Raw genomic sequence first — 57,671 nt, forward strand, 5'->3', positions numbered from 1 at the left:
GAAAAGGATAAAAAGCATTGTAATATCAATACTAAATTATAAAATAACTTTACTATGATACGAGAGATATTGTATAATAAATATATTGGGAAAGTCTGAACGATACAAACGAAAGGAGGTTATTATATTGAGCTTATCAAAAAATTATGTTGAGCTGTATAACAATTATATAAACGAGATTGATGAAATAAAGAAGAGCCTAAAAATTTTCAAAACAAAGAAAAAAAATGCTCTGAAAAAGGGTATTTTTGCACCTGATGAGGAAGTGAAGATATTGGAAAAACAGATGATGGGTATCAAGACAGACGGAATAAAAAAGGAAGCTAACAAAAAAGCTGATGAAGAATATATAGAATTAAAAAAAGAGGAAATTATAAAAAATGAAAATCTGGCTGATGTCTTGAGCATTTTGGAAGAAACAGAGGAAGAAAAGAAAAAAGATGCCATAGATAACGATATGGTTCAAGTATATAAATTTTCAAACGGAGATATGTATATTGGAAGATTACTTGATGGAAAAATGACAGGCATCGGTTCATATATTTTTGCTCCAGGTGAGGATGATGAGGATGCTAAAATAAACACTGAATATATCGGTCAATTTTCAAATGGTGTGAGAGAAGGAAAGGGAACCTTTACTTTTTCAAATGGAAACGAATATATAGGTGGTTTCAGCACGAATAAGAGCAATGGTATAGGTCAGATGAAGTATGCAAATGGGGACGAGTACTTGGGAAATTGGATCAATGGAAAAAAAGACGGCTTAGGAATATACACCTGGGATAATGGATATATTTATATTGGAGAATTTAAGGATAGCAATATGGACGGAGCTGGCTCATGCTTTAATTCAAAGGGAGAATTAGTTTATGATGGTGAATGGAAAAAAGGCTTGATTCATGGAATGGGTAGATATATCTGGGGAAAAAACAAATGGTATGAAGGTGAATTCCAGCAAGGGGAAAAGCATGGCTTGGGTGTTTTTTACTTGAATGGAGAGCCTCTTTATAACGGAACATGGAAATTTGACAAGCCATCGATTTTTGATAAAAGTTTTGATGATATCTTTGCCGAATTTTAACAAAATGTTTTCTTTTGAGGTATTGCCTGCAAGTAATGACGTATTATTTTATTTGCAGGTATTTGTATGAAGATTTTTTCAAAAAAAGGAATTTAAAAATAAATGTAGAATATAGTAATATAAGGTAAAAAGGTGGGATTTTTATGGAAGATTTTAAAGATATAGTGGAAGAAGTAAAATCTAGAAGTGACATTGCAGAAATTATTTCAAGCTACATTAGTCTAAAGCCTTCTGGAACCAATTACAAAGGACTTTGTCCTTTTCATGGTGAAAAGACTCCATCTTTTTATGTGAATACAAGCAAACAGATTTTTAAATGCTTTGGCTGTGGAGAAGGTGGAGATATTATTTCCTTTATTATGAAAATAGAAAATCTTGACTTTATCGATTCAGTGAAATTTCTTGCAGAAAGGTGCGGTGTTATTATTGATCAGGATATTGATGAAAACACAAAAAATAGATTAAATAAGATAAAGAAATTTCAGGAAATGAATACCGAGGCGGCAAGATTCTTTTATTTCAGCTTGATGGAAAAAAACGAAAATTCTGGAATAACATACCTCAAAAAAAGAGGGCTAGATGAAAAAACAATCAAGATTTTTGGATTGGGATATGCACAAAATTCTTGGAGCTCATTGATGAACTACATGATTTCAAAAGGATTTTCATTAGATGATTTGGTTGAATGTGGACTAATAGTATACAATTCAAACAAAAATTCATATTACGACAAATATAGAAATAGAGTGATGTTTCCAATATTTGATTATAAGTCGAATATTATAGGATTTGGTGGAAGAGTGTTGGACGACTCTGTTCCCAAATATTTAAATTCGCCGGAGAGTGATATTTTTAATAAAAGATTGAATCTATTTGGTTTAAATTTGGCTAGAAAAAATATAGGTACCTCAAAGCAAGTAATATTGGTTGAAGGATATATGGATTTGATTTCACTATATCAATTTGGCATTAGGAACGCTGTTGCAACGTTGGGTACATCGTTGACAAAGGAGCAGGCTGTTCTCATAAAGAGGTATGCTGATGAGGTGGTAATATCCTATGATTCTGATGATGCCGGAGCTGTAGCGACACTGAGAGCGATTGATATCCTAGAAAGAGAAAATATTAAGGTTAAGGTATTAAATTTATTGGATAGCAAGGATCCAGATGAATACATTAGATCAAATGGAATGGCTTCAATGATGTCTGCCATTGACAATTCAGTTGAGGCGACTAGATTTAAAATCGATAGGATATCAAAAGGCTTTAATCTAGCTGATAGAAAGGAAGCGATGAACTTTTTAAAAGAGGCTGTAAAAGTAATAAGAAATATCAGTAGCCCTATTGAATTAGATTATTATGTAAATATTTTGGCACAGCTGACAAGTACAAATAGAGAAATTATAATGACTGAAGCGTTTGGCGAGTCGAGATATAATAAATACAAGTCAGAAAATAAGTCCGGATTTAAAGCTAATTCAAAAAAAAATAAAAATAATAGCTTCTCGCTTGGTGGTGCTAGAAATAATATGCTAAATCAACCTAAAATGACGACAAGCTCTGTAAGAAAAATAGATGACGCCATTTTAAATGTCGAGAGATATATTATCAAAATGATGATGCAAAATAGTAGAGCGAGAGAAATTGTACCTTTAAAAATTGAAATAGATGATTTTGAAAGTGAAATAAGCAAAAAGATGTATTCTCTGGTTTTAAACTCATCAAATAAGGGAATCATACGTATAGAGGAGCTAATAGATGAAAAGAGCGATATTAGCTACTTTAAAAAATTAGATGAAATAGCTTTGAATAGTGAGTTATTTGATAATATTTCTGAAATTGAAAAGGTCATAAGCAATTTTTTAAAGCATAAATACAACAAAAAAATTGATCAGCTTTCAAAAAGACAGAAAATATTGGAGGATAGAATAAAGACCATGGAAAAAGGTACGAAAGAAGCTAATGAGGTAAATTTAGAAATTATGGAAATAACATTATCAATCTTAGAGTTAAACAAAAAATTAAAGTCATTGTAGAGAGGAGAGTTGACCATGTCAAAGGAAAATAAATTAATAGTCAACAAAGAGGCTCAAAAGAAGCTTTTTGCAAAAGGAAAGAAGAACGGCTCCGTAACCGTTATGGATGTCATGGAAGCTTTTCAAGATAATGAATTAGATAAGGACATGACTGAAAATCTGTATGAAACACTGGGGAATTTGGGCATTGAGGTTGTTGACGATAAAGAAATAAAATCAGATATTGATTTAACTGAGCCAGATGATTTGGATATTAAATCGATAGACGAGGATGATATATTGAAGGATGATTTGTCAAGCTTTAATACAGCTGATATTTCTGTACCAAAGGGGATAAATGTCGATGACCCTGTCAGAATGTATCTAAAGGAAATAGGTAAAATACCTCTATTGAAGGCCAATGAAGAAGTAGAATATGCAAGACGTATGACTGACGGTGATCAGTATGCAAAGGATAAATTAGTTGAAGCAAACCTGAGATTAGTTGTTAGTATAGCGAAGAGATATGTTGGAAGAGGAATGCTATTTCTTGATTTAATTCAGGAAGGTAATCTAGGACTTATTAAGGCAGTTGAGAAATTTGACTATAAAAAGGGATATAAATTTTCGACATATGCCACTTGGTGGATAAGACAGGCGATTACGAGAGCAATTGCAGATCAAGCCAGAACGATAAGAATTCCCGTGCATATGGTAGAAACAATTAATAAATTGATTAGAGTTTCTAGACAGCTACTACAGCAATTGGGAAGAGATCCAAAGCCAGAGGAAATTGCAAAGGAAATGAATATGTCTGTAGAAAAGGTTAGAGAAATAATGAAGATAGCACAGGATCCAGTTTCACTAGAAACTCCGATCGGTGAAGAAGAAGATAGTCACCTTGGAGATTTCATTCCAGATGAGGATGCTCCGGCACCGGCTGAAGCTGCTGCATATTCTCTTTTAAAGGAACAGATAGAGGACGTTCTAAACACATTAAACGAAAGAGAACAAAAAGTACTAAAGCTGAGATTTGGACTTGACGATGGTCGTGCTAGAACATTGGAAGAGGTTGGAAAAGAGTTTGATGTAACTAGGGAAAGAATAAGACAAATTGAAGCTAAGGCTCTAAGAAAATTGAGACACCCAAGTAGATCGAAAAAGCTTAGAGATTATTTAGATTAAACAATATTGACTATTTTTCAAATATTATTTTATTAAAATTGATACTTGAAAAATAGTCATTTTTTAAATGAATGAGGTATAGCTTGAAAGGAAATACATATGAGATTATCACCGAGATTAAAATATATTTCAGAATTGGTAAGCGACGGAAAAAAAATAGCCGATATTGGAACAGATCATGGTTATATTCCGATTTCACTATTATTGGACAATAAAATAAGCTTTGCAATTTTGTCAGACATTAATAGAGGACCATTGAACAATGCTAAAAAGGAGGTAGTCAAAAATAATCTTCAAAAGTATGTTGACTTGAGACTTGGATCGGGAATGGAAACATTAAGAGAAGGAGAGGTTGATCAAGTGATTATCGCCGGTATGGGGGGGATACTGATTTCTGAGATAATAGAAAAGAAAATAAATTTATCAAAAAAGCTTGATAAGCTGATACTACAGCCCATGCAAGCACCGGAGGAATTGAGAAAGTATTTGTTGAAAAAGGGCTTCAGAATAATTGATGAGCACCTTGTTAGTGAGGAGCATAGGATATATGAAATCATTGAAGCCATTTACGACAAAGAGCCTTTGTCAAAAAATCAGGGCAATGTAGATTTTGAACAAAAAAAGTATACTCAATACATTTATTCATTATTTGAAAAGTATAGTGATAAGCTTGTATACACCAATCAATACTACAAATATGTGAAGGAGAGATTAAATAATATTGTCGTAAACCATATTTCGGAGATGGATAATAATATAAATGACAAAATAATCAAAAAGCATATATCTAGTGAAGCTACAATTGACGAAAATTTAGAAAATGAGATTAATAAGCTTTTTTTTGAGGTATCAAAGCTTGTGGTGTCAAAAAGAGATAAGCTATTAGAGGCATTTCTGGAAAAAAAAATATATGAGTGCGAGTCAATAGTGTTAAAAATGCTTGGTATTGAAACTAAAAATTTAAATGCTACCACCCTTCAAGCATATAATAAAAATGTTAAAAATAAAGTGGAGCAGGTAGTTATTAGAAAAATAATTCTGGATTTGATAAAATATGATATTAAGATAAAATATGATATTGAATAGATGAGGAGGAAAATGTATGAAATTAAATGAATTGATAAGCATTATTGAGAAGAAATTTCCAAATAATTTGCAATATGACTGGGATAATTCAGGCTTGAATATTGGATATGGGGACAAGGATATAAATAGGATATTGACGACACTTGAAATAACAGAGGATACTGTTGATGAGGCAATTAAAAGCAATATCGATCTAATAATTTCACATCATCCGTTCCTATTTAATAAAATTAACAGGATTGTTGACACAGATACTAAGGGAGCCTTAGCTATTAAGCTAATAGAAAATAATATAGCAGTGTATTGTATGCATACAAATTATGATATTGCCTTTGGAGGACTAAATGACTATTTTCTTACGTTGATGGGAATAGAAAATTGTGGTGTATTAGATCCTATTTCCAGCTATGATGATTATGAAAATGGTAGAATGTTTGGTCTTGGTAGGATAGGGAAATTAAAAAAATCGACAACAATTGAAAAATTTATTATAGCTTTAAAAGCACGCCTTAAATTAAACACAATTAGATTTGTTGGTAAAAATATAAATAGCAGTGTAAAAAGCATTGCAGTTGTTACCGGTGCCGGTGCTGAGTATTTTGAAATGATTGCAAGAAGCAACATAGATGTACTGGTAACAGGTGACATGAAATATCATCAAGCTGTTGATGCTTATGAATTGGATGTTAATGTTCTTGATTTGGGGCATTATGGAACTGAATATATATTTTCAGATGCTATAAAAAAATATATTGATGAAGAAATCGGTGGAATTAAAGTGCAGGTAAGTGCAAATATGCTGAATCCATTTATCGAGTGTTAATATATAAAAAAACAATTTGAATTAATTTAGATGCTAATATTTTGCTTTTCATAATAATAAAAAACATTAAAATGCCTTTTTTGATTTATTCTATTAAGCTACAATGATTTATTGTAAAATAAATTGCTGTAGCTTATTTTGTTCTTAAATATTATATATATTTTTAAAATGCTAATTTTATTTTTAAAATTATTATTTATATATTTGTAAAAATTTGATATAATAAATATATATTAATATAAACGTCAATTTTTTTCGATAAATCATCATATGGATTGTTTTCAACATATGAATTATTTTTTATTTAAATATAGTGTATCTTAAAATTATTGTTACATAAATATATAAATATATACATAAATACGCACGTATGTATATATATATATATATATTTATGCAGTGTACAGAATTATATACTGTACTAAATTATATACTGTACTGAATTATATATTGTACTATTATAAAATTAAAATTTTTGTAATAAATACTAATCAATATTTGGTTTAATATTATTATTTTACTTTTAATAAAATATATTTATTATATAAATGATTGACGTTGTATAAAGCTATATTTTAAATAAAAAATTAATAATTTAATTTTTTAGAAAGGGAGTAATATTATGAAAACAGAAAACGTGAATTACAAAAAATGTAGTTCGAAATTTAAGTGTTTTTTTGCACTATTGATGGCATTTTCATTAGTGCTGCAGTTGCCAGGTGTCTCGAGTATAATCATGGCTGCAGAGCCAAACAAGCCACCGGTTGTTACAAGTGATGCTGAAGAAATAACTCAGGCATTAAGTGCTGCTGATACAGCATTGAATCCTACTTACTATATTATGGGGAAACCAACCTCAGGATTTACATCTATTGATAATATTGGAGATAAGGATGCTCCGAGTATAAAAATCTCTCCTGTAATATCAGCAGTGGATGAAGATGGTACACTTTCAGCAGTAAGAGAATTAGGTGGAAATCATCAAGAGAATGTATCAGCATTCGGGTTATCCTTTGAAAAAGCAAGTGATAACTCTAAATTATCTATTCTGGGAAAATATGATCTGGAGCCTGGAGGTTTGCTTACTAGATATGCAGAATTTTCTGATAATGATGGCTCTAAGGTAGAGTACCGATATAAAATATTAGCTTATACTGATCAGCTTAAAGACGATGAGCCAATTGTTAAAAGCTTTGGGAAATCAGTTTCAAATGATGATATTTTTTCTAAGCTTAATTTGGCAATAAAAGGTGACAAATATTCGAAGGTATATGATAGTTATCAGGATTATTTCAGAGAGACTTTTACTACAAAATATGCTGTGCGTTCAGTAGTTGGGTATAAAAGAGATCTTGGTAATTATACAACTAATACAGATCTTGCTTCAATATCAGATAATGAGCCGGGAATTTATGAGGTTAAAGTAAAAACTACAAATCCTTGGGGGCAGGAAGTATATAATATTGTAAAGGTTAGGGTTAAGGAGATGCAGGAGCTGTTTACACCACAAGCTCCAACAACAAAGGTGCCGGTAGAAAATCCTGCAAAATTAAAACCAGAAGAAAAAGAAGCAGTTAAAAAAGCGATAGATGATGCAAATAAAAACCTGCCGGCTGGAACAATTTTTGATGTAGATACATATGAAGACGGAACAGTAGTAGTGAGGTATCCGGACGGAACAACAGATACAATACCTGGAACAGATGTAGTAAAGCAATCAGATGTTGCAACAAACAATCCAGTAGCACCAGATAAGAAGGTGCCTGTAACAAATCCGAATGCATTAACAGAAGACGAAAAGAAAGCTGTAGAAGCTGCAATAAAGGAAAAGAATCCAGCATTGCCGGAGAAAACAAAAATAGCTGTTGGAAATGATGGAACAGTGACAATAACATATCCAGATGGAACAAAGGATACAATAGAAGGAGCAAAGGTTGTAAAACAATCAGATGCTGCAACAGTAACGCCGGTTGCTCCAATAACAAAGGTGCCGGTATCAAATCCGGCAAAATTAACAGCATCAGAAAAAGATACAGTTAAAAAAGCGATAGAAGCTGCGAATAAAAACCTGAATCCAAGGCTGCCTGAGAAAACATAAATAGCTGTTGGAGATGATGGAACAGTAACAATAACATATCCAGACGGAACAACAGATACAATACCAGGAACAGCTGTTGTTAGAAAATACTATTATAGCTCATCAAGCTCTGACTCAGATACGAGCAATAGTGACAGATTAAATGGTAAGGATAGAGCTGAAACAGCAGTAAAGGTTAGTAAGGCTTGTTATCCTAATGGAGCAAGAGCAGTTATTCTTGCCAATAAGGATAAATTCCCTGATGTATTGACAGCAGCTCCATTTTCAGTACAGATAGGAGCACCAATATTGTTTACAGACACTGATTCGCTTTCAAGCGAAACAATTGATGAAATATCAAGATTAAACCCATCAATGGTTTATATAAATGGAGGAGAGCATTCTGTATCAATGGATATTGAGCAATTGATGAAGAAGCAGGGCAAAGCAGTCCACAGATTTAGTGGTGTTGACAGATATGATACTGCCAGATTAATTGCTGAAAAGATAAGAGAGGGAGGAAATAAGAAGGTGGTAGAAATAGCTTCAGGAGAAACTTCCCCAGATGCACTATCAATATCTTCATTAGCAGTAAAAGAAAATGCACCAATCCTTCTTTCTAAAAAAGATGATTTGACAATATCTACAAAAGCTGCATTGGCAGCATGGGATGTTGAAAAAATAACTATTGCAGGTCAGACTGCGACAATATCAAGCTCTGTTGAATCAGCATTGGTTAATGGATTTAATACAGGTATTGCAAACACTGACAATATATTCTCTGGAACAAAAAACACAAGGAGAATAGGTGGAGCTGATAGATACGAAACCTCTGCATTGATAGCAAAACATGCAGTGCCAGAATCAAAGCTTGGTGTCTATACAAGCGGTGAAATATTTGCAGATGCGCTTGTTGCCGGTCCATATGCAGGCTTGAAGAATGCACCGGTATTATTGGTTAACAAGGATAGTGTGCCAAATGCAATAGCAAATTATACAAAAATATCAAAAATAGACAGAGCTGTAGTAATTGGTGGTGTAAGCACTGTGTATGATATTACATTTGATAATATAAAATCCTTAATTAAAAGGTAGAAAAAAATGTTGACATTTTGTATTCTATGTATTATTATTAATATATAAATAAAAATCCAGTGATAAGAGATAGTAGCTTATATATGAATTTATAGAGAGTCAATGATGGTGGAATATTGGCAAGGAGTAGTAAGTGAATGGGTCTTAGAGGAGTGAATCGAAATCGTAAGAGAGTAGTCTTCACCGTGGGCTGCACGTTATAGCGGATAGGGAATCATGTGTTCCTGAAAATGAGATGTACGATTATTTTGTCGTATAATTTAGGTGGCAACGCGGATATTACTTCGCCCTATGTATTTAGGGCGGAGTTTTTTTATTGGATTTATATTTAATAATTTATATTATTAATTTTTGGAGGAAGAAGAAATGAAAACATCAAAAACGAAAAAAATGGTATTGAATGCAATTTTATTGGGATTAGGTCTTGTGCTTCACCAAATATTTCCTGCAATAGCAGGCATTACACCAGATGTTGCCCTAGTAATGCTGTTCTGTATAATGATATTAAACAAAGATGATTATAAAGCTTGTTTAGTTGCGGGTATAGTTACAGGTGTTTTTACAGCGATGACTACAAAGTTTCCAGGTGGACAAATTCCAAACTTAATCGATAAAGCTGTAACTGTAAATGTAATGTTCCTGATAATGAGAGCTTTTTATTTATCACCAATTGAAGTAAGGCTAGGAAGAAAAGCAAATTCAATGGTAGTAGCTGTGATGACTTTGCTTGGAACAATATTGAGTGGTGTAGTTTTCCTCGGCTCAGCTTCTCTAATAGTGGGATTACCGGGAGAGCTTTTCGCATTGTTTACAGCAGTTGTATTGCCAGCTACAGCGGTAAATATGGTTTTATCAGTATTGATGATAAATGTGATAGCATCCTCATTAAAAAAGACTAGCTTTCAAATAAGCTAATCTGATAAATAAAAAATAAAAGAAATAAACAAACATTATAAGTGAAAAGGCAGAAATATCCAAAATAAATAAATAGGAGCATTTTAATGCTTCGAAAAAAACGGCTGTGTAGTGATATTATCGTATCTATACAAAAAATTGGTAAATGTACGAGTATCAACAATCATAAGCCGTTTTTTTGATATTTATTTTCTTAAGGATTATTCCAAAGCATTATTCTAATGGTGTATTATAAAGCTATTTTCAAATACTTTCTTTAATGGCTTCGTTAGACGATTTATGGATTCTTTTAAGAAAATAGCAAACACCAACGCCACTAGCATCATAATAAATAGTATTGCAAAGTCCTTTATTAGGTTTGGTAGATATACACCTCCAACAGCTTCTCTACAGGCTTCAATTCCATATGTAAATGGAACGAGTGAATTTATTGCTCTAAAAAAGCTAGGTGTCATTTCAACGGGAAAAGTACCACCTGATCCACCAATTTGAATTACAAGTAAAAAAACTCCGATACCTTTTCCGACAGTTCCAAATATGGATACGATGGAATATATTATCGTTACAAAAACGATGCTGCAATAAACGAGTGTCGCAGTAAACAGCCATGGGTGCTTTGCCATCACGCCTAGTATTAAAAAATTACCAAGACTTATTATTATAGCCTGAATGATAGCCAATAATATGAATAGGAAATATTTTGAAAAATATTCGTCTATAGCTCGGTCTTTATTTCCAAGGCTTGTTGATAATATAGAAATTAGTATCAAGCCTCCAACCCAGGATGCTAGAATACTGTAGAATGGGGTCATGGCAGCTCCATAGTTTTCGATTTTGTAAATCTTTTTCTCGTTTATCTCTACCGGTGTTTTGAAAAAGTCAACTCTGTCCATAATATTTGATTTGATGACATTGTTAAAAGCTTTATAGTTTTCATTATTTTGAATGGCATCTATTGCGTCAATAGCATCCCTGATCTGCCCCTGGAGAACATCTATTGATGATGAAGTGACGCTTATAGTTGTTTTAAGTACTGTGTTGATATTATTTGCACTGCTTATCAAGCTATTTATATTAGGATAGATACTATCGGTTTTACTTAATATACCATTAATGTCATCAGTAATTTTCGCACTACCAGATGTTATTTTTTCAATAGGCTGCCTTATGTTTTCATCAAAGCCTGATAGTAGCTGAAGTGATTTTCTATTTAGTTCATTGCTTATTGATTTCAAATTACTAATTGTCACATCAGAAATTTGTTGTCCGTTATTTATAAGTGTTATTGTATCGCTCAGCATCCTGTCTAAATTATTCATAGAAGCTTGATATTCCTCTAGGTTTTCTATCGCCTTATTTAGTAGCTGCAAATTGATGATGTTGATTCTCTTTATAGCCTTAATAACGCTGTCATTTATTTTCATTGCAGTGTCAATTTTAGACCTTGCATTTTTTAGTATGAGAACTGAATCATTTACAACTAAAGACACATCATCTGAAAGAGATTCTATCATATCGGTTGACTGCATTATCAAGCTACTTGTGGAATCAATGTCCTTTTTTATGGTAGGAGCAAGGCTGTTGAAATTTGAATTAGCAGCTCTAAACGTGCTACTGATATCATTGCTTAGTTTTTTTGAATCATTAACAGACTGCTTTATCATAGGTAGCAGGCTTTTATTATTATCAAGTGTTTTTTGTATTTCTGTCATGCCTTTAACTCCAGAAGCTGTCATCTTTTTTGTGTTGCTTAGCTGAGTATCCAGTTTTTTTAGAGTTGATTTCATTTGCTCAAGCTTTGGTTTGACATCTCCTACTGTATTTGAAATCCCACCGATTGAATATATTGAGGTTTTTGCTACTGATTCAATAAATGTTTTCGAAATATTTTCTTGAATTGCACTCGCTCCCTTGTCCGTAATCTTTGGAGCAATCGCATTCGTTTTTTCATTTACCGTATAGTTTATTTTGGCTTTTCTTACGTTTTCCTTTGTTACCGATAGCATATCCCTTGAAAAGGCTTCAGGTATTTCGATAATTGCAAAGTATTCGCCACTCAGTATACCCTTTTCTGCTCGTGACATACTGACAAATTGCCAATCAAGTGAGTCATTTTCTTTAAGGGTATTGATGACCCTTTTTCCCAAATCGATGTCTTGATTTTTGAAGGTATATCCCTTGTCATGATTTACAACGGCAATTTTAAGATATTTTGTATTTCCGTATGGATCCCAAAATGCCTTTATGTTAAACCACGCATATAGTGACGGAATAATCAATAACCCAATTATTATAACGAGTATCGGAATATTATTTTTTATTTCCTTTAAATCTTCAATAAATTTACTAAAAATATATTTCCAATCAGGAATATATTTATCGTAATTCTTCTTCATATGTATCACCTCAAACCAGTAATCTATTAATTTTAAATAGATTAATATTTAACTTACTAATAGTAAACAATATTACTATCGACTATATGATTATATTACTTTAGTGCATATATGTAAACCAAAAACTCAAATAATTTCTAATTTGTATGTTTATTTTTCATATATTGCTATCTGGCTTATTACTTATATATATGTTATCATATATATTAAATAGATATAAGATAATAAACAAAAATTTTTTGATAGGAGAATGAGATTATGTATAATTTTATATTTAATGTGGATACAAAGATACTATTCGGTAGAGGTCAAATTGACAAGCTTGGAGCAGAAATTAAAAAATATTCTAATAATGTCCTGTTGGTTTATGGTGGAGGTAGTATAAAGAGGAATGGAATTTTTGATGCTACACTAAAGACGTTGAGCGATAATAATATTGAAGTATTTGAGCTTTCGGGAGTTGATCCAAATCCAAGAATAGAAACAGTTCGAGAAGGGGTGGATATCTGCAAGAAAAATAATATCAATGCTGTTTTGGCTGTTGGAGGTGGAAGCTCAATTGATTGTGCGAAGGTTATTTCTGCAGGTGCAAAATACGATGGTGATGTATGGGATATTGTGTTGGACCACAAGCTTATCACAGCTGCTATACCTGTATTTTCTGTGCTGACCTTATCTGCTACGGGATCGGAAATGAATGAAAATGCTGTGATATCAAATATGTCCCAGAATTTAAAAATTGGTACAAGATCACCACTTTTGATACCTAGGGCATCTGTCTTGGATCCAGAATACACTTTTTCAGTTCCCAAGCATCAAACATCGGCAGGTATTGCAGATATCATGAGCCATACCTTCGAAAGCTATTTTACAAATGAAAAGGGGGTTTACCTTCAAGAGCGATTTGCAGAGGCGATACTAAAGACTTGTATTCATTATGGTCCTATAGCTTACAATGAGCCTGAAAACTATGATGCTCGTGCCAATTTGATGTGGGCTTCATCCTGGGCGATAAATGGACTGATTTCTGATGGAGCTTCAAATAACTGGGAGGTTCATCCAATGGAGCATGAGCTAAGTGCTTTTTACGATATTACACATGGTGTTGGACTTGCAATTTTAACACCGGCTTGGATGAAATATGTATTAGATGACAGCACCGTTGACAAATTTGTTGAATACGGAATCAATGTGTGGGAAATAGACTCCTCTTTGGAAAGGTATGAAATCGCAAATTTAGCTATAGAGAAAACAAAGAATTTTTTCTGTAATGATTTACATATGCCATGTTCATTACGTGAAGTCGGAATTGATGAAGAATATTTTGATATAATGGCAAAGCAAGCTGTGAGAGGTGGTAAATTACGGGGCTATAAGGAGCTTGACGAAAATGATGTAAAAAATATTTATATTAATTGTCTATAGAGTATTGAAATATTTTTCTTATTGTTATATACTTTAATATATATTTAATAAAAGGTAGAGGCGCGGAAATTATCAGTATCTGGATTAAAGATTAAAGCATCTCCAGTGAAAGGAGTTTTTGCCGAAGCGTATAGCTTGCTTTAGGGCTGTATTGCTGGGGGTACACAGAATATGTGTATCACTGTCACAAGTTATCTTGTGTTGGGCTATCATTGAGTTGCATTTTTATGCCTCGGAGTCCATCCGAGGCATTTTTATTTGTCACGTTATATGATATCCAATTATTTTATAGGAGGAATTTTTTTATGAGAAGATTTAATTTTAGGTTGGTGTTGACGACATTTGTATTGTTCATGTTGACGATAGCACCGACATTTGCGGAAGATATTGATAAGGTGGCTAAGGCAAATGCTACAAAGTTTGGATTGATTACAATAATTCCGCCATTATTGGCAATTGTATTAGCTTTTATAACAAAAAATGTTGTTGTTTCGCTATTCTTAGGTGTATTATCAGGCTCCTTGATATTGCAGCTAGGAAATGGAGAAAATATTTTTTCGGCGATAGTGCTATCATTTTTAGATTTTATATCTAGGGCATTAAATGCTCTTGCTGACCCATGGGATGCTGGTATTATTCTTCAGGTTTTGGCAATAGGTGGTGTTATCAATCTTGTAGGCAAAATGGGTGGCGCAAAGGCAATAGCTGAAGCACTTGCAAAGAGAGCGAAAACTTCAAAGGGTGCTCAGTTGATTTCTTGGTTCTTGGGAATTTTAGTATTTTTTGATGACTATGCGAATTCTTTAATAGTCGGTCCAATAATGAGACCGGTATTTGATAAATTGAATATTTCAAGAGAAAAATTGTCATTTGTTATTGATGCAACTGCTGCTCCAATTGCGGGCTTGGCTATTATTTCAACTTGGATAGGTCTTGAGGTTGGATTGATTCATGATGCATTTGGAAGTATAAATGTTGATGTTGATGCCTTTGGTGTATTTCTTCAAACAATACCATATAGATTTTACAATATCTTGATTCTTGCTTTCATAGTGCTTAGTGCAATAATGGTTAGAGAGTTTGGTCCGATGAGAAAGGTAGAATATCTTTCATATAGAAATAAAAGCTCAAAGCAGCTTTTAGATAATGGGGTAGAGGCATTAGATGATATGGCTCCAAAGGATGGTATTAAATTGAGTGTTTGGAATGCCATAATTCCGATTGGTGTTTTGATTTTGAGTTCATTGTCAGCTTTTTATTACAGTGGATATTCATCAATAATGGGTGGAGAAAATGCTGCATTGATTTCAGCAATTAATGCCAGTCCGTTTTCTTTTAATTCTATAAAGGAATGCTTTTCTGCATCTGATGCTTCTGTTGCACTTTTCCAGTCAGCTATTTTTGCAACAATAGTAGCTATATTGATGGCAAAGCTTAAGAGGATTTATACAATATCAGAAGCGATAGAGGTTTGGGTAGATGGAACAAAGACACTAATGATCACAGGAGTAATTTTGATATTGGCATGGTCATTGAGCTCTGTTATCAAGGAGATTGGTACTGCCAAGTTTATGATTAATTACTTATCAGGTGCGATTCCAGCATTTTTATTACCGTCAATAATATTTGTTTTGGGATCAATAATCTCATTCTCAACAGGTACTGCATACGGTACAATGGGAATTTTGATGCCTTTGGCAATACCTCTGGCTCATTCTATTAATCCTGAAATGGGATACGTTGTTGTTTCGACATCTGCAGTTTTAACTGGTGCAATTTTCGGTGACCATTGTTCTCCGATTTCAGATACAACAATTCTTTCATCAATGGGAGCTGGCTGTGATCATATTGAACACGTTAAGACACAGATGCCATATGCCATTTATGTTGCATCATGCACAATATTATTTGGATATATACCTGCTGGCTTTGGATTACCAGTGTTTGTTGTATTGCCATTGGCGATATTTGCTGTAGGATTTGGTCTTAGATTTATTGGAAGAAGAACAGATGTAGATGATCCTGCTTTGGAGGCAAAACTAAAAAAAGAAGGCTATGATTTTTAGAGTAGTAGTAAGCTTGGAAGAGTAGAAATATATAATATGTAGTAATATGTGATAGTATAAGTAATATATAGTAATATTTAGTAGTATATAGAGCAGCAAATTAATTAATATTAATTTAAGTGTATAGAAAATAAAAAAGAGGTTAGGGAGTACAGTTGTTTATCAAGCCTAACTCTTTTTTATTTTTTGTTTTCTTTTTCTTTTTAGCTTTTATAATACATTATTCTAGCATCCTAATTATTACAAAATTTTAAATGATATATTAAAAAATATTGTTTTAACCTGTAACTAGTGATAATATTAAATAGGGAATAGCATTTTTTAAGATTAATAAGTAATAATATATAGTTAAATGTTTTATATTTTGTTATAAAATAGGGAGGAAAAATGAAAATATTAATAGTTGAAGATAATAAAATATTACAGGATGATATGCAAAAAGCACTGAGTAAATATTTTGAAGTAGAAACCTGTACTGATGGCGAAGATGGACTGTACCAGATTTCTCAAGCCATTTATGATTTGGTAATTCTAGATCTTATGCTGCCGAATATGAACGGAATTGAGATACTTAAGGAGACAAGAAAATTAGGTATTGATACTCCTATATTGATTTTGACAGCAAAGGAATCCTTGGATGATAAGATGGAGGCATTTACATTGGGTGCGAACGACTACCTGACAAAGCCTTTTTATATGGATGAATTGATTGCTAGAGCTTTTGCTATTTTGAGAACAAATGGGAGAATCAAAGATAATAAATACCTTGAATTTAAGGATTTGAAGATAGATTCAGAAAAAAAGACAGTTTACATTTTTGATGATGAGATAGAGCTGCAGAACAAGCAATTTAAGCTTTTAGAATATTTTGTTCTGAACAAGGGATCAATCTTGCTTAAAGAACAAATTTATGATAGAATTTGGGGTATTGACTCTGATGCTACTATTGAAATTGTTGAGGTTTATGTAAGTAATTTAAGGAAAAAGCTTTCTAAGTATGACTACGACAAATATATTAAAACCAAGAGAAAGGTCGGATATATTTTAGATGATAAATAACAATGTTTTTCATAAGACCAGATTAAAGCTTATATTTATGATATTGTTGGTCGTGGAGATATTTATGATTGGCATGAGTATATTTATCTACACTTACTATAAATCCAATACGTATAAGACTGTCGATAGGTCACTTCTTGATGAATATCATTTTATCAGCAATCAATTTGATGGAGATTCAATTTTAGATAAGATAATTCTTCAAGATCCAAAGGATATAGTGTATATATACAAGGGCAATACTGTTAAGTACTACACTCAAAATAGGTATTTCAGCGATAAATATCCAACAAATGGAAAGATTGAAAATGGATTTTATTGGGAAAAATTTAATGGATACAATTTTAGAACGATTTATTTTTCGGAAAATGAGTATGATTTTAGAATAATGAGAAATATTGACTCTGAAAAAGAGGGGCTGAGTCATATGGTAGCGCTGTTGATTATGACTGATATGCTTGCGATAATTCCAGGCTTTTTTATCAGTAAATTTTTGTCAAATAAAGCACTAAAGCCGATTGAAAATTCATGGAACAATCAGGTAAAGTTTGTTCAGGATGCATCTCATGAGCTGAGAACTCCTGTTTCGATTATACAGTCAAAGCTAGAATATTTATTGAAATCACCGAGCTCAACGATTGAGAGTGAAGCAGAAACCGTGGCTGTGGCAATGAGAGAGGCTAGGCAGCTTAAGAAGATGATTTCAGAGCTTCTATCGTTGACAAAAGAAGAGTCAATAGTTAAGATCAATAAGGAACAATTTGAAATAGAATCGGTTTTTAAAGAGCTTTCTGAGAGCTATACAGAGATAGCCGAATATCAAAACAAAGTATTTTCTTACAGCATTAATACAAAGAGTAGATATATTTCGACAGATAGAAATAAGCTTATTCAACTACTTAGAATTTTTGTTGATAATGCGTTCAAGTATACAAATGAAGGAGATTCAATTGATGTTTCAATCTATGATAGAGGTAGAGATAAGGTGCAGATTGTGATTTCCGATACTGGCATCGGTATATCAGAAAAAGATCAGAAGCATATATTTGAAAGATTTTTTAGGAGCGATTCAGTAAGAGCAACTGATATTGAAGGATCTGGTATTGGATTATCTATATCACAAATAATAATCAAGACAATCGGTGGAAATATAAAAGTTAAATCAAAGCTGGGTGAAGGCACGAGGTTTTTTATTGAGATTCCAAAGGGAAAAATAGCAAAAAAATTATAATATGTTTAAATTGTTGTTTTATTGGTATCAATATAGTATAAATAAGAATTTTAGGAGGAAAAATAAAATGGCAAACGTAATTAATGGACAAGAATTTGTAAAAAATGTAAAGGAAACTAATGGAGTAGCGGTAATAGACTTTTTCGCAACTTGGTGTGGACCTTGTAATATGTTAGGACCTGTATTTTCAGAGGTAGCAGACGAAATGAGTGGAGACGCATATTTTGCAAAAATCGATATAGACCAGAGTATGGAAATAGCTCAGGAATATAGAGTTACTACTGTACCAACTGTAATATTTTTCAAGGATGGTGTAGAAGTTAAGAGAGAAATTGGTTTTATGCCAAAAGAAAAGATAGTCGCAGGAGTAAATTCTATTAAATAATCAGGACTATAGTAATAAATGCTGTTAAATAATAATATGCTTGAAATATAAACTGTTTATGGTGCTGGTATAAAACAAATGGAGGAGAACATTATTTATTGATGATAAATGTTCAGCCTCCATTTTTATTTATTTTTTATTATCTTACCTATTCTTTTTTATCTATCCTGTTATCTCTTCTTATATCTGCCGTATAAGCCTGTTATGTAGCTGATATAATTTTCTAATTCTCTTGTGAAATCACTATGCACAAGTCTAATTCTCCAATTGTTTTCGTCAGTTGATGGAGTATTGATTCTAGCCCAGCCATCGAAATCCAACCAGTCCTGCATTGGCACTATTGCCATATTTGATGCAGATCCTACAACTGCTCTAATCAAACCTTCAGTATATCTTTCATAGGTATTTAGTCTAAGATATTGCTTTGCGTATTCAAGTGTTCCATGTGGTGCAGCTTTTAACCATTGAGCCAAGGGCATATTATCATGGGTTCCGGTATATGATACAGTATTTTCTACAAAATTGTGTGGAAGATTCATATTGTCAGCATCTGTACTAAATCCGAATTGCACTATTTTCATACCGGGTAGTCCAGTATATTCTAAAAGCTCAATAACCTCCTTTGTGATTAGACCAAGATCCTCTGCAACAATTTTAGCATCGGGAACCTCTTTTTTTATTTTATCAAAAAACGCCTTTCCAGGAGCCTTTTCCCAGTAGCCATTCATAGCATCTTTTGTGGCTTTGTCGATACAATAATAGCTTTCAAGCCCTCTAAAATGGTCTATACGCAAAATGTCATATAGCTCGAATGATTTTTTTACTCTATTTATCCACCAATTGAAGTCATTATTTTCTAGGTATTTCCAATTGTATAATGGATTTCCCCAGTATTGACCAGTTGCTGAAAACTCATCAGGTGGAACTCCTGAAACGAGCTTTGGTTCACCAGCTTGATCTGTCAAGAAAATCTCTTTGTTAAAGTAGAAGTCAGAGCTATCCTGAGATATATAAATCGGTATGTCACCAAATATTTCTATTCCTCTGTCATTTGCATATGATTTTAATCTAAACCACTGATCATAGAATAAATACTGCAAAAATTTATTGTATTCAAGTGACCACTTATACCAATTTATAATATTGCTATCCTGAGATTTTTTAACTTCCTTCTCAGTTTTGATTTTCCAGCTCCAATATGGATTATCCCCGTTGATTTCTCTTAATGCCATATAGCTGGAGTAGTCATCTAACCAGTATTTGTTTTTTTTCAAAAACTCTTTATATGATTCGCCTGAGCTTATGTCAAATCTATTGAAAGCCTCAGTAAAAATAATCCTTTTAAAGCTTCTTACTTTATCATAATCAACATATCTAGGGTCTGCATCAAATTCGGAATAATCGATGGAATTGATAAAATTGTAATCAATATATCCATCTGAAGCTAGTAGCTCTATATCTATCAAGTCATAATTACCAGAAAATGCACCATTTGACTTGTATGGTGAATATCCGTCTATTGAGCTAGTAGATGTTATTGGTAGAATTTGCCAGACACTCTGACCAGTTCTTACTAGGAAGTCTACAAAATTGTATGCCTCGTTTCCCAAGCTTCCAATTCCATATTTTGATGGAAGCGAAAATATAGGCATTAATATACCAGATTTTCTCATAAAATACCTCTTTCTATTTATATTATTATATATTAACTTATATTTTATATACTAATGCGTATTTTATATATCGCTTATATTTTATATACTAATGTATATTTTATAATATCAACTTATATTTTAATATTAAAATATATATTTTTTACATATCAATTTACGCTTTTATATATTTTTATTACAGATTAGTTTTTCATTTTGAAAAATTGAGTTACAAATCTATACGTTTATTTTGATAGCGGTATATGATTGTGGTCCGACAACTATTCCATAATCGGTAAAGAATGGTTTTTTATTTCCAAAAACCCATTCGCCATGTATTTTATCCTCGAATATTATTGGATCGTTACACATATTCACTATACATAGTATATTGTTTCTGTAATATGAAATCACATTTCCCTCGTGAAATGCCATTGCAAATCCGGACTTAAAATCATACCTATATTTTTTTCTAAAATTACAGAGCTTTCTGTAGTGCTCTAGCAGATCAATATCTTCATTGTCCCTATTAAAACAAGCTCTGTTAAATGGATCAGAAAATCCCTGCATTCCGATTTCATCACCATAATATATTGAGGGTATACCAGGAAGTGTAAACTGCAAAAATGATGCAAATTTTTCAAGCTTTTTCGCTTTTTCATAGTCATTTTTTTCAAGCCTAAAATCCTTCTTCAAATGGTTGTCAACCAAGCCGATGTCAGTTCCAAGAACGGTTATTATTCTTTCTGTGTCATGAGTAGAAAGTATATTCATTAGACAATCGAGTGCAGGCTTTGGGTAATTATTTATCAGTGTCATCAGCCTTGAAGCGAATAGGTCTGCATTTTTGTTTTTCATAAAATCTATGATAGCAAATTTCCATGGATAGTTCATGACTGAATCCAATTGCTCTCCAAGTAAATATTTCCTTCTGCATCCATAAGAAAATTTGTTTGAAGCGTCCTCCCAAACCTCTCCAATCAAAAAAGCATCTGGATCCTTTTCTTTCATAGAAGCTCTGATTTCGTCGACAAAAATATCGGGAAGCTCGTCTACAACATCCAGTCTCCATCCCTTTATGCCTTTATTTTGCCAATAATTGAGTACACCATCTTCAGGTCTACAGATAAAATCTCGAAAATCCTTGTTTTCCTTATTGACCGTTGGAAGATTATCAAATCCCCACCACGAATCGTACTTATTTGGGTATTCTATAAATTTAAACCATGGATAGTATTTTGATTCCAAGGAATTGTATGCCCCTATATCTGAGTAGTGACTTTTTTTGTTAAAGTATTTACTATCAGATCCGGTATGGCTAAACACACCATCAAGTATAATATTTATATTGCTTTTTTTGAATTCTGAGCATAGACGCTCAAAAATATCATTAGTACCCAAATATGGATCGATATTGTAGTAATCTGCTGTGGAGTATCTGTGATTCTCTGAGCTTTCAAATACGGGATTTAAATAAATCATGTCGATATTCAAAGACTCAAAATATTCCTTTTCAGAAAGAATACCATCAAGATTACCTTTGTAAAAATCTCTTGCGGCATAATTTTCTGTGTCAAATGAAGAGTTTGGGATATCTTTCCAATTGGCATGAATAATTCTTTCAGCTTCATTGATAGCTTTAGAGGGAATATAGCAATCATCCTTCTTAAATCTGTCTGGAAAAATTTGGTACATTATACCGCCCTTTACCCAGCTTGGGGTTTTGTAGCCTTCATCAAAAACTGTCAGCTGCCATGGAATTATTCTATCGCTAATCTCTGCATTGTAATCGAAATTTGAAATATATGATACATTGCTTTCTCCGAACTTAATTTCGAAATAGTAATAGTAAATTCCAATTTCAAATTTGTCCAAAGAAGCTGTATATTTAATGTATGAGCCGATTTCACCAACCTTTTTCATATGCGTTTTCATAGTAAATGTTTCATTTTGATCACTGTGTATACAAAGGTTGATACCGGTTTCGTAAAGTCCTTTTTTCACTAGCACGTCTAAGACAGATGACTCATTATTGCTTATAGAGCCGCTTGGAGTCTTGAACGTCAATGGATTGTATATTATATCTTTCATTTTTTTACCTCTGCTTTATCAATACTATTCAAAGTAATTATTTATATTATATAATAAAAATCAATATAATGGTAGTGATACCGCATTATTATTAAAAAAGAATTTTCTTTAAATTCAAATAAATTTTTCATTTTATGATGGAAAATATAGGTAAATGTGATAATATAAATATAAGATAATCATTACTTAGTTTAATGTTACTTCTTAATGAGTATTTTAATATGTAAGTGAGGTGAATTATGGTTATGGTAGACAAGAAAAATGAATTAGCAGAATATTTATTTCATGAAGGAACAAATTTTAAGTCCTATGATTTTCTGGGTTCATTTTTGAAGGAAGATAGGTGTACCTTTAGAGTATGGGCTCCAAATGCATATCAAGTATATGTGACAGGAGATTTTTGTGAGTGGAATCCGATCTCTTATGAAATGAAAAAGATTACTGATGGTGGCGTTTATGAGATTGAAATTGATGGTGTAAAGAAATATGATTGCTACAAGTTCGTATTTGAAACCGAAAATTCAAAATTTTTATACAAATCAGACCCTTATGCCAAGCATTTTGAAACTAGACCGAATACTTCATCAAAGGTATATTCTATAGGAGAGTATGAATGGTCGGATAAGAATTGGATGAAAAATAGAGAAGTCCCTTATGAAAAGCCGATGAATATATATGAGGTCCATCTTGGTTCATGGCGAAAAAAATATGATGGGAATTTTTATTCTTACAGAGAATTGGCTCAGGAGCTTGTAAAATATGTGAAGTCAATGAACTATACACATATTGAAATATTACCAATATTTGAACATCCTTTTGACAAATCCTGGGGTTATCAGGTTACTGGATATTTTGCTCCAACATCAAGATATGGACTTCCTGAGGACTTCATGCATTTTGTTGATGAGTGCCACAAAAATGGGATAGGGGTAATATTAGACTGGGTTCCTGGACATTTTCCAAAGGACGAATCGGGCTTGTGCGAATTTGATGGTGGATATGTGTATGAATACTCTGATCCGAACAAAATGGAGCATAAAGAATGGGGTACAAGAGTTTTCGACTATGGTAGAAAGGAAGTAATATCTTTTCTTGTTTCAAACGCATCGTACTGGCTTGACAAATATCATATCGATGGACTGAGAGTAGATGCTGTTTCATCAATGCTTTATCTTGATTACGGGAGAAATGACGGACAATGGACTCCAAATAAGTATGGTAAAAATGAGAATCTTGAGGTAATAGATTTTTTTAGAATATTAAATAGACATATCAAATCGGAATTCAAAGGAGCTTTTATAGTTGCAGAGGAATCCACAGCTTGGCCGAAGGTTACTCATTCCATTGAAGAGGGTGGTTTGGGATTCGATTTTAAGTGGAATATGGGATGGATGAATGATTCATTAAGGTATTTGGAGGCAAATCCATTTTTTAGGAAGGATATGCATAATAACCTAACCTTTTCACTTACCTATGCCTTTTCAGAAAACTACATATTGCCACTTTCACATGATGAGGTGGTGCATGGAAAAAAATCTATCCTTGATAGGGCAACGGTAGAATTTGACGATAAATTTTCAAGCTTGAAGGCATATTTGGGATATATGTATGCTCATCCTGGAAAAAAATTGACATTTATGGGTACTGATTTGGCTCAGGTGATTGAGTGGGATGAATCAAAGGAGTTAGATTGGATGTTGCTTCAATATGAAAATCATTCAAATAATCAAAAATTCATTAAGGAGCTGAATAAGGTTTACAAGGACAATCCAAGCCTATGGGAAGGCGACAATTCTTGGGAAGGCTTCACCTGGAATACTGTTGACGATATGAGAAATAATGTATTTGCTTTTACAAGAAGATCGAAAAAGGGTGATAGAGTGATGGCAATTTGCAATTTTTCATCTCAATTGCTGAAGGAATATAAAATCGGTGTGGATACTGATAAACCCTTTAAAGTATTGATTAATTCGGACGCAAAAAAATTTGGAGGAAGTGGTCTGATCAATAGAAATATATTGCCAGTGGAGGAAGACTTCAATGGATTTAGATATTATATTTCTATTTCAATTCCACCATTTTCAGCTATCTACTTGATAAACAAAGAAAAAATGCTTACTACGAGTAAAGTAAAGAGTAAATCTAAAGTAAAAATGACAAATAAACGCTAGCAAAAAAATATTTATATAAGGTTTTTATTTTGAGAGGTGTATTATGAGATTAAAGAAAGAAATTGTAGCCATGTTATTGGCTGGTGGACAGGGAACTAGACTTCATTCTCTAACAAAGAATATGGCAAAGCCGGCAGTTCCTTTTGGTGGTAAATATAGAATTATCGATTTTCCTCTTTCAAATTGCGTGAATTCAGGTATATCGACAGTGGGTGTACTAACTCAATTTATGCCTCTGGAGTTAAATTCGTATGTTGGAAATGGATCGCCTTGGGATTTGGATAGAATGGATGGCGGACTATCTATACTTCCTCCATATACAGGTGGCGAAGGAGATTGGTACAAGGGTACCTCAAATGCAATATATCAGAATTTGAAGTATATTGAACAATATGATCCAGAATATGTATTAATTTTATCTGGAGACCACATATATAAAATGAATTATAATGATATGCTGGAATTTCATAAAAAAAGAGGTGCTGATTTAACAATTGCTCACATCAACGTTACTTTGGAGGAGGCGAGTAGATTTGGAATATTAAATACTCTTAATGATCTTTCGGTTTCTGAATTTGTTGAAAAACCAGCAAAGCCAATTTCTACAAAGGCTTCCATGGGAATATATATTTTTAAGTGGTCTGAGCTAAAAAAATATTTGTCTTTAGTTGAAGAGCTTGAAAATACAAATTATGACTTTGGTAAGGATATGATACCAATGATGCTAAATGATGGAAAAAAAATATTTGCATATCCTTTTGACGGTTATTGGAAGGATGTAGGGACAATTGAGAGCTTATGGCAGGCAAATATGGATCTTCTTCATAATGTTGATGAATTTAATATTTTCGATCCACTTTGGAGAATATATTGTAGACACTATGAGTCAATGCCTCAATACATTGGTACTGATGCAAAATTGTCAAATTCAATGATATCTGAGGGGTCAATCGTGAACGGAAAGGTTGTAGAGTCGGTAATTTCTTCTGGCGTAATTATTGAAGAAGGAGCTGAGATTTACAATAGTGTTATCATGAAAAATGCATTTGTCGGAAAAGGTGCAAAAATATACAACTCTATTGTGGCTGAAGAAGCAAAAATTGAGTCCGGTGCAAGGGTCGGTCACGAAAAAATTATTTATGGTAAGGATATGATTACAGTAGTTGGAAACAGCCATATTATTAATAGCAATTCAGAAGTTAAAAAACAGTTGTAGGAGGTAACCAGTATGAATGCATTTAGTATATTATTTTCAGATATTTTTCAAAATTATGATATAGGGGGATTTGTAAAAAATAGAACAATGGCATCACTTCCAATAGGTTGTAGATATAGAATGGTGGATTTTATGCTTTCCTCGTTGGTCAAGGCAAATATTCCAAATATTGGTATATTAGCGACGAATAATTACAATTCACTGATGGATCACGTAGGCTGGGGCAAGGATTGGGATTTGAATAGAAAAAACAGTGGACTTAAAATAATTCCACCACTTGCTATAACAGATTCAGGTGTTGCTAGAAGTAAGTTTGAAGCCTTAAATCATGCATTGCCGTACATAAACTCTATGCTTCAAAGGTATTGTATAGTTGCTGATTCAAACATTATAGCAAACATCGACTTTAAAGAAATGCTTAAATTTCATGAGGCAAACAATGCTGACTTTACGGTTGTTTGTGTGAGAAGAAAGCCTGGAAATGGTGAAATTGAAATGCTTATCGATTCTAAAAATAGAGCGTATGACCTGTTGTATCATCAGACAGGTGCTGATTATGAATGTGATACTCTAATAAAGGTAACACTGATGAGCAAAGAAATGCTGATTGATATAATAAAAAAGGGCAATTCAAAGGGATGGCAAGATATTGTAAGAGATTATATATCAAAAAATTTCAACAGGCTAAATGTTTATGTTTATAAATTTGAAGGGTACTGCAGGATAATAGATAATTTGGACAGCTATTATAATATGAATATGGATCTGCTAAGTGAAGACGTGAGTAAGGAATTATTCCTATCTGATACAGAAATACTTACGAGAGTCAAGGATAGTGTGCCAACTCTTTATGGGGAAAAGGCAAAGGTTAAAAACTCGATGCTGGCTGATGGCTGCAAGATAAATGGTGAGGTTAAAAATAGTATTATATTTAGAGATGTGATTATTGAAGAGGGTGCAGAGGTAAAAAATAGTATTTTGATGTCTGGAACTGTTGTGAGAAAGGATGCAAAGCTTGATTATGTTATTACAGATAAGTGTGTATCTATAGGTGAAAAAAAGGATCTAAGAGGAGATAAAAATCGTCAGTTTACGGTGCCAAAATACATGGATATATAATATAAATTAAAAATAAGAGGAGGTGAAAGTATGAAGGTATTATTTATTGCAGCAGAGGGTGCTCCTTTTGTAAAAACTGGTGGACTGGGAGATGTTATTGGGTCTCTTCCAAAAGAGCTAAATGATGATAATGTAGATGCTAGAGTAGTATTACCGCTATATAGTAGCATAGACAGAGAAAAATATGATATCAAATTTCTAAAATACATTTACATTACCTTGGGATGGAGAAATCTTTATTGTGGTATATTTGAAGCTGAATTAAATGGCGTTAAGTATTATTTTATTGATAATGAACAATACTTTAAGAGAGGACATGTATATGGAGAGATGGATGATGGTGAAAGATTTGCGTTTTTCTCAAAGTCGGCTCTCGAAATACTACCACATATCGATTTCAAGCCGAATGTAATCAATTCCAATGATTGGCATACCGCAATGTCAATAGTTTATGTAGATTTATTCAAGAAATTAGGATATGAATTTTTCAAGGATATAAAAACAGTACTGTCTATTCATAACATAGAATTCCAGGGAAAATTTAATCCGTATATTTTAGGGAATCTCTTTGGATTGGACAATGATTATCTTCCAATAATGACCTTTGATGGAGATATCAACCTACTAAAGGCAGGTATTCAGCTGGCTGATAAGGTCAATACAGTAAGTAAAGCTTATGCTGAAGAAATTCTCCAGCCATATTTTTCATTTGGACTTGATTCAGTACTCAACAATGAAAAATGGAAATTGAGAGGAATTGTAAATGGTATTGACTGCGATAAGTTTAATCCTCAAAAAGACAATGTGATATATAAAAGCTATTCTTATAATACGATTGACAAAAAAGTAAAAAATAAGCTTGCTCTACAAAAAGAATTGGCACTTGAGGTAAATGAAGAAATTCCTTTGGTTGGAATGGTAACTAGATTAACTGATCAGAAGGGAATAGATTTAATCATAGAGGTTGCAGAGGAAATTGTCAATATGGGAACTCAGCTGGTAATTTTGGGAACTGGTGATCCAAGCTTGGAGTCGAGCTTAAGGCACCTGGAAAATACAAGACATGATAGGATTAGGTCTCTGATAATGTTCTCTAATGATTTATCATCAAAAATATATTCAGCATCAGATTTATATTTGATGCCTTCAAAATCTGAGCCATGTGGTCTCTCACAGCTGATAGCAATGAGATATGGAGCTATTCCAGTTGTCAATAGAGTCGGTGGATTGAAAGACACTGTTGTTCCATACAATCCGTTAACAGGAGAAGGAACAGGCTTTACATTCGAGTCATACAATGCATATGATATGTTGAATGCTGTGAGACGTGCATTGGATGTATTTAATACAGATAAAGAGACTTGGAAGAAAATAATGTTCAATGCTATGAATTATGATTCAAGCTGGGTTAAATCAGCAAAAGAATATATTGAAATGTATAAAGAGATACTGTAAAATATAACGAAAAACATTATTGCGATAAAGCTTATCTTAGTATTAATTTTATTATTAACTTTAGTATTAATTTAAGTTTTATCGTTTATAGTGTTAATAGCAATAAAAAAGTGATTTGGTAGAAATGAAGTAAGGAGAAGATAATGGTAGGATTTACTGATGAGATAGGAAGATATCTCGAAACAAAATTTGGAAACTCGATTGATGAAGCAAGTGAAAGACAGGTTTATCAGGCCTTGATGGTAAAGACAAGAGATAGACTATCTGAAAAAAGGTTTGATTATAACAAAAAATTAAAGGATTCAAAACAAAAGCAGGCGTTTTATATGTCGATGGAGTTTTTGGTAGGTAGAACCTTAAAAAATAACCTTTTTAATCTTGGCTTAGAAAAAGAAGTAAAGGATTATTTAGAGAACAACGGATTTAATCTGGATAAGATATATGATATAGAACCGGATCCAGGTCTTGGAAATGGTGGTTTGGGAAGATTGGCAGCTTGCTATATGGATGCTCTTACAAGTCAGGATTATCCAATGACTGGATTTTCAATTTTATATGAATTTGGAATTTTTAAACAGGTTATACATGATGGATGGCAGCAAGAATATCCTGACAATTGGCTAGATTTGGGTTCGTATGGATTGATGTATAGAAGTGATGAGGAAGTGGAGATAAAGTTCTACGGCAACACGAGAGAGGAGTGGACTGATAAAGGCTTAAAAATCACTCATAGCGATTACACTTCTGTAATTGCAGAGCCTTATGATTTATTGATATCTGGTTATCATAGTGAAGCTGTTAACACATTGAGACTTTGGAGAGCAAAATCTAATAAAGGCTTTAATATGAAGCTTTTCGAAAAAGGAGAATATGCGAAATCTGTTGAATCTGATGTTATTGCAGAGTCAATTTCAAAGCTTCTGTATCCGGCAGATGACAACGATACTGGTAAAGCACTTAGAATAAAGCAACAGTATTTCTTTACAAGTGCTTCTCTACAGCAGATAGTGAGAAATCACTACGCAACCTATTCAACACTGGATAATTTGGCTGATAAGGTGGTAATTCACATAAATGATACCCACCCAGCAATGTGTATTCCAGAGCTTATGAGAATACTATTGGATGAGTACGAATACTCATGGGAGGATGCATGGAATATAGTTACAAAGACCTTCGCATATACAAACCATACTATAATGGCAGAAGCACTTGAAAAGTGGTCTGTAGATCTATTCAAGCCTATTTTACCGAGAATATATTCTATTATTGCAGAAATAAACAACAGATTTTGCGAATGGTGTAAGAGAATTGGTGCATTGTCAGAGCTTGAAACTATGTCGATAATACACAACAACATGATAAAAATGGCGAATTTATGTATCGTAAGTAGCTACAACGTAAACGGTGTTTCAAAGCTACACTCTGATATACTTGTTGAAAGCACATTCAAGTCATTTAACAGAATTTATCCAGGCAAATTCAACAATGTAACTAATGGAATCGCTCACAGAAGATGGATAGCACAATCCAATCCTGAATTGACATCATATTTGAATGATCTATTGAAGGTGGATTTTGTAAAGGATTTGTCTAAAATTGAAAAGTTATATGATTATAAAGACAACATAGCTGTAATTGAAGATCTGGAAAAGATAAAATTAATAAAGAAGGCTCAGCTTTCAAAATACGTAAAGGATTCTACTGGAATAAATATTGACAATGAATCTATTTTCGATATACAGGTTAAGAGATTGCATGAATACAAGAGACAGCTATTAAACGCACTTCATATTGTATATTTGTATAGAAGGATTAAATTTGATGGATTAAGACCTGTGCCTAGAACATTCATTTTCGGTGCCAAGGCATCATCAGGCTATGCAATGGCAAAAAATATTATCAAATTTATCTGTACATTATCTGAGATGATTGAGGCTGATCCAGTGGCTAGAAACTATGTAAAGGTTGTATTTTTGGAGGATTACAGAGTAACCTTGGCTGAAAAAATTATTCCAGCAGCAAATGTAAGTGAACAGATTTCACAAGCAGGTAAGGAGGCTTCTGGAACTGGAAATATGAAACTGATGTTAAATGGTGCTTTAACTTTGGGAACAATGGATGGAGCAAATGTCGAAATTTATGAGGCAGTTGGGGATAAAAATATTTTCATTTTTGGTCTATCAACTCCAGAAGTCAATGAATTAATCAAAAACGGTTATAGACCAATTGATTATTATAAAAGCTCAAATGAAATCAGAGAAACCTTGGAATTTATAAGAACAATAAATTTGAATGGAGCTAACTTCAATAACATCGTTGATTATCTAATAAATAGCGATCCATATATGTGCTTGGCTGATTTCCACAGTTATATTGAAAAGCAGAGAATAGTTGAAAATACATACTTAGATAAGAAAAGCTGGGGATCTATGAGTCTTGTGAATATTGCGAAGGCCGGTATATTCTCAGCAGATAGATCTACAAAAGAATATGCGGAAAATATTTGGAATATTGATATTGTAAAATAGAAAAAATCGGTATAAAGGTGTATTAAAAGATACATAAAAATATGATAAATTATAATAAAGCTATTTAGAGCTGTTCCTATTGGAATGGCTCTTTTTAAAATTGAAATAAATTTACTTTAAACCACTTTAGTTTTCTATAGTAAAATTATAGCTTTAATATTTTTTTAAAAATGAAAGCATATTAATTTTTTATTATAATTTATTAAAAATAAAGAGTTTCTATATTATTGATATTATTTTTTATTTTACAATTATATGTATTATTTGTTATAATGAAAAGTAGATTAAATTATTGGAGGAAGCTATGAGATTAAAAGAATTTGAGTTTATCGAAGAAGCGACATCAATACTGGCTGAGCAAAGACCGGCTTTGGAAGTAATTGAAGATGAACTTGTTAAATTTTTTGCAACCATTCCGCTAAATGATACTGAATTAATCGCTGTTACCTCGAGAATAAAATCTGAAAACAGCTTGAAGGAAAAAATAATACGAAATAGATACCTTAGCACATATTCTGAGCCAAAGGAATTGATATCGGATATACCGGACTTGATTGGTATTAGGATGGAATGTAAATTCACAAAGGAAGAAAAGGATATATTCTTAATTTTAAAGAAGTATTTTAAATGCACTGATGACAGAAAATATTTCTATTCTAAATCAAATAAAAATATAAGACTATATCTATATGATAAACAGCCTCTTCGACAAAAAAACGGTTTTGAAATATATAAAATTGACGGAGAATATACATTTCTGAATAGAAGAATTAAGTTTGAGCTTCAGATTAAATCGCTGGTAAACGTGTTCTGGAGTGAAATCGAACACAAAATCATCTATAAAAATACGACTTATCTGTTGGAAGATGCCTTTTTAAAGGACATGATGGTGTCAATAAAAAATAGTCTAGCTATGATTGATGATCAGCTATTAAATATCTACACCAACTTTAAGTCTAAAGATAAAATAGATGGAAATACCGGTAGAGCTGAGATGGAAAAGATTTTTGCGAAAATACTTTATGATACAATAATGTACAAGATGAAAAAGCAATTATATTTTTCTATTGATTTCAAAAAACCCTGTGAGACAATCATCAGCTATTCGATGAACAAATACAGCGACTCGTTAGAAGGGTTAAGTAGCTTTCTTACAGATGAATATATTAAAATAAATGACTTTATCAACAAAGATATCGATTTTGATAATGAGATACATATGGAAAATGAGGTTGTATTTGAGGATGAATTTTCTCAAAATGTGGCAAACTTTTTTTTGAATAAGATGAATTCTGAGGTTCCTTGGAATTTATTTTTCAAGATAATTTTCGAATTGGAGCCAGAAAATAATGTCGATGATTTTATGAATTTCATCATGTTTTTCAAAGCCTCACTCGTTTCTGAGGAAAGTATTTACAATACTATAGAAAAATATGGAGAATATAGTAATAAGATAATTTCGGATTTATATGAATGCATATATAAAATGATTGAAAAAGTGGGAAGAATAGACATATTCTACGACAACAATATTCATAAAATAAACAAATTGGCATCTGAAGGATTGGATTATGTATGCTATGAATTTGATACATATTTCGATTATATGGAGATGAAAAGGGTTATTTCAAAAACCATAACTGATAGCTTGATAAAAATTTTTTAAGGAGTGGTGAATAAATGGATAACAAATTATCCTATTTAAGAGTAATATTAACCGAAGAAAGCAATTTTTCTTTTCTTTATTTAAAATCTAATGTTGGATCAGTTGTCATTGATCAAGATAGGCAAGCGATGAAAATTGACGATTTCAAAAAAATAATTGAATATTTCGTAAAGCGTGGTTTGAAAAAAATAAAATTCGTTGGTGGAGAGCCACTGCTTTATAGAGGCTTGTCGGAATTAGTGGAATACTCAAAGGAATTGGGCATTGAGGAAATTGGCATTACTACAAATGGAATTGGATTGGCTACAAGGATAATTGAATTAAAAGCAAAAGGGCTTACAAATGTCAATATTTCATTGGATTCATTAAAAGAATACAGATATCAAGCACTGACAGGCGGTGGCAATTTAAAGGAAGTATTTTTATCGATTGATGCTTGCATTGCTGCAGATATCAATTTAAAAATTAACTGCGTTGCCATAAAAGGCTTTAATGACGATGAGCTTCTTGATTTTATGAAAATGACTATAAATAACTATATTGATATAAGATTAATTGAGCTTCTGCCTTATGGCCTTGATAAAGGGGTTTTTGATAGGGGATATTTGGACATAAGACAATTTCTTGAGTACAATGTCGAATCAGTATTAAAGGATAAAAAGGACTATCTCAGCGTTTCTGAATATTTTAGAATTGAAGGAGCAAAGGGAAGAATTGGAATAATTACAAAGGATTCAAGAGATCATAGGGATGATTTGCGAAGAATAAATGTCAGCAATAGAGGCTATATGAATATTGGACCTGTTCAGAAGAATGAGTATTTTATAAAGAATATGCTTCAAGACAAGGAATTACTTGATGATTTAATTTATAAAGTGACTTCAAAAATTGGTATAAAGTAGCTTTGAAATAGATTACAAATGCTGTGAAAATAAAAACAAAAAATATTTTTTGTTTTTATTTTTATGTTTTCATGTTATTATAATATTAAGGCTTTATTTATTGATAAAAAAATATAAAAAATGTAAAAAATAATTTAAGTTGAGGTGTAAATATGAATGTAGCTGTTTACCTAATCGGAGGGTTAGGTATGTTCCTTTATGGGATGAATGTCATGGGTGACGGTCTTCAAAAAGTTGCGGGTGAGAAACTTAAACGTATTATAGAGATGCTGACTACCAACAAACTTATGGGTGTTTTAGTTGGTACAATCGTGACTGCTATTATACAAAGCTCTAGTGCAACTACTGTGATGACGGTTGGTTTTGTTAATGCTGGAATAATGACATTAAAGCAAGCAATCGGTATAATTATGGGTGCAAATATTGGTACGACAGTAACTGCACAATTGGTATCATTTAGTATTGAAAAATATGCACCGATTGCAATTGGATTGGGTATGATTATGTGGTTCTTCACAAAAAAGAAGCACGTAAAAGATTTGGCAGAAATACTTATAGGATTTGGTATTCTATTCGTCGGTATGTCGTTTATGAAGGATGCTGCAGCTCCAGTATCAGAAATGCAAAAAGTGCACGATGCGATTTTAGCGTTAAGTAGAAATCCGATTTTGGGAATAATTGCCGGATTTTTGATAACAGGCACAATTCAGAGCTCAAGTGCATCGATTGGTATTTTGATTGTTTTGGCATCTCAAGGCTTATTGCCGATAACTGCAGCATTGCCAATTCTATATGGTGATAACATAGGTACTTGTGTAACATCGTTATTGTCGACAATTGGTGCGAGCAGAAACGCAAGAAGAGTAGCTATTATTCATCTTATTTTTAATGTTATGGGTACCTTGCTATTTATTGTTGTATTGAGTAAACCAATTATTTCTCTTGTCACAACAATGGATCCGACAAATGTCCCTAGACAGATAGCGAATGCACATACTTTGTTTAACCTAGTAAATGTTTGTATTTTGTTTCCGTTTTCTAATTATTTGCTAAAGCTTGCATATAAATTAGTTCCTGTTTCTGTTGATGATGAGGAAGAAGAAAGAATAAATACAACCAAATTCCTTGATGAAAGAATATTGGAAACGCCATCAATTGCACTTTCAAATACTGTTGATGAAGTGATAAGAATGGCAAGCAGATCTACTAGATCATTGAATGCATCTTATGAGTCCATTAAAAATAAGGATATGGATTTGGTGGCGAAATCATTTGAATATGAGAAAATTATTAATAAGCTGCAAATTGATATTACGAATTTCTTGTTTAAATTGACTACAAGAAATCTAAGTGATATCGAGAGAATAAAGACTGATGTATTGTTCCATATTGTCAATGATATTGAAAGAGTTGGGGATCATGCCGAAAATCTGGCTGAAATTTCAGGATTCTTAAATGAAAGGAAGCTAAGCTTTTCAGATGAGGCGAGTAGAGAATTGGATACATTATTTGGTATAGCTTCTAGCAACTTCTACGATAGTATCACAGCAATAAAAACCTATGATGAAGAACTGGCAAAGGAAATTGTTGAGAGAGAAACTGAGTTTGGAAGGCTTGAAAAGGAATATAGAAAAACTCATATGGATAGACTTCGCAAAGGCGATTGCACTGTAGAGGCAGGAATATATTTCTTGGATATTATTACAAATTTAGAAAGAATTTCTGACCATTCAATAAATATCATAGATGAAATGAATAGGATGAGAGGAAATATAACTATATAATCAATCATAAAATAAAAAATAGGTTTGGAGCATTCAAGTCATATTAATAGGAGTGTTTCGAGCCTTTTTTGATTTAAAGGGAAGTACTGATTTGAAGTCGTATTTGAATAGACTGCCAAATTTCGGAGGTAAAGATGAGTAAGGAAACAATCACTAAAAAAACTATAATCACAAACAAGACTGATTATAAAAAAGCTCCAAAAATAGAGCTACATTGTCATTTAGATGGCTCATTAAGACCGGAAAGTGTGTTAGACGAGTTAAAAGCAATTGAATATGCAAATATTGATTTGGATGTGGATAAGATAAGGGAATTACTGATCGTTCCCCCAAATTGTAGTTCTTTAATTGAATATCTAAGCTGCTTTGAGCTTCCACTCAAAGCAATGCAGAGGAAAAGTTCAATTGAGAGATTCACGTATGAGGTGTTTCAAGATGCCAGCGAGGAAAATGTCAAGTATCTCGAACTAAGGTTTGCTCCTATCCTTCACACTAGGATGGGGCTATCCTTGGATGAGATTATCGAATCGTCAATAAATGGCATGAATAAGGCAAAAGCTGATTTTGATATCGAGGGTGGTATTATTTTATGCTGTATGAAAAATTATTCGGAAAAATCAGCAATCGATACAATAAAAGCTGGAGAAAAATTCATTGGTAATGGAGTAGTAGGTGTAGATTTGGCAGGTCCAGAGGATGAGGGATTTGCAAAAAAATTTATTGAGCCAATGAAGCTTGCACGGAAGCTTGGTTATAATATTACCATTCATGCAGGTGAAGCAGCGTCTGGCAAAAATGTATATGATGCTATTACATTGCTAGGAGCTCAGAGGATAGGTCACGGAATAAGGATAAATGATAACAAAGCTGCATATGATATCGTAAAGAAAAGTAATGCTTTGCTAGAGGTTTGCCCGATTAGCAATGTAGATACGAATACTGTTGAAAATATTAATTTACATCCTGTTTTTGACTATTTGAAGGATGGAATAAATATTTCAATAAACACCGATAATAGAACGGTATCAAACACGACGATGACAAAAGAATTGAATTTAATTGACTCTGTATTTGGACTGGATATGGACTCATATAAAAAAATATACTATAATACAGTGGAGAGTTCATTTGCTTCAGATGAAGTTAAGTGCCGATTAAAACGGAATTTTGAAGAATATTACCATGAGCTCTTGGTATCTAAGAAATAAAAATCATATTAAAATTGGAGGTAGCTTTATGAGTGAGATAAACGAAAATACAGCGATGGGTAACAGTGGTTCACCAAATAATGACAATTCTAATAAAATAAAAAATATAATCGGTGTAATGAGCGGTAAGGGTGGAGTAGGAAAATCGACTGTAACAACTCTCATTGCAAGAGAATTAAACAATAAGGGCTTTAGGGTTGGAATACTAGATGCTGATATAACTGGACCAAGTATTCCTAGATTAATGAATATGGAGGATATTAGAGCCTTTTCTTCAAATAATTCAATAATACCTGTCGTTTCAGATGAAGGTATAAAGATGATTTCTTTAAATTTTTTGATAGAAGATGAAAATTCACCAGTAATTTGGAGAGGTCCAATGATAGGTAACATAGTTCAGCAGTTTTATAATGATGTATTATGGGAAGAGCTAGACTATTTGTTAATCGATATGCCTCCTGGAACTGGAGATGTTGCATTGACAGTTATGCAATCAATACCATTGACTGGAATAGTGATGGTATCAATACCTCAGAATTTAGTTTCTATGATTGTTGCAAAGGCTGTTAATATGGCAAATCAGTTAAAGGTTCCAGTGATTGGACTGGTACAGAATATGAGCTATGTCAAATGTCCTGGATGTTCAGAGAAAATTGAAATATTTGAAGCTCCTGAAATGGAATTATTCCTTAGAAAAATGAATTTGGAATTACTTGGTGAGCTTCCGATGACAAAAGAAATAATTAATTACAGCATAGCTAATGATACTTTGAGTGATGATATAAAGAATACAGTCGAAGCTATGACTGAAAAGATAGAGGTATTTTGCAAGAAAAATAAACTCAGAATGTTTTTGAGATAGAAACATTTTCTATATAAAAATAAAAGCTATAATGGATGGTTAATACCATCCATTATAGCTAGATAGTTAGTAATACTATAGTTTTTTGATCGATTTTATCGAACTAACAGGAATATAAAGCATTTCCTTTCTAGTATCATTTTTACCACCGATAGCATCTTTCTTTTCTTTGTCCAAGTGTGTCACAGAAAGCGTTAGAGAGATATTATCATAATCAGCAATTACACCATAAAGCTTCGATTTTGTGAGATATGTATTCACTTCCACAAAATCATCTAAATGATCCTTGATAAATTCGTGAAAGGTTACATTTGCGACTGTTTTTTTAAATTTTTGTGTTTGATTACGCATTAACGGTCTCTCCCTTCAAAAACAAATAATTTCAAATAAAATATAAAAATATATATTCTTATTTCAATTATATACCCATTGGAAGAATATGTAAATAATTTAAGGAGAAAAAATGAAATTAGAAAATAAAAAAAATGAAATAATAAATCTTGAGGTCATCTTCAAATCAAAATTTCTTAATTTATTTAAGGTGATATATAAAACGCACTTAGGAAACGAAAAGTACTGGATAGTTGCATCAAGAAAGACTGTCGATTCATATAAAAAGCTTATTTTCGAGAAAGATACTTACGAATCTGATGCTGTTGTAATTGTAGGGTATGATGATTCAGAGGATAGGCTGTTACTTATTAAAGAATTTAGAATACCAATAAATGACTATATTATATCACTTCCAGCGGGGTTAGTAGATTCAGGTGAGGATATTGAAAGTGCTGCAAAGAGAGAGCTTTTTGAAGAAACCGGACTCAAGCTTTACGATATTGACTGTGAAAGATCTTTAAAGAAAACATATCCATCTGTAGGAATGTCAGACGAATCTATATCGATGCTGTTTGGCAAGGTAAAAGGCGAGATAAGTGATAGAAACCAAGAAGAGAGTGAAAATATTGAACCTTTTTATGTAACGAGAGATGAAGCGAAAAAACTACTTTTGGAAAATCATAATTTTGATACAAAGGCGTGGTTGGTATTAAGAAGCTTTGCCGATGGAAATAAGCTTTAAAATATCATTAATGCTTGGAATAAAGCTATGTTTACGTATATAATAAGATGTATGGACGATTCTTTGTATTGTGGATATACAACTGATATTGATAGGAGAATAGAAGAACATAAAAAATCAATCGGATCAAAGTATGTTAGGGCAAAGAAGTATAAAAAAACAGAAATTGTTTTTCGGCTCAAATCTAAATGTGATGCTATGAAATTAGAAAAGAGGATAAAAAAGTTAAAAAAACAGGAAAAGGAAAAGTTAATAGCAGGTGATATATCATTGCTTTCTAGCTTTGAAATTGAATTTTCTATATACTTTTCGGAATAATGACAACAGGAAGTATAAAACAAGCTTATATGAGGGTCATTTTAGATTTATAAAAATTTTCTATAAAAAATAAAAAAACAATATTGACATTTTAAATGTACTATAGGTATAATACACTTAAAGGTGTACTACATCTATAGTACATTTTTGCTTGAGAGGAGGGAAGGCTTTGTATAAATCGATCAAATTTAATAATAATTCACCTATATATTTGCAAATAACTAAAAACTTTGAAGCGATGGTTTTTGTAGGAAAACTGGTATCTGGTGATGTAATTCCTTCAAGAAGAGAGTTGGCAGCAGAGCTCAAGGTAAATTTGAATACCGTTCAAAAAGCATATTCATATATGGAGGATATTGGATTAATATGTACGGAAAAGAATAGACTCAGTAAAATTACTAATGATTTATCTGTAATTTCGGAATTGAAGAAGCAGTATATTAAAGAACCGGTAATCGATTTTATTAGAACGATGAAATCAATAAATACAGAAAAAAGCGAAGTGATTCAATTAATCGATTATTATTATGACAACTTTGATGAAATATATGAAGGGGGAGAGATAGATGATACAAGTAAGAAACTTGACGAAAAAATATAGAAAGCCATTGATAAATAAAAGGAAATATGTCGATTATGCGCTGGATAATGTAAGTTTAACCATAGCTGAGGGCAAGATTACTGCTATTTTAGGCATTAACGGAGCGGGGAAATCGACTTTATTAAAATGCTTGGCAGGTATAATAAAACCAAATTCTGGCTCAATAATCATTGATGACAAGCCAATAAATAGCTTTGTAAATAATCATTTAATATTTGTTCCAGATACTGAGACACATTTTCCAGGATTTACAGTAGGACAAATGATAGCTTTTTATAAGGATTTTTATCCGAGCTGGAATGATGAAAAAGCAGAGGATATGATGAATTTTTTTAATATAAAAAGAGAAGATATTATAGACAATCTTTCAAAAGGAAATATTGCGAAGGTCAAGTTAATGCTAGCTTTTTCACTTGATTTGAAGTATATACTTCTAGACGAACCCTTTAGTGGAATAGATATATTTAAGAGAGAAGAGTTTGTAAGCTTAATAGCAAAATATATGAATGAAAACCAGTCTGTTGTATTCACTACTCATGAAATAAGTGAAATAGAATCTATTGTTGATCATGTATTCATTTTAAGTGATGGAAGGATTGTCAGCAGCTTTGATGCAGAAGAAATGAGATATTTAGAGGGTAAATCAATACTTCAAAAATTGAGAGAGGTGACTTTTAATGAGTAATTTCTACAAGCTTATTACAATTAACCTTAAAAGAGATAAAGCATTGCTGGTATTTGCATCTCTACTGGGATTTTTAATTTCAGGAGTGTTCACTTTTATTATTTGCCTTATTTCAAATTATAATATGCAAAATTTTTTGGCAACAAGTGAATCTATTGTAAATAATCAGAATGTCGGACAAATTATAATGCCAAATATTTTGATTGGTTTAATACCGTTTATTCTGGTGCTTCTTTGTATTTTATTTATTGTTATAGCAAGCCATAGCAGATTATACAATGATGACGGGTCAACATATATGATGATTCAGCTTCCCGTCAGAAAGGAATATCATTGTTTTATCTTCTTTTTAGAAATTACGGTGTTTATGATAATACAGTATATTGTAGCATACCTATGCTTATTTATTTACTTTAAATATTTGATGCATATTTTGGCACAATATGGAGCATTTTATCAATTTACTTTATTTGATGATGTTTCAGGCTTTGGCGATTTTGTTATTAAAATAAGAAATTACAATACAGTTTTTTGTATACTTGAAGATTTTGTGTACAGAATATTGGTTACGATACCTGCTATAGCTGCGTTTTTTATGTTTATGATGATAAACGTTTATAAGTATGGAAAAAAATTTCTAATAGCATTATTTATAATAATATTATTTGTTGTAGTATTTTCTCCGGTATTAAAGCTAACACAAATATTATATTATGGATTGGTAATACTGATTGCTCCTTTAGATAGAGGGAGCCTGATAAACTCGCTTGCTTTATTGATTGGATATTTGTTTTATTCAATGTATTTTTACAAGAATAAGCTGGATTTTTAGTAGGGGGTAATAATATGAATGAGATAATGAAGCTTTATTATTACGAATTAATGAAAAATAAAAATAAGATATTTGCTGTATTAATAGCTGTTCTGATATTCAATGCTTTTATGATATCAAGTGTATATTTACCGATATTTTATGAATTACCTATTGGTGAATTTAGAAATATTGTAAGCATTTTTATTAAAAATACTTCCACTCCAGAGTCATTGAAAATACTATTGGAGCAGTATGCTGTCAACAGTATTGATTATCAAAAAATCGGATCCAGTTCATTTATTTTGATATATTATTATGGTGGTAGCCTATTTTGTGTATTGATGTCGATAGATATAGTATCAAGAAGCTACAAAAAGAAAAACAAAAGCTTCTATATTGAATATTTAATGCCAGTTAAAATAGCAAAGCTTAAGATTTCAAAAATAATGTTTGGGTTTAGCTTGTACCTATTATTTCAAGCTCTGATGAATATTTCGGCGATTGCAATGAACTTTGTATTGGGTCAAGTGTATAAAAATACATATAATTCAAGTCTGGCATTGTTATCAAAAATCGGCTACAATACCTTTTTCCCGACAAATTTTTCTAGGGTTATGATCGTTACATTTGTAATTGTGTTTGCAAGTGTAGTCTATACTCAGACTATCACAAGTATCGTTTACATAAATGAAGGCAAGAATACATTTAAAAATAAGATTTTATTTTGCTTGCTATTACTATTATTCTGTGTAATAATGGGTGGTTTAATAATTTTGACTGAAAAAATTGAAATTAAATTTTATTACGATAATCAAATTGTAATAAATGCTTTAGTTTTAGCAGCTGCCACCGTATTATTTTTCATAGATTGTATTATGACGAAAAATAGAGTGAGAGGAGGAATTTAGATGAAAAATAAAGTATATGTAGGCTATGCAATAATCGTATCACTTGTAGCTGTCTTTATATTTGTGTCAGTAAAAATTTCATCAGCCTCCAACGAGCTAGTAGTTGATACAATAAAGGGTGATGAAAAAATATTAGATGATGTAAAATTAATTTATGTAAATGTTGATGATGCTCTTAAGCTTACAGATGGAATGAACAGAAGATACAGCTTGACTGCACATGAAAATAGAGAGAAAAAAATATCCTCAATAAACTCGCTTCAGCTTAGCTCATCTGAGCCTAAAAATTTTAAATTGGAATATGGAAAGGATTTTGTAAAGCTAAACGATGGGATAAAGTATCAGATAAAGCTTGATGATTCATTGGAGAAGCTTTCATATGGAAGTACAAATATAGATAAAATAATTACATCAAATAGCAATTTCCTTATAGAAAAAAATACTAAAGAAAAAAAAGTGATAATTTCTTTATTTAGTAATGGTTATTATGATGGAACATATCTAAAAAAGATAGCTTTGGATAGTGACTCTAAGCTTTATAAAGCCATCAAATCTGATAACCATACGGCAGAGATTTTTGACTACAGTGTTGATGGAAATAAATTGAGTCTTATTGTAAGCGTGCATGATTTTGAGTATAGTAATGAATACGATAAAGAAACCTTAGCGAAAAAGGAGTATAGTAGAAATATATTCTTTATTGAGTATGATCTTGAAAAAAAGTCATTTTCTGAAAAAGAATTACTGAATTACAGCAGGAAATATAATGAGAAAGACGATATCCTTGCAGTTACAGCATCTGAAAAGACATTTATCTTTTCAAAGTCAAATAACATAAAACAAGTATTTACAATAGATAATAAAACTTCAAAAATCACGACCGAAGAAATTGGAAAGATTGACAGGAAAAAAGAGGAAAACTACCTGAAAGTTTTTGATACTATCCAGCTTCGTAATGGATTTCTTGAAAAAAGATATGATGATAAAGAGAAAATACTTACTTTAGCAGCTATTAATAATGACAATTTTCTCAATTTGCTGGAAGCTTCTTTGAAAGATGGTGAGTTTAGAGTTTTATCGAATAAAAATACTGGAATAGTATTCAACGATTTCTCGTATGAATTATCAGATAATGATTCTAAGGTTAGAGAAATGAATAAAAAATACTATAATAGTAAAAATTATATGATTGATGACTATGACTTTAAGTACAGTATTCAGAGCTATATAGATAAGAAGATGGTAATGACAAGTGACGATTACCTAGTTTGCATATCTAACAATAGGATGTATGCAGTAAAAGAGGAAAGTGTTGAAAAAAATCATAAAAATCAGCATGGTAGTTATGTTTATTTTGATATAATAAGTATATATGATAAAAAGAAAGAAAAAATTGTATATCAAGCCAGAATTCTTGACGGAGTAAACGAAAACCTTGGTGTTTACAAGAAGTATTATCTGCTAAAAAAACAGAATAATTAATATATATTATATTATTATTGAAAATTCATGTAGTTTATATAAAATAACAAAATTATATTTCTTCTTTAATAATTATAATATTTATGGTATAATACTATTGCCATGGAGGTGATTGTATTGTTTAAATTTAGAATATGGACTGTGTTATTGGCTATATTATCTGCAGTATTGCTGGTATTATCAGCTAAATATAAGAGTATAAATGCTTTTGTTTACACAGAATTGATAAATAAATTTGTTAGAGAAAAAATTAGCATTATTAGCGATAAAGCTTCTCTTCCGATAAGTGAAATTATCCTTATTATTGTTGTAATAATACTGTTAATTGTGTTTATCAACTTTGTTAGAAACCTGTTCTCACCAAAAAAATGGATTTTATATGTAGCCAGGATGTTCTGGGGAACATTTAACATTTTCAGTATCTTGTTTTTCATATATATTGTCGTATTTGGTTTGAATTATCAAACACCAGCTCTAGGCGATGAATTAGTTCAGAAATACAATAAGCGATTTTCGACAAATGTGAATGTGAATATTGATAGATCTAAAAGAATGGATTTGTTTAAACAGTTATCAGAGAAAGCGTCGGAATCGAAAAAAATATTTGTAATCTCAGAAAAAAAATACTTTGATAGCTTGGATGAAATGTCTTTGCAGGCAGAGGTTGGATATAATGTTATATCTGAGGCTTTTCCAAAGCTTTCCGGTAAATATTCAAGACCCAAGCAATCACTATCAAACGATATGTTAAATTATTTTGGATTGGATGGAACATATTCTATGCTTATGAATGAAATAGTTATTAATACATCTGTACCGAAAGAATATATGCCGTTTATACTTTGCAAATATATGGCGTATCAGAGAGGAGTAGCAAGAGAGGATGAAGCATCCTTTTATGCATATCTATCATGTATAAACAATCCGGATATAAGATTTAAATATGCAGGGTATTTGGCTATGACAGAGATGATTATTGAGTCACTGAGATCCAATGATAAAGTAGATTTCAATCTGTCATTCAATACTCTTGATAAGGAAATAAAGAATGATATACTAAGGCTTGATGCTTATAAGAGTGATTTTGGCTCAGGTAAAAAAATTACATATGGATATAAATTCTACTTTAAAAGAATTAATGGCGATGTAAGAGTAGATTCCGTTGCAAATCAGACAACAAATTTGGTTTCAATATATTATTCACTATTTCCTACAGCTTATTCATAAAACAATAAATAGATACTATATCTCATAAAATGTTGGAAATTAAAAAATACTATGGTGTACTATATACAAAGAAGAGGCTTGTGTCATTCATTTTTGAAAAATGAGTGGCTGAGCCTCTTCTTATTCTATTTATCCTTTATTTTAGAATCAATCCTGCTAAAAGACCTATTACAGCTGTAATTGCAATAATTTTGATAATGCCAAAATTTTTTTTTCTAAGAAGAAATATTCCCACACAAAATCCAGTTATTCCGATAATTTTCAAATTTGATAAAGCAATAATACTAGTCAAGCTATTTATACCATCAAGCCTTGCATTTTTGAAGATAGACGATGTGAATAAATCTAAGGTAGTGACGAAAATAAGACCACAAATCGCTGGCTTAAGTCCATTTAATATATACTCTATAGCCTTTATTTTTTTCCCACTAAATATGAGCCTTCCAAGTATCAGCATTAAAATACAGCTAGTAGTTACCTCTGCCATTGTGGCTACAATTCCACCTGGAATACCGGCGACTTTAACGCCAATAAATGTGGCTGAATTAATAGCAATGGGACCTGGTGTTATTTGAGAAAGTGAGATCAAATCATTTAGTTCCTTGATTGTTAACCAGTGTGTATTATCGACAATGTATTTTTTTATAAGAGGAATTACAGCGTATCCGCCACCAAATGCGAAGGATCCAATTGGCAAAAAATTAATGTATAATTTAATCAGTAAATCTAACATATTTTATCCTCCTCAACAATTAAAAATATAGTTAGCCCAATCAATCCGGCAAATAATATAATAAGAACAGCTGATATATCTGTAAAAAAAGCCAGCAAAATAGATACAATTAAAATACTTGTGCCAAATTTCTTATACTTTGATAAAGCTTTTTTTGACATATTGAAAACAGTAAATCCCAAAATTGCACTCATTGCACCTGCCATGCATTCCATAATTGTTTGAATCAGTCTTATGTGTATAATGCTAGAATAAACATAATACAATAGTGAAATTACAATCAAGCAAGGTAATACCGATGCAAGCAAGGAAGTGAATGCACCACACATTCCTTTCATTCTATATCCAGCCAAAATAGATGTATTTATTGCCATTGGTCCTGGTCCAGATTGTGCTATTGCCACTATATCAATCATTTCTTCTTCTGCAATAAAAGACCTTTTCTTTGAAAATTCATCAATAATAACAGGTATAATCGTATATCCACCTCCGAAAGTGAACATATTTATCTTAAAAAAAATGAAAAACAGTTCTCGCAATTTAATATTCTCATTTTTCATAGCATATCACCTCTTTTTATATTTGTGTATTTATATATACATTTTATAACAAAAAAAAGGAAATATCAAAATTATTACGCACTTTACATAAGTTTTTAAATAATATATAATGATATAAGGAATGCTATGCAAAGATTAAAATAGGAGGTGACTCATATGCCGCAGAATCCCAAAATGGATTATCTAAAGGGGAATTTTTATGAAAAAATTGGTAAGTCTGAACTGGCTGTTGAAAAATTCATAGATGCTGCGGAAGCTGGATATGATAGGGCCCAACTAATACTTGGACAATTATATGATAGCGAAGGCGAGCTTGAAAATGCAGAAAACTGGTATAAGTCTGCGTTTAACAGTGGAATCGACTATGCAGCTTTTAATTTAGGAAATATGTATTATAACAATGAAATATATGATACGTCTTTATATTGGTATGAAAAAGCTGCTGAAAAGGGAATATTATCAGCAAAAAACAATATGGGTGTAATTTATTATATATTGGAAGATTATGATATGGCTGAACAAATGTTGGCTTCGGCAGCAGATGAAGGCTTTGCTAAATCGTTCTTCAACCTCGGTCTATTGTATAGTGAGCTTGGAAACGAAGAACAATCTAAGATAATGTATGAAAAAGGTGTTGAGCTCAATGATGAGGATGCAACCTATAATATGGCTGTTATAGAAATGGAAGATGGCAACTTTAACAGATCTATTGAACTGTTTAAAAAATTGATAAAAAAGAAAAATATAAATGCTTGCATAAATTTGGGATTGCTATATGAGCTGTCTGAAAACTATTTGGAGGCCGAAAAAACATATACGGTTGCCGCTGATGCTGGAAGCCCAATAGCACAGTACAGATTAGCTTATTTACTTGACAAGATGAAAAAGGAGTCTGATGCAATTCATTATTATGAATTGGCAATTGCTAAAAATCACACACTTTCTAAATATAGATTGGCGAATTTATACAATAGAAATAATGATACAGACAATGCCAGAGTTTACTATAGGCAAGCAGCAGATGATGGTATAAAAGAAGCAAAGAATAATCTCGCAGGAATATATTTTGAAGACAACAATTTAAAAGAGGCAGGAATATATTTTAAGCAAGCCATTGATGATGGATGTTATAATTCCTCTGAGAATATGGGGGATTTGTGTAGAGTTCTAAAGGACTATGATTTGGCAATTCATTATTATAAAATGATGCCGAGTAACATCACCAGTCAAATAAAGCTGGCAAATATGTACGAAAAAAAGAATGATATTGAAAACATGACTACTTGGTATAAAAAAGCTGCGGATAATGGAGATATTGAATCTTGCTTCAAGCTTGGGACAATTTATGAAAAGCTTGGAAATGAAAAAGGAGCATTAAGGTATTACAAAATAGCGTCTGAATATGGTCACGATATTGCGAAAATGCACGTTGGAAAACTTCTGTTTACGATTGGAGCATACGAGGAATCCTTAAAATACTTAACAGATCCTGCCAAGTTGGAAAATATATACGCCTTAAATACTATAGGAGTTATGTATGACAATTTTTTCAACGATACAAAAAAAGCAATTGAGTATTATGAAAAAGCAATAAAGCTAAATTGTACGGAATCAATGTACAATCTTGCCCAGCTATTGTTGAGAAACTATGAATATGACAATGCAGAAAAATACTTAAAAATGGGATCTGATAAAGGTAATAAGAGATGTGAATATTTCTTGGCAGCCTTTTATTTCAGAAAGTCGTTTGAAATGTTTAAATCCCTAGCTAATATCAACTATGAAAATACACAGCAACTTGTATATGAAATAAGAAATCTTGACTTTATCAGCGATCATTTACTTATTTCAGATTTTGATATAGAGCCATTGAAATACGAGGTAATCAAGGAAGATGTGGAGCCTCTGTATATATTGGATGTAGAGGAAGATGTCACTGTTTATTTTGTAGGTAGAGAGACCAGAATGGCTGTTGATCAAGGTGAGGTAGAAAATATAGACGTATAGATAATTGGAAGGAGGGGTAAGATGATAAGATACTACAAATCAATAAACTTAAAACTTGAAAAGTTAAACGAATACGAACGGAGTTGTTGGATAAATCTTACCGAACCCACTTCTAATGAAATAGACGAAATATGTGCGCTTTTAGAATTGGACAGAGATGTAATTACTGCTGCGTTGGATGATGAGGAGAGCTCTCGTATAGAATATGACGATGACTACACATTAATATTGATTGATATACCTTTTGATATGTCCGACTCCAGAACTTCAAACTATATAACTATTCCACTTGGAATTATACTTGCAAAAGACAGTATAATAACGATATGCTCAAAGCAAACGAGAATAATGAATGATTTTATAGTGGGACACGTCAAAGATTTTTACACCTTTATGAGAACTAGGTTTATCCTTCAGGTATTATACAGAAACGCAAATTATTACTTGCTGTATTTGCGAAGAATCAACAAAACTACTAATGACATAGAGCAAGAAATCTATAAATCTATGAAAAATAAGGAATTGCTTCAGCTGTTGCAGCTTGAAAAATCTCTGGTATATTTTTCGACCTCACTTACTGCAAATGAGGCGACATTGGACAGACTTCTGAAGCAAAATATCGTGAAGCAATATCTGGAAGATCAGGATTTATTGGAAGATGTAATCATCGAAAACAAACAAGCCTTACAAATGTCAAAGATTTATGGAGATATATTGAGTAGAATTATGGATGCATTTAGTGCAATCATAAGTAATAATCAGAATAATGTTATGACATATTTGACAATTGTCACTATTATCATGGCAGTGCCAACCATTATTTCGGGTCTTTGGGGTATGAATGTAGGTGGAATTCCCTTTGAAAAATCACCTATGGGATTTTGGTGGGTTGTAATACTTACGATGTTGGTAGTTATTATGTCCACAATATATCTAATAAGACAGAAGCTACTTTAGAATAAATAAAATATATTGCTACTTATTAATTAGTAATTATTAGAAATACACTTGATAATTATAGGAAAGAGGCATTATTATGAATGAATCTTACTTTGAAAACTTATTAGGAATAGATACTTCAAAATTTGAGTATAGTGGAAATGGTTCATTTGAAATGTCCTATGAACCAACTCCCTATAATTCTATTATAAAATTGTTTAAAAAATATACTCCACTTGAAAATCCTCATTTTGTGGATTTTGACTCTAAAAAAGGTAGGTTTTCGTTCTTAGTAAATTATTTTTTTGATGCTGGATGTACTGGAGTAGAGGTACAAGCAGAATATCATAAAAAATGTTTAGAAAATCTAGCTAGCTACAAAGAAAAATATACAGAGAAGGCGAAAAAGATTTTTTTTGTAAATTCAAGTGCTGAGAAATATGCAATTTCAAGCTTTGAAAATGTGTTTTATTTTTATAATACGTTTTCTGTGAAGGCTTTTTCCAAAATAGTTGCAAATATACTTGAATCAGTTAAGGAGCATGAAAGAACAGTCGATATTATATTATATTTTCCAGCTGATGAGTTTACATATTTTTTAGACAGAAAAACACCTTTTTACCATTTGTTAGAAATTTATCCTGAGGAAAAGCAATCAAACACTATGGATAAATTCGTAGTTTATAGATATGGAAAAACGACTGAGATACTGACAATAGAGATGCAGGCAGTATGTAAAGCTTGTATAGAGATATGCTCTTGCAAGTAGTTTTATAAGACTACTTGTAAGAGTTTTTTATTTGAACCAGCGAACATTTACATATTATTTTTTATAAATATTTTTACATATAATTAAAAAGATATGCTATAATTGATTTAATTAATCAATAATTAATAGGTGGTGATTTTATGGGTTACATGGAAAAATATAATGAGTGGCTAAGCTCTCCATATTTTGACGAAAAAACAAAACAGGAGCTATTATCTATCAAAGGCAATGATAAGGAAATAGAAGACAGATTTTATAGAGAATTAGAGTTTGGTACAGCAGGATTAAGAGGAATAGTTGAGGCTGGTACCAATAGAATGAATGAATATGTGGTCAAAAAGGCATCCTATGGGTTGGCAAAGTATTTTTTAAAAAAATATTCTGATGCAAAGAGTAGAGGTATAGTAATCGCTTATGACAACAGGAATATGTCAAGAGAATTTTGCATGGTCGCTGCTCAAGCAATAGCAGCTGCAGGCTTGAAGGTTTATTATTTCGATGATTTGAGAACGACTCCGATGCTGTCATTTTCTGTAAGAGATTTAAATTGTGTAGGTGGAATCGTTATTACCGCTAGTCATAATCCACCGAAATATAATGGATACAAGGTTTACGGTGAAAATGGTGCTCAGGTTATGCCAGATGTAGCAAAGGCAATTTTGAATGAAATCGATAATATAAATGATTTTTCTGAAATTCCAAAATACGAAGAGAAAAAATATGCAGACCTTATGGTATTATTGGATTCAGAAATAGATAATAGATTTATAGAAGCAGTTAAAGCCAATATAATAAGAAATGATGTGATCAAACAATTTTCAAGTGATTTTAAAGTGATATATACACCTCTTTGCGGTACTGGTAGAGTTCCCGTACTGAGAGTTCTTAAGGATTGTGGATTTGAAAATGTTTTTGTAGTTCCAGAAGAAGAAATGCCTGATCCAAGCTTTGCTGGCATAAAAACTCCAAACCCTGAGGAAAGTATCGCACTAGCTAGAGGTATTGAATTGTTGAAAGAAAAAGATGCTGATATTTTGATAGCAACTGATCCTGATTGTGATAGAGTAGGTGTGGCAGTGAAAAATTCTGCTGGAGATATAGAATTGCTTACGGGAAACCAAATTGGCGGTCTGCTGACAGAATATATTATTTCAGGTCTTAAAGAGAAAAATAGATTACCAAAAAATGCTTGCATGATAAAAACAGTGGTTACATCCGAGTTTGGAGCAGATATCGCAAAATATTTTGATGTTGATGTTGTAAGTATTTTGACAGGTTTTAAGTTTATGGGTGAAAAAATCACTCAGTACGAAAAAGACAATTCAAAATCATTTATCATGGGATATGAAGAAAGCTATGGATATCTTGTTGGTACACAGTGTAGAGATAAAGACGGTGTCGTTGCAGCATTATTAATCTCAGAAATGGCACTTTATTATAGAAGCAAGGGACTATCCTTATATGAGGCTTTAATATCTCTTTATCAAAAATATGGCTATTACAGAGAAAAAACTATTTCTATAATGTTAGAGGGAAAAGAAGGTGGAGAAAAGATCTCTAGAATAATGACACATTTAAGAAATTCAAATTTGAAGGAAATATCCAACAAAAAAATTGTTGAATTATTGGACTTTGAAAAAGGAGTTGAAGGCTTTACAAAATCAAATGTGTTAAAGTATATTTTAGAGGATGGTTCATGGGTTGCATTGAGACCATCAGGTACCGAACCAAAAATAAAAGTATACATAGGAACAAAGGATTCAATGGATGACAAGTCAATTAAGAAAGTATCAGAAATAGAAGAGTATTTCTTGAGAGAAATCAACGCGGTAGATTAGTTAATATTATTAAATAGAAAACAGCTCGTATACTACTCATTAAAATGGAGTATGCGAGCTGCTTTTAAAAGCCTCCTGAAGTGAATTTTTCTTTTGTATTATAAAAATAATCGAATTGATTTTATAACCGATGGTTATTGCCATGCTACATAGATAAATCCAAGTCATCAAAACTATCATCGTCGAAAGGCTTCCATAAATTTGATTTATTCCACTGAAATTATTTGCATAGAATGAATACAAAGCAGAAAATACTATCCAAAGTATAGTAGTAATGCAAGCTCCAGGTAAGCCCTGCTTAGCCTTCATTCTGACACTAGGTCCAAGTGTAAAAAGGCTCGTAAAAATATAAATCATATATGTCACTGGAATTAAAAATCTAACCACGTTAAAGATAAGCTTCAACAGAAAATAGTCACTGATAAGCTTTTCAATCAAAAATCCGATTTTTTTACCGTATACCAATAGAAAAATACTCAATAACGTCAACAGGAAGAAACCAATGGCGAACAATATGCACAGAATATTTAGCTTTATTAAGCCTCTTAGCTCTGCAAATCCATATGCAATGTTTTGACCTTTAACTACAGCTTTTACTGCCTTTGAAAATGTCCATGTTGCCAAAACAAAAGAAAAAATTACCAAGGTAAAGCTTCTGTTTTTTACTGCAGATTCAATCAAGCTATTTATAATCATATATGCGTCATCTGGAATAATTTGCAATAAAAATTTTCCGGATGCCACAACATTTATATCTGGGATATAAGCCATGGAAGCAATTAAGAATATAAGTGATGGAAACACAGAAATAGTTAAGTAAAATGCTGTTTCCGCACTTCTTGTGTACATATCTGGCACATTGAAAAAGTTTATAAATATTTTTATTGATGATACCATTTTTTTTATCTTATTCAACATAACAATTCTCCCATAAAAATAATATGAATATTTTCTGCTAACATATTATATATAATACCATAATTCTATATGAATTAACAAAAATATTAAATTTAATTCATTAAATACTGTATAAAAGAAAATATTTACCAGCGAGAAATATCTTATAAGACAGATCGTAAAACAAATACTTTAAGAACGTTTATAAATATATTATTTATGCAGATAATCTAAAGGTATATAAAATTTAGTCGAATTATAGAAGAAAAATGTTATAATATTAGTAGTATCTTAGCTTAAGGAGGATATTTTTAAATATGTCATTCATAGTTGGTCCTAGTAAATTTTCTACATATTTACCAAATAAGTATGTGGTAATAGATTTGGAGGCAACAGGAAATTCAAAATTTAACTATATAATTGAATTGTCTGCGATAAAAATTGATAACAATGAAATAGTCGACGAGTTTAGTCACCTGATAAAGCCACCTGATTTTAGATATGTTGGCGATACAAGGAAAGTGAGCTCTTTTTCTATAAAAAAAAATAGAAAAATTTTCTACATTGATTCATTTATTGAAAAGCTTACAGGAATTGACAACAAAATGATTGATAATGCGACACCAGAATCGATTGTGATAAAAAAATTCAACAGCTTTATTCAAAATAATATTATTGTAGGACATGGAATGGCAAACGATATTCATTTGCTCAATAATGCATATAATAGAGTTCTTGGTATTGATTTTGTCTGTTCATTTGTCGACACATTTGAATTAGCATTGATTATTGACAATGTTGAATATTCACTTGTAAATTTATGCACTAAGTTTGGCATTGACAACAAAATTATCCATAGAGCAAGATCTGATGCCTACAGAACATATCTGTGTTATGAAAAGCTGAAAAAAATTATAAATGATGACTCGGAGGGGGTATTTAGAGAAGGCTTTGATAATAAAATTAATTCCATGATTGCGTCGCAGAGGAATAATATGAATAGAAAGAGAATCAAAAAATTCAATGGTATGAATTGGAGTAGAATAAAGAAATTTCTTGAATCAGTTGGAAATCTTGAAGATATTTTATATGAAGAAAATATATTTGTGTCAAATTTAATGACTGATAGGGATAGAAAAAAAATTAAAGATATTGTCGAGTATTGTGGTGGCAATATAAGTGATACAATTGATGATAACACTGGTTTTTTTATTTCAAATTTCAACATAGATATAGATTTGATAGATTCTTTTACTCAAATATACCGAAATGTATTTGAGCATACAGAAAAAAATACTGACTCTGAAATAAGTGATGAAATCGAAATTGATATCGAAGTCGACAAGATATATCACTCAAATTCACAAAAATACGATGAATTATACCTTATTTATTCATCTATTTTGAAGCATAACAGGATAAAGGTAATTTCCTTTGAAGATGTAATGAATTCATATAATCTGGGATACAATCCTCATAGAGTATTTGATGAAAGTCTTTCAAGCCAGACATATGATAATACAAATAACTTTTATCTGTATCTGGATGGAACAAACAAATCAAATGTCGATATTATCAAAAAAAATATAATTGACAAGGGTGGACATATTAAGACGGTTCTTGACGAATCGATAGAATATATAGTTCTTGGAAAGAAAGATAATACATTTATTAATTCAAATGAGTTTATAAAGTTTATTTTTCTTATTTCTACAGGAAGTAGTATTTTTATAGTCAATGAGTCACGTTTCGAAAAAAAATCATTGGAATAAATTTTTGGATTTTTGCAAGAAAAAAAAATCTACAACCATTATCGTAGCTTGAATTGACAATTAATGGCTATAGTTGTATATTATTTTGTAGAAAAACAAAAAAATGGAGGCTATATATGAAGATTGATACTTACGGTGATTCTAAGAATCCCGTTGCATTACTTATTCATGGTATTTTTTATCCTGGGGTAACTAGTTATAGGTCAATATTGCCAATTCTAGAAAAAAAATATTATATAATCGTACCAAATTTAGATGGACTTTCATACCCAAAAACAGACTTTGTTTCAGCTAGAAAACAAGGTGAGAGAATTATAGAATGGCTCAAAGAAAACAATATAAGCCATATTCATTTTCTGTTGGGATCTTCATTTGGATCATCTGTTGCTTTTGAGATATTAAAGGATGTATCCTTAAGCATCGACAAGGCAGTGCTAGATTCACCGGCACTAAAGGAAAGCAAGCTGCATGGTATGATTTTATATTTCGAGATGAAGAGAACAGCAAAGGACTTTAGAAAGAATGGGATTAATGCATTTAAGCATTTTGATAAATATAGATATTTCGATAGCTTTGACAAGGAATATTGCTTAAAGGTTTATAATACGATGGATGACAAAACATTGAAAGAATTAGCATTTTCATGCTACAGGTACAGACTCCCCTCTGAATTATACAGAGATGATACGGAAATTAAATTTATTTTTGGTGAGAAAGATAAATCAAAAGCAAATTTACCAGAAGTTAAGGAATTGAAATCCGGAGAGATAAAGATTGTTGAAGGGATGAGCCATTTGCAATATATGTTTGAAAAACCTACGGAGTTTTTACATGAATGTGGAGTGATATAATCTTTCACTGTAAAAAACTTTAATAGTTTGGTATAATAAATGTATAGGTATACGTTGTGAAACTTTTAGTCAGTAAAATTTGTGTACATACCAGAGGAGGTTAGCTATGAAAAAATTTTTAATAGGCGCTATTGCTGGTGCTGCTGCTATTGCAATTGGGTATAAGTTGGTAAAAGACAATGAAGAAGAGGTAAAATCATTTATAAGTAATCACTTTGGAAATGATTTGGAAGTCGATATCGAGGATCTTGATGTTAAAGAATTGGAAGAGCTTCGTAGTTATGTAGATGAAATAATAGAGGAAAAGGATATGGATAAAAGCATTGACTACGATGATTATGCTTCTGACTATAATTCTGATGGCGAAAATAATGATTATGAAGAATACATAGATTTAAGTAATCTAAGTCCAGAGAAGTAGGAAAAGTGAAACGAGCTTTTATTTTATTTACAAGACTTCCAATACCAGGACATACTAAAACCAGACTTGAAAAGTATATTTCGAAGGATAAATGTGCAGATTTACACAAGTCGATGCTGATGGATATAGATTTAACTCTATCTGACGTAGATGCAGATATATTTATTTTTCATACGCCAAATGGAACTTCATCTGAATTAAAGAATATATTTAATGAAAAATATGAATATTTAATTCAAAGAGGTGATGATATTTGGAAGAGAATGGCAAATGCGTTTTCGGATATATTTTCACTGGGATACGAAAGTGTGATTTTGATAGGTGCTGATATACCATCAATAAATTCTAAGCATATCAATGACTCCTTCAAATTGCTTGAAAAATCTGATATTGTAATTACACCTACATTTGATGATGGATATTGCTTGATAGGGATGAATTATTTTTGCTCAGATATTTTTGATATAGAAGGTAATGTAGATTCCTTAGGAGTTTTTGGAGGTACATTGAAAAAAATTTATGAAAATGATTTGATAGTAGCCATTAATAGCAAAATTCTTGATATAGATGAAGAAGAAGATATTTTCTCGATTATATCCTTATACTATGATATGGAAAATTGCAGAAATACCATCAAATATCTAAAATCAATTGGGTACTAGGGGGTAATATGTCTGATATTTTAACAAAAGAAAACATAGAAAAGTCAATAAATAATCGTAATTTTGTCGAAAAGCTTGCCAAGGGGAAAAATATTCCCCTTGGTTTTGATAAATTTAGAGTAAATGTTTGTGAGCTTGCAAATGGCGAATACAATTATAATTTTAAGATATCCGTTATTTTTATATACAACAATTCTTCTCAAGTTTTTGAAGATGCCGTATTAAGAATTAATTATGGAAGTCAAATGAATTTCAAAAAACAGATAGAATATGAATATCGTTCACTTGAGCTACTTAAAAACACTGGTGTAACACCAGTGCCAATTTTCTTTGATGACACAAAAACGCTATTACAAAAGGATTATCTAGTTATGGAATTTGTAAATGGAGTTCAGATGTCATATTCCACGGATATGAAGCTTGCTGCAAATGTTCTTGCAAAAATACATTCTGAGAAAATTCCCGAAAATAACCATCTAGTAAAGCCATTTAATTTAATTTCATCAATGATTGATGAATGTAGAGCTATGTATGGTAAATACAGAAATAGCGAATTTTTTGATGTGAATATTGATAAGAGAATATCCAAGCTATTTAAAAAATGTGAGCTATTAGAAAAAAATGAAATTGAGCATATCGGCAATAGCTCTAAAAAAACGGATGTTTTTGATAAAACGATTAATTCTGACAGCAAATGTATGATAAACACCGAATTAAATTCCTCAAACTTCTTAGTTGACGGAGCTTCATGTTTTTTAGTCGATTGGGAAAAGCCTATATTGGGCGAAAAAGAGCAGGATCTAGGCCATTTTTTGGCACCGACGACGACATTCTGGAAAACTGATGTTATTTTGAATAAAAAGGAAATAGATATTTTTTTAAGAGACTATTTATTATATTACGAGTTATATGGAAAATATGGTACAGAGCCTATTGTGGATAATAGAAATCACGATTTGAAAAACGATGCTGATAAACATTATTTAAATATAGAAGCTGATAATATTGTTAAAAAAAATAATGAATTTGAAATGCTAAAAGAAAAAGTAAGTAAATACATTATTTTGAACTGCTTGAGAGGCATCACATGGTGTGCCATGGCGTGGGTCGAGTACAATTCAGAGGATAAAGCAATATTGAATGAATTTACATATAACAAATTAAAGCAATACCTAGATTATAGCTTTTTAGATCAGGTAATCGATATTTGTGGTTTAAATGACATATAGGCAAGTGATAAAAATAGAATGGAGAAAGTATGAAAAAGGTTAGTATTATCGTTCCAATCTATAATGAGGGTAGTAATGTAAGTAAATTAATAGACATTCTACTTAAAGTCGATAATATTTACGAAGTGATTTTTTCCGATGCTTCAGATGATGGTAATGCAAAAAAAATAATTGAAGCAAATGGATTCAGTTATATTAAATCGCCAAAGGGAAGGTCATTTCAAATGAACGAAGGATTCAAGCACTCTTCTGGAGATATTGTGTTTTTCCTTCATTGCGACAGTAAAATTGAAAAAAACTGTATATCATCTATAATCAATGCTTATGAGAATGGAGTTAGCTTTGGATGTCTGACAGTCGTATTTGACGATACTAGACTACTGATGA

General features: G+C 31.7%; 46 protein-coding genes, 1 pseudogene, 1 riboswitch and 1 other annotated feature (1 of these 49 only partly in view). Of the genes and pseudogenes, 40 read left to right on the top strand and 7 right to left on the bottom strand.

Features of this window, described 5'->3' with window-relative positions:
- Positions 1 to 127: 127 nt before the first annotated feature.
- From BM120_RS04010 to BM120_RS04045, 7 genes and pseudogenes are all read left to right on the top strand, one after another.
- Entirely contained in the window at positions 128 to 1,081 is a 954-nt protein-coding gene (locus tag BM120_RS04010) for an MORN repeat-containing protein (protein ID WP_091993476.1), read from the top strand.
- 143 nt (positions 1,082 to 1,224) lie between these two features.
- Positions 1,225 to 3,117, top strand: a complete 1,893-nt coding sequence (gene dnaG, locus BM120_RS04015) for a DNA primase (protein WP_091993477.1) — start codon at positions 1,225 to 1,227, stop codon at positions 3,115 to 3,117.
- A 15-nt stretch (positions 3,118 to 3,132) separates the two neighbouring features.
- Positions 3,133 to 4,281 carry an RNA polymerase sigma factor RpoD gene (gene rpoD, locus BM120_RS04020; protein ID WP_091993479.1) on the top strand — a complete coding sequence of 383 codons (1,149 nt, stop codon included), beginning with the start codon at positions 3,133 to 3,135 and terminating at the stop codon, positions 4,279 to 4,281.
- A 99-nt stretch (positions 4,282 to 4,380) separates the two neighbouring features.
- Entirely contained in the window at positions 4,381 to 5,367 is a 987-nt protein-coding gene (locus BM120_RS04025; protein ID WP_091993481.1) for a class I SAM-dependent methyltransferase, read from the top strand.
- 16 nt (positions 5,368 to 5,383) lie between these two features.
- A complete protein-coding gene (locus tag BM120_RS04030) occupies positions 5,384 to 6,190 on the top strand; it encodes a Nif3-like dinuclear metal center hexameric protein (protein WP_091993483.1) in 807 nt (268 codons plus the stop codon).
- 1,486 nt (positions 6,191 to 7,676) lie between these two features.
- Positions 7,677 to 9,362, top strand: a pseudogene (locus BM120_RS11385) (cell wall-binding repeat-containing protein).
- A gap of 50 nt (positions 9,363 to 9,412) precedes the next feature.
- Positions 9,413 to 9,657: a binding site (T-box leader), on the top strand.
- A 71-nt stretch (positions 9,658 to 9,728) separates the two neighbouring features.
- On the top strand, positions 9,729 to 10,277 hold the full coding sequence (locus tag BM120_RS04045; protein ID WP_091993487.1) for a tryptophan transporter: 549 nt from the start codon (positions 9,729 to 9,731) through the stop codon (positions 10,275 to 10,277).
- Between the two features lie 218 nt (positions 10,278 to 10,495).
- Here the strand turns inward: BM120_RS04045 and BM120_RS04050 are convergent, their stop codons facing one another.
- Positions 10,496 to 12,673, bottom strand: a complete 2,178-nt coding sequence (locus BM120_RS04050) for a YhgE/Pip domain-containing protein (RefSeq protein ID WP_091993489.1) — start codon at positions 12,671 to 12,673, stop codon at positions 10,496 to 10,498.
- Between the two features lie 258 nt (positions 12,674 to 12,931).
- On the opposite strand from BM120_RS04050, the gene BM120_RS04055 reads away from it, so the two are divergent.
- The 5 genes from BM120_RS04055 (at position 12,932) to trxA (ending at position 18,839) form a co-directional block, all read left to right on the top strand.
- Positions 12,932 to 14,098, top strand: a complete 1,167-nt coding sequence (locus BM120_RS04055) for an iron-containing alcohol dehydrogenase (protein WP_091993490.1) — start codon at positions 12,932 to 12,934, stop codon at positions 14,096 to 14,098.
- 47 nt (positions 14,099 to 14,145) lie between these two features.
- Positions 14,146 to 14,315: riboswitch (Lysine riboswitch) on the top strand.
- Between the two features lie 136 nt (positions 14,316 to 14,451).
- Entirely contained in the window at positions 14,452 to 16,164 is a 1,713-nt protein-coding gene (locus BM120_RS04060) for a Na+/H+ antiporter NhaC family protein (protein WP_442956751.1), read from the top strand.
- A gap of 387 nt (positions 16,165 to 16,551) precedes the next feature.
- A complete protein-coding gene (locus BM120_RS04065; RefSeq protein WP_091993494.1) occupies positions 16,552 to 17,223 on the top strand; it encodes a response regulator transcription factor in 672 nt (223 codons plus the stop codon).
- Complete coding sequence (locus BM120_RS04070; RefSeq protein ID WP_091993495.1) at positions 17,213 to 18,454, top strand: sensor histidine kinase; 1,242 nt, start codon at positions 17,213 to 17,215, stop codon at positions 18,452 to 18,454. Before BM120_RS04065 ends, BM120_RS04070 begins: the two co-directional genes overlap by 11 nt.
- 67 nt (positions 18,455 to 18,521) lie before the next feature.
- Positions 18,522 to 18,839, top strand: coding sequence for a thioredoxin (gene trxA / locus BM120_RS04075; protein WP_091993497.1), 318 nt, complete (start codon positions 18,522 to 18,524; stop codon positions 18,837 to 18,839).
- A 170-nt stretch (positions 18,840 to 19,009) separates the two neighbouring features.
- On the opposite strand, the gene malQ is transcribed toward trxA, so the two are convergent.
- Positions 19,010 to 20,512, bottom strand: coding sequence for a 4-alpha-glucanotransferase (malQ, locus tag BM120_RS04080; protein ID WP_091993498.1), 1,503 nt, complete (start codon positions 20,510 to 20,512; stop codon positions 19,010 to 19,012).
- 216 nt (positions 20,513 to 20,728) lie between these two features.
- On the bottom strand, positions 20,729 to 22,582 hold the full coding sequence (locus BM120_RS04085; RefSeq protein WP_091993500.1) for a glycoside hydrolase family 13 protein: 1,854 nt from the start codon (positions 22,580 to 22,582) through the stop codon (positions 20,729 to 20,731).
- A 239-nt stretch (positions 22,583 to 22,821) separates the two neighbouring features.
- Here BM120_RS04085 and glgB point away from each other — a divergent pair, with 239 nt between their 5' ends.
- From glgB to BM120_RS04135, 10 genes are all read left to right on the top strand, one after another.
- The gene (gene glgB / locus BM120_RS04090; RefSeq protein ID WP_091993502.1) at positions 22,822 to 24,753 is read left to right on the top strand and encodes a 1,4-alpha-glucan branching protein GlgB; all 1,932 of its coding nucleotides are present in this window, start codon (positions 22,822 to 22,824) and stop codon (positions 24,751 to 24,753) included.
- Between the two features lie 43 nt (positions 24,754 to 24,796).
- Complete coding sequence (locus tag BM120_RS04095) at positions 24,797 to 25,969, top strand: glucose-1-phosphate adenylyltransferase (RefSeq protein WP_091993503.1); 1,173 nt, start codon at positions 24,797 to 24,799, stop codon at positions 25,967 to 25,969.
- 12 nt (positions 25,970 to 25,981) lie between these two features.
- Positions 25,982 to 27,088 carry a glucose-1-phosphate adenylyltransferase subunit GlgD gene (gene glgD / locus BM120_RS04100; protein WP_091993505.1) on the top strand — a complete coding sequence of 369 codons (1,107 nt, stop codon included), beginning with the start codon at positions 25,982 to 25,984 and terminating at the stop codon, positions 27,086 to 27,088.
- A 30-nt stretch (positions 27,089 to 27,118) separates the two neighbouring features.
- Positions 27,119 to 28,543: a glycogen synthase GlgA gene (gene glgA / locus BM120_RS04105; protein ID WP_091993507.1), complete on the top strand. Its 1,425-nt coding sequence runs from the start codon at positions 27,119 to 27,121 to the stop codon at positions 28,541 to 28,543.
- A 143-nt stretch (positions 28,544 to 28,686) separates the two neighbouring features.
- Positions 28,687 to 31,074: a glycogen/starch/alpha-glucan phosphorylase gene (locus BM120_RS04110; RefSeq protein ID WP_091993509.1), complete on the top strand. Its 2,388-nt coding sequence runs from the start codon at positions 28,687 to 28,689 to the stop codon at positions 31,072 to 31,074.
- A gap of 304 nt (positions 31,075 to 31,378) precedes the next feature.
- The gene (locus BM120_RS04115) at positions 31,379 to 32,740 is read left to right on the top strand and encodes a GTP pyrophosphokinase (protein ID WP_091993512.1); all 1,362 of its coding nucleotides are present in this window, start codon (positions 31,379 to 31,381) and stop codon (positions 32,738 to 32,740) included.
- A gap of 14 nt (positions 32,741 to 32,754) precedes the next feature.
- Complete coding sequence (locus BM120_RS04120) at positions 32,755 to 33,642, top strand: radical SAM protein (RefSeq protein WP_091993513.1); 888 nt, start codon at positions 32,755 to 32,757, stop codon at positions 33,640 to 33,642.
- 152 nt (positions 33,643 to 33,794) lie between these two features.
- Positions 33,795 to 35,426, top strand: coding sequence for a Na/Pi cotransporter family protein (locus tag BM120_RS04125; RefSeq protein WP_091993515.1), 1,632 nt, complete (start codon positions 33,795 to 33,797; stop codon positions 35,424 to 35,426).
- A 134-nt stretch (positions 35,427 to 35,560) separates the two neighbouring features.
- Positions 35,561 to 36,634 (top strand): adenosine deaminase, encoded by a 1,074-nt coding sequence (gene add / locus BM120_RS04130; RefSeq protein WP_091993516.1) that lies wholly within the window; start codon positions 35,561 to 35,563, stop codon positions 36,632 to 36,634.
- 28 nt (positions 36,635 to 36,662) lie between these two features.
- On the top strand, positions 36,663 to 37,496 hold the full coding sequence (locus tag BM120_RS04135; RefSeq protein ID WP_091993518.1) for an Mrp/NBP35 family ATP-binding protein: 834 nt from the start codon (positions 36,663 to 36,665) through the stop codon (positions 37,494 to 37,496).
- A 75-nt stretch (positions 37,497 to 37,571) separates the two neighbouring features.
- Here the strand turns inward: BM120_RS04135 and BM120_RS04140 are convergent, their stop codons facing one another.
- Entirely contained in the window at positions 37,572 to 37,847 is a 276-nt protein-coding gene (locus tag BM120_RS04140; RefSeq protein ID WP_091993519.1) for a hypothetical protein, read from the bottom strand.
- A gap of 112 nt (positions 37,848 to 37,959) precedes the next feature.
- Here BM120_RS04140 and BM120_RS04145 point away from each other — a divergent pair, with 112 nt between their 5' ends.
- The 8 genes from BM120_RS04145 to BM120_RS04180 all read left to right on the top strand — a co-directional run bounded on the left by BM120_RS04145 (position 37,960) and on the right by BM120_RS04180 (position 44,606).
- Positions 37,960 to 38,571, top strand: coding sequence for an NUDIX domain-containing protein (locus tag BM120_RS04145; protein ID WP_091993521.1), 612 nt, complete (start codon positions 37,960 to 37,962; stop codon positions 38,569 to 38,571).
- 27 nt (positions 38,572 to 38,598) lie between these two features.
- Entirely contained in the window at positions 38,599 to 38,889 is a 291-nt protein-coding gene (locus BM120_RS04150) for a GIY-YIG nuclease family protein (protein WP_091993522.1), read from the top strand.
- A gap of 169 nt (positions 38,890 to 39,058) precedes the next feature.
- Positions 39,059 to 39,490, top strand: a complete 432-nt coding sequence (locus tag BM120_RS04155; protein ID WP_242941558.1) for a GntR family transcriptional regulator — start codon at positions 39,059 to 39,061, stop codon at positions 39,488 to 39,490.
- On the top strand, positions 39,456 to 40,175 hold the full coding sequence (locus BM120_RS04160) for an ABC transporter ATP-binding protein (RefSeq protein WP_091993524.1): 720 nt from the start codon (positions 39,456 to 39,458) through the stop codon (positions 40,173 to 40,175). Before BM120_RS04155 ends, BM120_RS04160 begins: the two co-directional genes overlap by 35 nt.
- A complete protein-coding gene (locus tag BM120_RS04165) occupies positions 40,168 to 41,007 on the top strand; it encodes a hypothetical protein (protein ID WP_091993525.1) in 840 nt (279 codons plus the stop codon). The genes BM120_RS04160 and BM120_RS04165 overlap by 8 nt, the downstream gene beginning before the upstream one ends.
- A 14-nt stretch (positions 41,008 to 41,021) precedes the next feature.
- Positions 41,022 to 41,897, top strand: a complete 876-nt coding sequence (locus tag BM120_RS04170; protein ID WP_091993527.1) for a hypothetical protein — start codon at positions 41,022 to 41,024, stop codon at positions 41,895 to 41,897.
- A complete protein-coding gene (locus tag BM120_RS04175) occupies positions 41,898 to 43,379 on the top strand; it encodes a hypothetical protein (protein WP_091993529.1) in 1,482 nt (493 codons plus the stop codon). It begins immediately after the preceding gene.
- Between the two features lie 117 nt (positions 43,380 to 43,496).
- Positions 43,497 to 44,606 carry a DUF3810 family protein gene (locus BM120_RS04180; RefSeq protein ID WP_177187368.1) on the top strand — a complete coding sequence of 370 codons (1,110 nt, stop codon included), beginning with the start codon at positions 43,497 to 43,499 and terminating at the stop codon, positions 44,604 to 44,606.
- Positions 44,607 to 44,742: 136 nt separating this feature from the next.
- Here BM120_RS04180 and BM120_RS04185 read toward each other — a convergent pair whose 3' ends face one another.
- Complete coding sequence (locus BM120_RS04185; RefSeq protein ID WP_207645696.1) at positions 44,743 to 45,339, bottom strand: chromate transporter; 597 nt, start codon at positions 45,337 to 45,339, stop codon at positions 44,743 to 44,745.
- On the bottom strand, positions 45,333 to 45,899 hold the full coding sequence (locus BM120_RS04190; protein ID WP_091993531.1) for a chromate transporter: 567 nt from the start codon (positions 45,897 to 45,899) through the stop codon (positions 45,333 to 45,335). The genes BM120_RS04185 and BM120_RS04190 overlap by 7 nt, the downstream gene beginning before the upstream one ends.
- A gap of 156 nt (positions 45,900 to 46,055) precedes the next feature.
- On the opposite strand from BM120_RS04190, the gene BM120_RS04195 reads away from it, so the two are divergent.
- The 4 genes from BM120_RS04195 (at position 46,056) to BM120_RS04210 (ending at position 51,452) form a co-directional block, all read left to right on the top strand.
- A complete protein-coding gene (locus tag BM120_RS04195; protein ID WP_091993533.1) occupies positions 46,056 to 47,906 on the top strand; it encodes a tetratricopeptide repeat protein in 1,851 nt (616 codons plus the stop codon).
- A 21-nt stretch (positions 47,907 to 47,927) separates the two neighbouring features.
- Positions 47,928 to 48,863, top strand: coding sequence for a magnesium transporter CorA family protein (locus BM120_RS04200; RefSeq protein WP_091993534.1), 936 nt, complete (start codon positions 47,928 to 47,930; stop codon positions 48,861 to 48,863).
- A 79-nt stretch (positions 48,864 to 48,942) separates the two neighbouring features.
- On the top strand, positions 48,943 to 49,614 hold the full coding sequence (locus BM120_RS04205) for a hypothetical protein (RefSeq protein ID WP_091993536.1): 672 nt from the start codon (positions 48,943 to 48,945) through the stop codon (positions 49,612 to 49,614).
- A gap of 140 nt (positions 49,615 to 49,754) precedes the next feature.
- Positions 49,755 to 51,452: a phospho-sugar mutase gene (locus tag BM120_RS04210; protein ID WP_091993537.1), complete on the top strand. Its 1,698-nt coding sequence runs from the start codon at positions 49,755 to 49,757 to the stop codon at positions 51,450 to 51,452.
- A 39-nt stretch (positions 51,453 to 51,491) separates the two neighbouring features.
- Here BM120_RS04210 and BM120_RS04215 read toward each other — a convergent pair whose 3' ends face one another.
- Positions 51,492 to 52,370, bottom strand: coding sequence for a YihY/virulence factor BrkB family protein (locus tag BM120_RS04215; RefSeq protein ID WP_091993539.1), 879 nt, complete (start codon positions 52,368 to 52,370; stop codon positions 51,492 to 51,494).
- 296 nt (positions 52,371 to 52,666) lie between these two features.
- On the opposite strand from BM120_RS04215, the gene BM120_RS04220 reads away from it, so the two are divergent.
- The 6 genes from BM120_RS04220 to BM120_RS04245 all read left to right on the top strand — a co-directional run.
- Positions 52,667 to 54,121 carry a 3'-5' exonuclease gene (locus BM120_RS04220; RefSeq protein ID WP_091993541.1) on the top strand — a complete coding sequence of 485 codons (1,455 nt, stop codon included), beginning with the start codon at positions 52,667 to 52,669 and terminating at the stop codon, positions 54,119 to 54,121.
- Positions 54,122 to 54,237: 116 nt separating this feature from the next.
- Positions 54,238 to 54,972, top strand: a complete 735-nt coding sequence (locus BM120_RS04225) for an alpha/beta fold hydrolase (protein ID WP_091993543.1) — start codon at positions 54,238 to 54,240, stop codon at positions 54,970 to 54,972.
- Positions 54,973 to 55,078: 106 nt separating this feature from the next.
- Complete coding sequence (locus BM120_RS04230; RefSeq protein ID WP_091993544.1) at positions 55,079 to 55,393, top strand: hypothetical protein; 315 nt, start codon at positions 55,079 to 55,081, stop codon at positions 55,391 to 55,393.
- A 5-nt stretch (positions 55,394 to 55,398) separates the two neighbouring features.
- Complete coding sequence (locus BM120_RS04235; RefSeq protein ID WP_091993546.1) at positions 55,399 to 56,055, top strand: TIGR04282 family arsenosugar biosynthesis glycosyltransferase; 657 nt, start codon at positions 55,399 to 55,401, stop codon at positions 56,053 to 56,055.
- Between the two features lie 8 nt (positions 56,056 to 56,063).
- Positions 56,064 to 57,284, top strand: a complete 1,221-nt coding sequence (locus tag BM120_RS04240; RefSeq protein ID WP_091993547.1) for a protein kinase family protein — start codon at positions 56,064 to 56,066, stop codon at positions 57,282 to 57,284.
- Between the two features lie 29 nt (positions 57,285 to 57,313).
- On the top strand, positions 57,314 to 57,671 hold the beginning of the coding sequence (locus BM120_RS04245; RefSeq protein ID WP_091993549.1) for a TIGR04283 family arsenosugar biosynthesis glycosyltransferase. 359 nt of this gene lie beyond the right edge of the window; 358 of the gene's 717 nt are visible here — the first part of the coding sequence; the start codon lies at positions 57,314 to 57,316; its stop codon lies beyond the right edge, outside the window.

Origin of the sequence: Peptostreptococcus sp. D1 (genome assembly GCF_900112955.1) — a bacterium.
Lineage (GTDB): Bacteria > Bacillota > Clostridia > Peptostreptococcales > Peptostreptococcaceae > Peptostreptococcus.

Coding starts and splice junctions, on each gene's coding strand:
- dnaG (WP_091993477.1), top strand. CDS start 1,225: ATGGAAGATTTTAAAGATATAGTGGAAGAAGTAAAATCTAGAAGTGAC.
- rpoD (WP_091993479.1), top strand. CDS start 3,133: ATGTCAAAGGAAAATAAATTAATAGTCAACAAAGAGGCTCAAAAGAAG.
- BM120_RS04025 (WP_091993481.1), top strand. CDS start 4,381: ATGAGATTATCACCGAGATTAAAATATATTTCAGAATTGGTAAGCGAC.
- BM120_RS04030 (WP_091993483.1), top strand. CDS start 5,384: ATGAAATTAAATGAATTGATAAGCATTATTGAGAAGAAATTTCCAAAT.
- BM120_RS04045 (WP_091993487.1), top strand. CDS start 9,729: ATGAAAACATCAAAAACGAAAAAAATGGTATTGAATGCAATTTTATTG.
- BM120_RS04050 (WP_091993489.1), bottom strand. CDS start 12,673: ATGAAGAAGAATTACGATAAATATATTCCTGATTGGAAATATATTTTT.
- BM120_RS04055 (WP_091993490.1), top strand. CDS start 12,932: ATGTATAATTTTATATTTAATGTGGATACAAAGATACTATTCGGTAGA.
- BM120_RS04060 (WP_442956751.1), top strand. CDS start 14,452: ATGTTGACGATAGCACCGACATTTGCGGAAGATATTGATAAGGTGGCT.
- BM120_RS04065 (WP_091993494.1), top strand. CDS start 16,552: ATGAAAATATTAATAGTTGAAGATAATAAAATATTACAGGATGATATG.
- BM120_RS04070 (WP_091993495.1), top strand. CDS start 17,213: ATGATAAATAACAATGTTTTTCATAAGACCAGATTAAAGCTTATATTT.
- trxA (WP_091993497.1), top strand. CDS start 18,522: ATGGCAAACGTAATTAATGGACAAGAATTTGTAAAAAATGTAAAGGAA.
- malQ (WP_091993498.1), bottom strand. CDS start 20,512: ATGAGAAAATCTGGTATATTAATGCCTATATTTTCGCTTCCATCAAAA.
- BM120_RS04085 (WP_091993500.1), bottom strand. CDS start 22,582: ATGAAAGATATAATATACAATCCATTGACGTTCAAGACTCCAAGCGGC.
- glgB (WP_091993502.1), top strand. CDS start 22,822: ATGGTTATGGTAGACAAGAAAAATGAATTAGCAGAATATTTATTTCAT.
- BM120_RS04095 (WP_091993503.1), top strand. CDS start 24,797: ATGAGATTAAAGAAAGAAATTGTAGCCATGTTATTGGCTGGTGGACAG.
- glgD (WP_091993505.1), top strand. CDS start 25,982: ATGAATGCATTTAGTATATTATTTTCAGATATTTTTCAAAATTATGAT.
- glgA (WP_091993507.1), top strand. CDS start 27,119: ATGAAGGTATTATTTATTGCAGCAGAGGGTGCTCCTTTTGTAAAAACT.
- BM120_RS04110 (WP_091993509.1), top strand. CDS start 28,687: ATGGTAGGATTTACTGATGAGATAGGAAGATATCTCGAAACAAAATTT.
- BM120_RS04115 (WP_091993512.1), top strand. CDS start 31,379: ATGAGATTAAAAGAATTTGAGTTTATCGAAGAAGCGACATCAATACTG.
- BM120_RS04120 (WP_091993513.1), top strand. CDS start 32,755: ATGGATAACAAATTATCCTATTTAAGAGTAATATTAACCGAAGAAAGC.
- BM120_RS04125 (WP_091993515.1), top strand. CDS start 33,795: ATGAATGTAGCTGTTTACCTAATCGGAGGGTTAGGTATGTTCCTTTAT.
- add (WP_091993516.1), top strand. CDS start 35,561: ATGAGTAAGGAAACAATCACTAAAAAAACTATAATCACAAACAAGACT.
- BM120_RS04135 (WP_091993518.1), top strand. CDS start 36,663: ATGAGTGAGATAAACGAAAATACAGCGATGGGTAACAGTGGTTCACCA.
- BM120_RS04140 (WP_091993519.1), bottom strand. CDS start 37,847: ATGCGTAATCAAACACAAAAATTTAAAAAAACAGTCGCAAATGTAACC.
- BM120_RS04145 (WP_091993521.1), top strand. CDS start 37,960: ATGAAATTAGAAAATAAAAAAAATGAAATAATAAATCTTGAGGTCATC.
- BM120_RS04150 (WP_091993522.1), top strand. CDS start 38,599: ATGTTTACGTATATAATAAGATGTATGGACGATTCTTTGTATTGTGGA.
- BM120_RS04160 (WP_091993524.1), top strand. CDS start 39,456: ATGATACAAGTAAGAAACTTGACGAAAAAATATAGAAAGCCATTGATA.
- BM120_RS04165 (WP_091993525.1), top strand. CDS start 40,168: ATGAGTAATTTCTACAAGCTTATTACAATTAACCTTAAAAGAGATAAA.
- BM120_RS04170 (WP_091993527.1), top strand. CDS start 41,022: ATGAATGAGATAATGAAGCTTTATTATTACGAATTAATGAAAAATAAA.
- BM120_RS04175 (WP_091993529.1), top strand. CDS start 41,898: ATGAAAAATAAAGTATATGTAGGCTATGCAATAATCGTATCACTTGTA.
- BM120_RS04185 (WP_207645696.1), bottom strand. CDS start 45,339: ATGTTAGATTTACTGATTAAATTATACATTAATTTTTTGCCAATTGGA.
- BM120_RS04190 (WP_091993531.1), bottom strand. CDS start 45,899: ATGAAAAATGAGAATATTAAATTGCGAGAACTGTTTTTCATTTTTTTT.
- BM120_RS04195 (WP_091993533.1), top strand. CDS start 46,056: ATGCCGCAGAATCCCAAAATGGATTATCTAAAGGGGAATTTTTATGAA.
- BM120_RS04200 (WP_091993534.1), top strand. CDS start 47,928: ATGATAAGATACTACAAATCAATAAACTTAAAACTTGAAAAGTTAAAC.
- BM120_RS04205 (WP_091993536.1), top strand. CDS start 48,943: ATGAATGAATCTTACTTTGAAAACTTATTAGGAATAGATACTTCAAAA.
- BM120_RS04210 (WP_091993537.1), top strand. CDS start 49,755: ATGGGTTACATGGAAAAATATAATGAGTGGCTAAGCTCTCCATATTTT.
- BM120_RS04215 (WP_091993539.1), bottom strand. CDS start 52,370: ATGTTGAATAAGATAAAAAAAATGGTATCATCAATAAAAATATTTATA.
- BM120_RS04220 (WP_091993541.1), top strand. CDS start 52,667: ATGTCATTCATAGTTGGTCCTAGTAAATTTTCTACATATTTACCAAAT.
- BM120_RS04225 (WP_091993543.1), top strand. CDS start 54,238: ATGAAGATTGATACTTACGGTGATTCTAAGAATCCCGTTGCATTACTT.
- BM120_RS04230 (WP_091993544.1), top strand. CDS start 55,079: ATGAAAAAATTTTTAATAGGCGCTATTGCTGGTGCTGCTGCTATTGCA.
- BM120_RS04240 (WP_091993547.1), top strand. CDS start 56,064: ATGTCTGATATTTTAACAAAAGAAAACATAGAAAAGTCAATAAATAAT.